A 57351-nucleotide genomic window follows, 5' to 3' on the forward strand; every position below is an offset into this window, starting at 1 on the left:
ACCCCCTCACCCAAGCCGCCGAAACCTTCGAACGACTCGGCGCCACCACCTGGACCGAACGCGCCCACACCGAACTCCGCGCCACCGGCACCCCCGCCCCCGCCACCACCACCCACCTCGCCACCCTCACCTGGCAAGAACGCCGCATCGCCGACCTCGCCGCCGGCGGCCTCACCAACAAAGAGATCGGCGAACGCATGCACCTCTCCCCCCGCACCGTCAGCTCCCACCTCTACCGCGTCTTCCCCAAACTCGGCATCACCTCCCGCGCCGCCCTCCGCGACGCACTGGGCAAGATCACCGGGGAGCAGCGGGTGTGACCCGGTGCCAGGGCGGGGCGCACGGGGGCCGGGTCTTCCGGCCGGATGGGGCCGGATCGGATCGGGTCGTGCCGGATCGGGCTGGATCGGATCGGGTCGTGCCGGATCGGGCCGGATCGGGAAGCGGGATCCTGTGCCGTGCGTCGCGAGGCGGAGGAGGGACACGAGTCCGGCCCGATCCGGACGAAAGACCCTCTGGCCGGCCCGTGCGCCGGGTCGCCTCAGCGTTCGTCGGGCAGTGCGCGGATGCCGTGCTCGTCGAGCCAGGCGAGCACGTAGTCCGCGACGAAGCGCCATCCGTTGTCGACGGTCAGTGAGTGCGCGCGGTCGGCGAACTGCTTGAGATCGGTCACCGCCGTGCTGTCGCCGTACTGCTTGTAGACCGCGCGGGTCACGGCGTCGGGCACCAGCCGGTCCTCCTGACCGGAGATCAGCAGGAGGGGACCACGGCGCGCGTTGTCCGTGTCCGCCGTGGCCCGCGGATCGCGGACCGTGCCCAGGCACCCGATGTCGGTGAGCAGACGGCGCGGTGCCGGGACGGCGTACCGCTCGAAGAGCCGGTCGGATTCCTCGGCGGTGACGGTGTTCGCGAAGAAGCGGTGGAAGTGCTCCGGTGACAGGCGCACCACGTCGTCGGCCGGTGCCTCCTGACCGGGGGTCCACAGCCGGGGGCGGGCTCCGGTCAGCGGTACGCCGTTGACCGGAGCGGGTGCGATGGCCACCGCCGCCCGGCCGATGTCGGCGCTGATGAGGTGCTGGGCGATGAGTCCTCCGACCGAGTGGCCGACGATCACCGGCGAGATGTCGAACGACCGCACGATCGCGGTGTAGTGGTCCAGCAGCATGTCCAGACCGACGCCGCCGAGCGCTCCGGTGGTGGCCCTGGTCTCCCCGGCGACCTCGGCTTCCCCCGGCCACCCGGGGGCGAGTGCGAGAAATCCTCTGCTGGCGAAACGCTCCGCCCACGACTCCCATGAGAGCGCGTGCAGCCACGTGCCATGGATGAAGACGACGGGAGTACGGTTCACGGCTGGATCCTCCGAGCATGGCGACCGCCCGGCACGAACAGCGGGCGACTCGTTCAGGATGCTTCGGGCGCGGGTCAGGGACCACAGTCGAATGACTGAATGTCGGCCGTCGGGAGCGCGCGGCTCGGGCCGCCTCCAGAGGCCCGGAGCGCGGCCCGGCACACCAAAACGGACATGGGTCCACATAGCGACCTCGCGCGGCCACGACGGCCACGAAGCAAGTCATCGCCGTCGGTCAAGTTACCTATGAGCGACGGTCTCGCAGCGGCAAGAGTGGATCACGTCAGCATCCGCCACAGGGAGGACCATCCGTCATGAGCGGCAAACAGTCAGGTGTACAGGCCGACCCGGCGGCGCCGCACCACCGCTCCCGGCTCACCCTGGACATCGAGCGCGTGTTGGCCGTCTCCGCCCGGCAGACGCTCCGGGCGGATTTCCGGTTCGATCCGGCGTCTCCCTTGGTCGTCTCCGTGGAACTGCGGGTCGAGAACGGACCGCGGGTCCTGTGGCGCATCGGCCGGGACCTCCTCCAGCAGGGCCTGTACTCGATCAGCGGCTTCGGCGACGTCCAGGTCTGGCCCTCGAACCTGGAAGAGCGGCCGACCGCGTGGCTCAAGCTCGCCTCCGGCGACATGGCTGCCCTGTTCGAGCTGCCCGTGCCCCCGCTGGCGGAGTGGCTGGAGTACACCTACCAGGTCGTGCCCGCGGGCCAGGAGCTGGCCGGAGTCGACTGGGGGATCGCCACCGCGGGCCTGCTCTGCGGCCGGGAGGCCCGGTCCGACTGATTCCGCCCCTCGACGGCGTTCGTAGGAGCTGCGGAAGCCGACGGGTGGCGGCGGTCGGCGCACCAGTGCGGAACCGCGCGCCGTGCTGTGTGAGGAGGTCCAGAGGCATCCGCTCGCCGGTCACGCCGGTCACGCCGGTCACGCCGGTCACGCCGGTCGTGCCGGTCGTGCCGGGCGGTGCGGCGGGCGAGGCGCGCGTGCCGGGCCGTCCGGCGGGCGAGGCACGCCGCGGACAACTTCTCCTCGAACACGTGAACCCTCCCCGGTCGGCGCCCCGTTGCCTCAGAGAGAGCTCCTGCGGCGGGGATGTTCACTGGCTGGCCCGGCCGCAGGTACGGAGCGGCCGTCCTCATGCCCTTCCCCGGTGTGAGGGCGACCGCTCCACTTGCGGTGGCCGGGTGCGGACGGCGTGCTCAGGACTTCGCCGCGAGCATCTCGTCAGCCGTCCGCCCGCACCACATGTGCCGACCCGAGGCCGCCCGACCGGAGCGGACACCCGGCTCGTCGATTCCGCGAGCGTCGTCCCGACACATGCTCGTCCTGCGGAGGGTTAGGCTCATCCGTGAGTGAGGTGTCTCGGCGGGAAGGTCTGGGATGAGCGGGATACGGACGGAGGACACGGGTCTGTCCGAGGACGTGGCACTGACACGCGCCGCTCAGTCCGGGGACGTGTCGGCGCTGTCCCTGCTGCTGGAGCGGCACCGGCCCGGGATGCGGGCGGTGGCGCTCAGCCTGCTGGGACCCGGCCCCGACGCGGACGACGCCGTGCAGGAGGCCGCCCTGGTCGCGCTCCGGCGGATCGTGGACGTCCGGGACCCGGAGTCCGTGGGGCCGTGGCTGCGCATGGTCGTCCGCAACGCCTGCCGTACCCTCCTGCGGGAGTCCCGGCGAGTGGAACCGGTCGCGGAGGTGCCGCAGATGCGGGACGACGCGGGCCCCGAGCAGGTGCTGGCGAACCACGCGATGCGGGACTGGGTGTGGGAGGCGGTCGACTCGCTGTCCCCGACGCTCCGCCTCCCCGTCGTGCTCCGGTACTTCTCCACCGGGATCACCTCCTACCAGCAGATCGCCGAGGCGTGCGCGGTGCCGGTCGGCACCGTCCGCAGCCGATTGAGCCAGGCCCGCACGCTGCTGGCCCGGGCCCTCACCACCACCGTGGCCGCGGCGCACGCGGACATGCGGCGCCGCACCGAGGCGAGCTGGCACGAGGCACGTGAGACGCTCGCGGCGGCCGAGCGCGGTGAGTTCGGCAAAGTGGTCCGGGACCGCTACTCCCGCGAGGTCTCGCTGCTGGCCGGCGGGCAGCGGCTGGGCGGCACCGACCTGCTGCTGTCCGGTATGGACTGCGACCTCTCGGCCGGCGTTCGTCAACGCCCCGTCAACGTCGTGGCCGGCCGGTCCCTGGTCGTCTGGGAGATGGAACTGATCAACCCGGCCGACGACCCGGACCACTGTCCTCCGGGTGTCGCATGGATCATGTCCCTCGACGGTGGTCGCTTCGACCGGATCTCCCTCTACCACTCCCGACGCCCGGCCGACCCGTCCCGGGCGGCGGCCTGAGTCCCCGGCACCGCTGCGGCCGTCACCGAGTGATCCGGAACACACCGCTTCGATCGAACTTGCCGCCCGCGCCCTCGTCATGTCGGTGTCACACACCACTCCACCGCATGGAGGTTCCCCGTGAACACCTCGACCACGCCGAGCAGCGCCGTCGCCGCGCCCGACACCGCCCCGCTCTCCCCCGGCACCCACACCTACCGGCTGGGAGGTCTCGTCCAGCGGTATCACGTGTACGGCAGCGGTCCGGTCTGCGTGGCCCACTCCGGCGGTCCGGGCATCGACTGGGAGTACATGCGTATGCCCGCGCTCGAGGAGCACCTGACCATGGTCTACGTCGAGCCCATCGGTACGGCGAGGGACAGCCGCCTCCCCTCGCACCCGCACGGTTACACCAGGGAGCGCTACAGCAGCTTCCTGGAGACCCTCATCAACAGGCTCGGGGTCCCCTCCGTCCACCTGCTGGGGCACTCGCACGGCGCGTTCGTGACGGCCCATCACGCCGTACACCGTCCCCGGCAGCTGGCGGGGATCGTGCTGTACGAGGGCGCCCCCGTCACCGGGGCCGAACACGGGGAGGAGGCGGCGCGGATGGTGGAGGCGTTCGCCGCGAAGCACGCGGACCAGCCGGGACTGGCGGGCGTACTGGCCGCGTTCGGCGCGATGTCCGGTATGTCGGACGACGCCCAGACCGAGGCGGTCGCCAAGGGTGTGCTGCCGTCCTACTTCGCGGACTACTGGGGCGACGAGGAGCGGTTCGCGGCGTTCCGGGACGCGGTCCGGGCCACGTACATCTCGGGCCTGGACGAGGACGGTAACCCCGACGCCGTCGACGACCGGGTCGCGCTCAAGGGACTGACGGTCCCCGCTCTGGTGGTCGTGGGCCGGCACGACGTGATCTGCGGGATGCGTTGGGGAGTGGAACTGGACGAGCTGATCCCCGATTCCCGGCTGCTGGTCCTGGAGAACAGCGGTCACATGGGCCACGTCGAGGAACCGCGGCTCTTCGCGGACGCGGTGCGCGACTTCGTCCTCGACACCTCGGTGCCGCAGAGCACTCGGGCGTAGCGCGTCGGTGTTCCTCGTGCGCGTCGTCCCGGTCCGGGGCGACGCGCGCCGAACCCCGTGAGGGCCCTTCCTCGTCCTGCTGAAGGGCGCCGTACGACCCCGCCGGAGCGGACGGCCGAAGGCGGGGAACGGACACTGCCGCCGTGCCCACACGCAGGCGTGTGTGTGTCAGGAGGCCGACGTGACGACGGCGACGGACGACTGGGACCGCGGCGTCTTGGCGCCCCGCTTCCGCGGTGCGACCGTACGAGGGTCGACCGCCTCCCCCGGGGCGCCTTCGCGGTACAGGCCGTCCGGAAGGCTGTCACGATCGTGGGGCAGCAGGAAGAACACCCGGCGCTTGTAGAGGCCGCTGTCGGGGTCGGGTGACGCGTCCTCGTCCAGCAGGGCGTATCCCACCATGCGTCCGTCCCGAGCGTACGGTGGCTTGGTGTTGCGCCGCCTGGTCTTGTCCAGCGCCTGACGGACGTAGTCCAGACCTTCGAGTTTCTCCAGCCATACCACCTCGGCCTCGTGGATGAGGTCGCTCTCGGTCAACAGCGAACTCATGGCTGCAGCCTCTCCTTCATCGGCGTGTTCCCCGGCACAGGACATGGCGGGGCGTCGGTCCGTCTTGCTCGGGGCCGCTCGGCGCTGCGTGGCGCCCCGCTCCGCAGGGGCCACCGCACGGGGGCCTGCTCACCATCGTAGAGCGCGCCCGGCGTCAGCGGTGTAGGTCGTACGGTGAAGCCAGAAGCGCACACAGGACATCACGAGTGCGACAGCAGCGCGATACCCGGATAGTATTTCCGGCCATTCGACTTGATCATGTCGTTCGGTGAGGCGACGCCCACCTCCTGACGGGCTCGGTTGGCGAACGCCCGAGGCGTCGCCGGCCGGATGCCCTCACCGGCGTGGCACCACGAGCTGTACTCCGAGTAGAGCAGGCCCTGTTCGGCCCTGAGATCCTTGCCGGAATCAGCGTCGCGTGTGCAGCACTCGGCCAGGAAACGACCGATGTGGTCCTCGGTGGTGGCGTAGGCCGTCGTGGCCATACGGACCCTGTCGGGACCTTCCAGGGGGTCTCGCGTCCGCAGGTAACGCTGCGCGCCCTCGACGAGCCAGTGAAGGATCCCCGGTCCCTCGTCCCGGACCAGTTCGAAGGCGAGGTTGTCGATCCTGCGGTGCGCCGGAACCGTCCGGGTGAAGGGAAGCAGGCGGATGCGCCGCCAGAACGCGAAGCCGCCGGTGGAGACCTCGGGACGGTGATTGCCCAGCAGCCACAGGTGATGGGTGGGGGTGAACGAGAAGTAGTCCTGCCTCATCCGGCGGGCCTTGATCTTGTCGCCGCCCGTCAGGAGCCGGACCCGGGCTTCGTCGAACTTGTCGTTCGGCTTCAGTTCGCTGCACACGATCAGGCGCCGGCCGTGCAGTTCGGTCAGCTCGGTGGAGTGCTCGGAGAACGCTCCACGGTCCATCAGAAAACCTGGCGGGGCCGCGTCCGCGTAGTCCCCGAGGATCTGGATCATGATGTCGAGCAGTACGGACTTGCCGTTCTTCCCCTCACCGTGCAGAAACGGCAGAACCTGCGCTCCCACGTCGCCCGTGATCGAGTAGCCGAGCATCAGATGAAGGAAGTCGATCATCTCTCGGCCCTCCTCGTCCTCGCCGAAGGTGTCCGTGAGGAAGCGGTGCCAGCGAGGCGTCTCCACGTCCTGAGGGGCGACCGTGGTGGCGCGGGAGTGGAAGTCGCGGGTCGGGTCGGGTTCGCGCAGTTGACCGCTGCGGAGGTCGACCACGCCCACCGGCGTGCACAGCGCGTACGGGTCCCCGTCGAGCCGGTCGGGATCCACGGAGATGTCCGGCGACGCCTTCGCCTGGGTCAGCAGTGCCTTGAGCCCCGTCGTGGACAACGTACGCCGCCTGTGGTGCACCAACTCCCGGTCACTGAACACTCCCCGCGGGTCCGACACCGGCAGGTCCTCGGCCATCTCGCCGGCAGCCCACAGAGCCGCCTTCTCCCCTCCCCCGCGCTTCCAGCGGTACCCGTCCCAGGCGAACCACCCCAGGCCCTCCACATGTCGGAACTGGTCGCGGTGCCGCTGTACGAAGAGACGTGCGTTGCCCCGGTCGGAAAGGGAAGGAGGAAGCATCGGCGGCGGCGCAATGGTCGTGCTCACGGAGAGCCCCCCGTGCACACCGACCAAGCCCTGGACCGGGACACGGTTCGAGCCCCCGTCCAGCGCGGCAGACTCCAGGTCGAGCATCTGCTGAGCCGCGGCACGGGGGTCGAAAAGCGGCGAGCCTTCGGCGCTGCTGCTCATGGACGTCCTTCGGGATGGAGAGGGCGAACGGACCCTACGGCAAGGGCGGCGTCGACGATGTTTTCGTTCCGGGAGCGCTGCCGAGGACGGACGTGATGGGCCACCCGGACAAGACGGTCGCGAACGATGCCGTGGTCCAGGTGCCCCCCTCCGACCAGTCCACCGGCGGTGTAGGCGGCCCTGTTGAGCTTCTCGGAGAAGCCGGTGCCTTCCGGAGCGACCGCGCATGCGGCGACCACCTCGATCAGCGGATCCAGCAGGTGCTCGGCAGTGGCCGCCCGGGGCCGCGCGGAAGAACGGGGAGCGGTGCGCGAGACCCGCGGGGCGGGAGGCACCGGCTTCGGCGGCTCCACGACATGCCCCGTACGTCTCAGTTCGCGGCGCAGCCACTCGGGCAGCACAGCGGGCCTGCGGGCCCGCCCCTCGGCGCGATAGGTGCCCTGCGGGGTGCGTGTCCCGGGAGCGACGATGTAACCACCGTCAGCACGGACGTCGACCTGCCAGGCAAGAGCTGTGTGCCGTGCAGAGCCGGTCGAACACCTGTACCGAGTGGACGGCTCGGGATTCAGGTACCAGACGTGGAGGCCGCCCGACGGGGTACGGACGCGCAGGGTGTCGACGTCCTGGGCCGGGGAGGTTTCTCGTCGGTACGCCGCCAGCAGCGCCAGGGTGTCGAAACCTGACGCCAGGCCGTCCAGCCTCACCTCCTGGGGGATCTCGATGCCCGGGAGGAGGCGACCTCGGTCGGGGACGGGGGCCTGGTGGGCGTCGATGTCGATGACGACGAGTTCCGCGGGACCGCAGGCGACTCCCACCCCGAGCGAGCGGGCACCGTTCCACCAGCGGTCCACGAGAGCGGCATCGGTCGTGGCTGCGTGGAAGCCGTGACAGGGCCGCCCTTCGGGAAGGCAGGGACACATGGCCGGAGTGTGTCTGGAACCCCTGCAGGCCGGGCAGTTGCGCACAGGCGTCTTGCGGCCGGCAGCGAGAGGATGGACCGGCCATCCCTGGGCAGCACACCAACGTGCAACGGCGAGCGGCGGCCCAGGGAGGACGCTCGCTGCTCTCTCGTGATTCTCACCATGGCGTGGCACGGGAATCGTCCTTGTCACTTCCGTCTGCCCGGTCATCACTTCACACACCTGACGACGAAGGTGTGTCCTCGTCAGGGACCGAAGGGACTCTGTGTGAAGAGAGTGTACGGCTCACCTCGAAGAAAGTCGGCCGATCCGGCCAGTGTCTGGTTTTCCTTCAGTTGACTGGGTCCCTTGGGTCCCTCGGCGGGGCAACCCCTCACACCCTAGGGTGCCGGAAGGGCAGACCGGCACAGGGGCCGTCGGTTGAGGCACGAAGAGCCCGTGCTCGGCAGCGGCGGAGGCGTACCAGGGTCCAGGGACCATGGCGGAGGGCCTGACGACCCGTGGGCCCTCACCCTGGACGGCAGCATATGTGCAGGTCAGAGGCTATGCATCCTCATCCTGAGGGACCGAAGGGACTAAACCTCGCCATTATGAGCCGCAGGGAGATGGAAGGTACGTACGCGCGCACACGAATCTCTCCTTTGTCTGCGTCATAATTGTGTCCTTCGGTCCCTACAGTCCCTTTCCTGAACCGTGAAAACCCTTTGACCTGCGTAAACGCGCGATCCCAAGACGCAGGGACCGAAGGCGCGAGGGTCCCTCGGCCACGGCTCCAGGCCCTGGAAGGGGTTGTTCCTCCGACGCGTGCCGCATCTTCCGCTGCTGCTCGGACGCGGGGCCGAACCGGCCGGGGCGGAAACCTGACGTGACTGCAACGTTTCTCGAAGGAGTCTTGATACATTTCTGACCCGGGGTGACATGTTCCGCCTCGGGGCAGACGTTCCGTGTGTGATGTTCTTGGGATACCTTTGACCACGCTCTTCGGCTGCACGAGCATGACGTGCTGGTGGCTGGGCCATCGGAGGCCTGTCTTCAGCTGATGGCAGATCTCTCTCGACTGTGCAGACCGTGGTGGCCTCGGCCACCGTAAGATCCGGCTTCGTCGTGCTGCGAGAGTGAGTGGTAGACCTGCCCGCTCGCAGCTCAGGTTCTGGTAGCCATGTCCCGCCCCCGAGAAAGCCGGCTGCTGATCAGGCATCGAAACCGTCGAAGGGCGTCACGCCGCACCGGCCCGGACATCAGGTGTCGGAGAAGTCGGGCAGAGCCGGGGAACCTCTCCCCCATCGCTGGGCGGCCCCGCTGCCCGTTGCGGGATCCGGGCCGACGGCCTGCCAGCCCCGCCCAGGTGACAGGCCGTCGACCCGAGACGCTCCCGTGGGCTGCGCCGGCCATGGATACGTACGCCGAAACCGAGCAGACCCGGCACGACGCGGTAGCTGCCGGTCGGCCGATCCCGACAGCGAGGCCCGGGCCCGCAGCGAGGCCCGGGACCGCGCGTGGAGTGCCGACACCTGAACGAGCCCTCCAGCTTCTGGGCCAGATGCTGACCAAGGTCGGAGTCGGCCCCACCCGGCCACGCATCGGGCAGTGATGCCCTGCGGGCACGACGAGCGACGCACCGCGCATCGCCGCGCTGCTCTTTCTCCTGAACATTCACGGACCTCAGGATCTGCGAGTGCTCCCCAAACCGGCGGACAAACGCTGCCCTTGGTCCCTGTCTCCTTGATCGTCTACATGCCGGTGCGTGTGCGGTTGGTTCGCGGTGGTGCCGTCTGGATTCCGCCCGAAGGCGGCTTCCAGAACGTCGGAGAGGTCTTCCTCGGGGACCGTGGTGCGCACGTCCGCCAGTACCTGGAGAAAGCCGTCATCGTCGATGGCGCCCATGTGCTCGTGACGGAGTTGGTAGATGATCTCGACGAGCTCCGGTCTCAGCCGCATCCAGGCACGGGAGGTACTGATCTCTTCATCGACCCGGTGCATGAACCAGCGCATGACTTCGTATGGGACGTCAGTGTGCCCTGCGTTCGCGTTGAAGCACACGGTGGGTTCCCGCGCCGGATCTTCGTCGGGGACGATTGCGGTCACGAGTGCCTGTTGCCCGGCCATGAGATCCAGTTCCAGATACCAGGCGTCATCGGGCACGGAGTACATCGCGGTGATCGCGTAGTCGCCGTCGGGGTGTCGAAAGGCCATTGCCGCATGCTGCCACGCTGGGCCGAGATGCCTCTCCATATGGTGCGGCCCGACAGCCCTACGCTCGGGCCGCACCATATGGATGGCAGCGAGGTGGAGCGCTGCCCCGTAGGCGATGGCGATCTCATGCGCTCGCATGGCCGGCCCAAGCCACTGCTTGAGCCGGCTGATGCATCGCTCGACCGCGTGCGCTGCTTGTACGCCTCGGCGTCGAAGGCGAGCGGCCGACCACGTGAACGGCCCGGCGCCGACGGTAGTTCGGCGTTGGCGACACCACCGATGACATCCATGACGGCGGCGGTCAGCAGGGCCGTGACGAGGTGCTGGTCGGCAGGACGGTTGCAGAACGCCATGACATCGACCGCGTGGGTGGGGGTGAAGCCGATGAGGGACTCCTGGTCGACTTCGTCGGCGTGCTCGGCCTCGAGGACGGCCTCGTCACTCTGGGACTTCCTGATGGAGATGGATCCCCACTTCTCCCTCGTGTTTTCCAGTGAGGACAAGGGAGGGATCCTGGTGCGAGTCATCGAGGAAGGGGATGGAATCCTCACGCTCACGGAGGCACCGGACTGGAGCGGATCCGCGAACGTCACCTTCGACCTCACCTGAGTGCAGCGCGCGGGCAGGAGACCGGGGCCCTGGACACCTTGCCGTCCAAGTTGGCCGAGTACAGGGCCACAGCTCAACTCATGCTGAGACGATCAGTTACGAGCCATCGGGCTCGGGGGACAACCCTTAGCCTTCCGCGCTCGGACAACATCCGCGTCTCCGTAATCGTCGATGGCTGCACCACCAGCCGCACCCACAAGTGCACCCCCCACGAGAACTGCCGGGCTGGTCTGTGCCACCCGCTTCCGACCCCTTGGAGCTATTACGCCGTAATAGCTCCAAGGGGTCGGTGAACGTGATGACAGCGGGTGGGGCGACCAGAGCGCTGTCGTCCGAGGGCTCTCTGCTCATCGCAAGGCAGTCGCTCCTCGGTCATCCGGCCCACTACCGGTGTTTCGACGGAGCCAGCTTCCCAGTCCCCACTCCCCCAGGGACGAGTCACCGTCCACGAAGCGCAGATCCACACGGTGACATGGGCAGATCCTGCACAAGGAACTGCGGTGTCTGGCCGCGCCTGCACGCAGCCCTGCTGGCCGAGCTGCGCCGCGCCGACCTGGTGGACCTTGATCATTGCGCTGTTCACGGCTCGCATGTCCGGGCCTGAAAGGGGGCTCACGTCGGCCCCTTGCCGGTCGACAGCGCCCGTCCCTGGCTCCAAGCATCACCTGATGGTCGACCGGCACGGAACCCCGTTCGCCGTCACGCTCACCGGTGGCAACCGTCACGACGTCACCCAGCTGCTGCCGCTGCTCGACGCGGTCCCGCCGATCCGGGGGCTGCGAGGACGGCCGCGCCGCACACCGCGCTGCGGACCTCACGATGAGCCGAGCGGTCACTTGAGGATGATCGGATTGGTGAGTGCGGCGACGTGCCCGTTGGGATGGCGGACCTCGATGCGGACGAACGCCGAGTCCCCCGCTGTCGTGTCCCACTGCGCCGCCCCGTCACCGAGGAGAGAAGCACGGTGTACCTTCCCTCGGTCGGTGTGGAAACTGACGGTCCCCGCCGACACACCTCGTACTGCCGCATGGACTTCCACCTGCCCATCACGAGTCGCGAGCCGCTCTCCCACCCCGGCAACGCGACCATCGGCATGGGCGGTGAATGACACGTCCACATCTGCCGACTCGGCGATCCAGCTGCGGCCGGCGCGCATCCCGGCCAGGACTGCCTCCGCGCTCAGCTCCTCGGCGAAGACCACGGTGTGAGGGCTGCCGATCTGTCCTTCCAAGTGGGTGTCGCTGTTGCCCATCGCGGGCTGCCACGAGCCCGTGTGGAGATCCGCCGCAAGGCTCCGCCCCCATGCGGCCAGGGCCGCCTCGTTGTCAGCGTTCCAGGGCCGGTCCGAGGTCCACAGCCCGTTCCACACCTCCACCACGTCGAAGCCGAGGAGGGGGAACAGGAAGTCGCCCGACGGGTAGGGTGCGTGCGGATGCGCGGCCACGCATAGTCCTCCTGCTCGGTGGACCTGGTCCAGGCATTTGTCCACCAGCCCATCCCAGGCCTGGTGGTTCCAGTCGACGACCTCGCCGGGATTGAGGCCGAGCGCGAGCCAGTGCCCGGTCTTCGTGGTCACCTCTTCACCGAGAAGGACCAAGAAGTCATCGGTGGGCAGATGGCCCCACACACCCGCGGCTGCTCCGGAGTTGTGCTCCGTCGTCGCGATGAAGTCGAGCCTGGCCCCGCGCGCCCGGACAACCAACTCCTCGGGAGTGAGTTCCCCATCCGAGTGAACGGAGTGGACATGGCAGTCCCCGCGGTACCAGCCCGCCCCGCGTCCGACCGCCCGCACCGGCGGGAAGCTCAAGCTCGGCAAAATTCTCCTCCAGAGTCCTGTCGAGTCAACGCGCCACCAGGGGCGACCCGTTCCATGCCCCACTGAGCACCATCTCGGTCGAGACGTCAGACCATTCTGAAAAGATCTGTAACTCGTCGAAGTTCTGCGTACCGCATCTCCCTCAGTGGGTCATGTCGTGGACGCACCACCGCTCACGCGGCGGGTTCACTGGCGGGAGCGAGCCCGGGACTTGGCTCGTTCAGCCAAACCGTGGGCCAGAGGAAGCGGAGCAAGGCGGGCATCGTCGGCAGCCGGTCCCCTGCCGCCGCATCCGACCCACCATCAGTGACCTCGGAGTGAGAATCTCAGCCGCGCGACCGGGTTCGCTGAGACAGGGGGCGTTGTTCCGTGGGCCGCGAGGCCGGTGACATGACGCGACCTATTACGCCGTAATAGGTCGGGGAGCAGACACAGTCACCTCCGCAGGACGTGGTGCCGACGTTGATGGGCGCGTCTGGGGTCTCCCGGGCCAATTCCGTGCTGACTGGCAGCAGATCCCTCTCGTCCTTCGGAGGCCCTACCAAGTCTCTGGCCGCCATTCGCCCCGGGTTTGCACCGCCAGGAATCCCGGCGGCATGCGGACAGTGCGGAACTCGTTGTCGTGTGGGCCTGTTCCGGTGCGGCCCGAGGCCGGCGCGGAGTGAACCCAAGGGCCGGGCGGACAGAATCCACGTGGAAGACGGACTCCTCAACCACGCGGGCGCCCGCGGGTCCACCGGGTAGCGGAGCTGCACGGTGCTCGGCTCTTCCAGCACACCACCACGTACTGGCGTGTGGGGCCGTCAGAGACGGTGAGCAACGGCCAGGGCAAGTGGCGAGGCGGACATGTCCCTGATGCCTGTGGGGGAGTAGCAGGTGATTCGCGCACTGCCGGGCAGAGGGAGTTGGGCCCTCCCGGTTCGTCCGTCTCCTCTGCCGGGGTCTACCTCGCGAAGTGACCGTGCTTCAGGCTGGGCGAGTCCAGCAGGTTATGTCCCGGAGCCGGTACGGAGCCGGTACCCGTTCCAGCGACGGATGGACTTGGCTCGGCGTCTCGTGGAGACGGTTCGCGACCCTGGCGCCGTCGATCAGCCTGCCGCCGATTCCCGACGACTCTCTCCAGTTGGTGATGGGCGTCTCGTCCCCGCGGTCGACCGCTCGCAGTGTGTGGAGTGTCGCGGGTGCCGCTTCGGCGATGACGAGCGCGCGCCTGTCGTTCGTCTTCGCGCTGTCCGGGTGGAGGTCACCGAATCGCTACAGGATCAGTCCGGGGAGATGGCAACCGAGCAGTCCTTGTCACGGGCGGCCACGGGCGGCCACCGGCGGCCGGTGGCGGCCGGTGGCGATGGAGGCCCGGCTGATCGACCATGGCCAGCGCCGTTCTTGGGTGGCCTGCGTGGTCGTGAAGGGTCTTCGGGGCTCGGTCGGGTGTTGAGCAGGGGCTTGTCGACGACACCAACCGCCGATGGTTCGGGTCCGCCGACCTGGCCGGAGCAGCCGGTCGGCAAGGAGATGTGAACCCCGGCGACCTATTACGCCGTAATAGGTGAGGGAGCGTCAACAAGCGGTCAGAGGCAAGAACTAACGTGTCGATGCAGAAGATGATCTAAAGCGTTAGTAAGGTAGCGCCATGAGTATGCCAGCCTCCCCGAGTGACCGGGCCAAAATCGTCTCCAAACTGCCGGGATGGCTCCGTCAGAGCCTCAAGGTCAGAACCGCCCAACTCGGTATCGACATCCAGACGGCGGTGGAGCAGGGCATCGCTGCCTGGTGCGACCTCGCCTCTGCCGCTTCCTCCGTCGACACGGGTGGGGCGGAGTCCTTCTCCACCTTCCTGCCGCCGGGCCAGTGGGAGGAGTTCCGGAGGATCTCCGAGGACCGGAAGGTCTCCCTGATTCAGGGGCTCGCCCAATCGGTGCAGCTCTGGCTCGACACCAACCCGACGCCCGATGTTCAGCGTCCGGAGATCACCCGACGGATCGTCGTCTGCAACCAGAAGGGGGGAGTGGGCAAGACCGCCATCACCGCAGGAGTGGGGGAGGCGCTGTCGGAAGACCCCAACCTGCTGTTCCCGGTGCGTGTCGCCAAGGCTCTCGCCACCGCCCTCCGGGTGGAAGACACGCAGAACCCCGCGGCCGAGAGCCTCAATGACCCCCTCGACGTGGAGAAGCTTCCGGGGCACGGACTCCGTGTCCTCATGGTCGACTTCGATCCTCAGTGCCACCTCACCAACCAACTGGGAGCGGCCCCCCTGCCGATGAACGGGGACAGTCTCACCAACCACATGGCAGGCGACCCGAAGGGTGAACTCCGGGATCTGATCGTCTCGGTCGACGAAGACCACTTCGCAGGCCGGCTCCACCTGTTGCCGGCCTGCCACGACGCCTTCCTTCTGGACGTCCGCCTGTCCGCGGTTCGCGCTCGCGAGGCGGCCTTGGAGCGCGCCCTGATGCCGCTCGAAGCCGACTACGACGTCATCATCATCGACTGCCCGCCCAGCCTGGGCCTGAGCATGGACGCTGCCGCCTACTACGGGCGTCGGCGCGAGGCGGAAGGACCCGGTCAGTCCGGAGCGCTGATCGTCGTTCAGGCTGAGGACAGTTCCGCCGACGCCTATGACCTGCTGACCAACCAGATAGAGGATCTGAGCAACGACCTGGCCCTCGCCATCGACTATCTGGGCATCGTCGTCAACCTCTACGACGGCCGGCGCGGATACATCGCCACGTCGTCCCTCCAGGGGTGGATCGACATAAAGGATCCGAAGGTCGTCGGCCTCATCAACGACCTCAAGGAACAGAAGGAAGCCGTCCGTATGAAGCAGCCCTTGCTGAGCTACGCCCCCGCGTCTCAGCAGGCCATTGCCATGCGCGCACTGGCTCGGGAGATCTCATGAGCAAGGCCGATCAGCTGGGGAACGGGCGTTTCGGAGGAGGTGCCCGACCGGTGAGTGCCCGCCGCGCCGCCATCGGAGCAGCCACCGGGGTGCCGACCGATGGGGTGGCTCCTCCGGCTCGGCTTCCGGTCAGCCGCATCAGCCTCAACCCTGAGAACCCCCGGACCACGCTCGGGGACCTCACCGAACTCGCGGGCAGCCTCAAAGAACACGGCCAGAAGCAAGCCATCACGGTCATGAACCGTGACGCCTACGTGAAGGCCAATCCTTCTCGCGCCGACGACCTCGAAGCCGACACCACCCATGTTGTCGTCGACGGCAGCAGTCGGCTGGCGGCGGCCCGTGAAGCAGGCTTGGCTCATCTCAGTGTGATGGTCGACGACAATCAGGGGAGTGACGGGGACGCGATCCTCGAGTCGGCTCTCGTCGCCAACATTCATCGCAGCGATCTGGACCCGTTGGACGAAGCACGTGCTCTGCAGCGACTGCTCGCCCTGCACGGTTCTCAGGTCAAGCTCGCCAAGCGGTTGCGCAAGTCGCAGGGATGGGTGTCGCAGCGACTCGCTCTGCTGAACCTGAGTCCTGAGCTCCAAGCGGCTGTCGGAGAGGAGCCCGTAGAGCTTCTGCGCTCGGTCGCGAAGGTGCCGCAGGAGAACCAGCAAGCCGTTCTCGCGGAACTCAAGGCTGAGCGGGCACGTAAGGAAGCCGTGCGGCGTACCCAGTCGTTGCCGCCCGGGGCCCCGTCCGAGAGCGTGGAAAGGGTGATTGTTCCGCCTCGGACCGGAGTGGACGCGCAGAAGCCGCAGAGCGTGGCAGGCAACCTCCGCGAACCTGAGCATCTCAAGGAGACTGTGAGCCTCCCGGAGTCGCGTGAGTCGGCGAAGTCCGAGGACACGGACTCTGTGTTGCCTGCTCAGCAGCCGACCACGGTGGTGCCCCCGCCCCACACGCCGGTGCCCGAGAAGCGGAGCAGCCGTCAGGGGGCCGAGGCGGGGGAGGGGTCGAGTCATGACGAGCCGAAGCCGAGGCAGGAGAGGCCGGGGGAGGGCGCTCCCGCCCCGCTGCCCGTCGACACTCCTCCTGGTGATTCCCCCTCGGGCGACCTGCTTGAGGCGAAGGCCACACAGCTGTTCCCCTACGACGACGGCTCCTTCGCGGCGGCGCAGCTCATCCAGAAGATGAGCGACACCGAGTTCGACACGATGCTGCAGATTCTGCAGCGGCATCAGAAGGCGCGTCTCGGGTTGCGATCCACCGCTCAGTGAGACATCAGCGTCCGAGGGCGACATGAGCAGCCGCTCGTGTCGCCCTCAGCGGTGTCTACGGCCCTGGTCGTCAGGAAGAACAGCTGCCGGCCTGCCGGACCGTCAAATCTACGGTCGAATGCCCCGATCGGTACAGGTGTAGCATTTTCGAGCCGTTCGATTCTTCGCTCAGAACGATTCTCCCGAGAACCGCCTCAGAGGCGTCGTCGTGGTTTCTGCGTCTCGACGAACCCTGGAGAGCCGACTGAGGCCCTTCGTTGGGGTCGTACCGGGCTCGCGGGGGGCGAGTGTCGCGCCTCCTCGCGGCGTTGTCGTCGGTCGCCGACGCTCCGCGTCGCTTCTCTCCCTCCTCCGACCTCAGGACTGAGGCGAAGCCCGCAACCGCACGCCGTTCCGAAGTGCGCCCGTCAGGCCGTCCTCGACGGCCCCGCGAGGGCTTTCGCGAGACCTTCTCACCGCACCGGACAACTGGAGAAGTCGGCACCGCGAGACCTGGTCCGCATCTCGATGGCTGACGCGGTGACCTCTCTGCATCGTTACTTCATACGTGTTTGGTGAAGCGGCTGGGCGGTGCGCGATGTTTGGCATACGTATGCATCGCGTCGTTCATACCTGCTGATTGCATCCCGACTGCGGTGGTGGACGCCTGCAAAGCGCACGCGGTGGTCGTCGACGCGAGCGGCATGGAGAAACATAGAAATCACCGCCTTGACTGGTGACGCGAGGGCTGACATGATTACGTCACCGCCTCAACAGGTGACACCTTGGGTGTCGGGTCAGGGGCGGCCCAAGATCTTCCGACTCCGATGGGGAGCATCAGTCATGGCAGTCAGCTACACCGCCGTTGTCGACGTCGATGGAGAAGGCCGAAACGGAGGCCGCGTCCAATCCTCCGACGGTCTGCTGGAGACCAGCCTCGCTCTTCCGAAGGAGCTCGGCGGCTCCGGTGCCGCGACCAACCCCGAGCAGCTGCTGGCCGCAGGTTGGGCCGCCTGCTTCCTCGGCGCCCTCCGCCGAGCCGCCGCACTGCGCAAGGTCCGGCTGACCAGCACCACCATCACGGCCGAGATCACGCTTACCCATGGTGACGACGGCGAGTTCTCGCTCTCGGCGGTCCTCAGCCCCGTCCTGGGCGGCGTGGACCAGGCGACCGCGGAGGAACTGGCCCAGGACGCCCACCAGATCTGCCCGTACTCGAAGGCCACGCGCGGCAACATCCCGGTCACCATCAACGCCGCTGCCGCTGCCGCTGCCGCCTGATCCGGCTTCTCGGACCGCGGGTCCCGTGCCCCTTCCCGCGCCCCCCCGCGCGGGACCCGCACACTTTCCACCGCACCGGTGCCCCCGCCGGCACCGACCACCAGGAGCGAGAGCTGACATGGCCTCCACCGCGCACAGTCGTCCCAACGCCGTCCGGCCCCGTGACGCGACGGCCGCCGATGTCTCCGGTCGCCGAAACTCCGCCGAGTCCGGCGACGAGCAGACCCGGGTGCCGGCAGCGTCCGGGGGAGGTGTCTGGCCCACCCAGAGCCAGGTGTGGAACTGGACGGAAAGTGTGGTGCTCGGCGGATACGGTCCGGCTGCCGGTGCCTTCCTCTGACGCCAGGGGTGGCACCGCCAGGGCGAGGGGGAGAGGCGCCGGCCAGGCGCGGAGCCGGGCCGACCTACCCGTCCACCGGTCCGTCCGGGCCGGGACCCGGACACACGCGACCGGCCCGGACCCGATGCCTCCGCCCGAACCTGCGACCGCACGACGGTCCGACCTTCAGTGGCGACGCGCCAGCGCGCCCTCGGCGGCCGTGGCCATCGCGCTCTCACCCGAGGCGTTGGGGTGCAGAGGACCCGCTGGCGTCTCGGGCGCGAATGTCTCGATCCAGCGCACACCGGTCGGCTTGCAGAGGTCGTGCCCGATGGTCGGCGTGTACGTGTCGACGTACTGCGCGCCATTGCGGCGGGCTTGGCGGGCCAGCATGGAGTTCAGCTCCTTCTCCCTGTCACGGAGCCAGGAGAAGTCACCTGCGGCCAGCGGCACGGTCTTGCCGGTGCAGCCCACGCCGTCCTCGGGGAAGAGGTCGGGGTAACCGACCACCACCACGCGGGCGTGCGGCGCGCGCTGGTGGATGCCTCGCAGCACGCGCGCGACCTTCGGGCCGGTGGCCGCGACGGCCTCCGACACCTGGTCCGATCCGTCGGTGAAGTGCGTCCGGCACGGCGTGCCCGCGGGGTCGCCGGAGGCCAGCTGCGCGCAGGTGCCCAGCACCGTCGAGAAGCCGATGTCATTGCCGCCGATGGTGACGGTGACCAGGTCGGTACTCCGGCCGAGGGCGTCGAGTTGCGGCGCCACTCCCTCTGCCTGGGAGGCCGTCATGTCCGCGGTGGTGGCCCCGGAGCAGGTGACGTCCGTCAGGGCGGCGGAGCGCGACTGTGCCACCAGCGAGGGGTAGTTCTGGCTGGAGCGCAGGCACGTCGGGTCCACCTGGGTGGGTACGTACGGGGCCGAGGCGTACGAGTCACCGAGGGCGACGAGGTCCACCCGGTGCCGGGTGGAGGAGACCGTGCTCGCCGCGGCGGTTCCCGCCGGGGCGAGCACCGCTCCGGCGGAGAGCAGGGCGGCTCCCACCGTCAGGGCACGCACGGCGCGGGAGGCGGGGAGGAGTTTTCTCAAGATCTGTCCTTCCAGGATCGGTCATGGGTCTCCGCCGGGAACGCCGTCCGTCACTGAACCCTCCGGCCGACGCCCGAGGCCTTCCACGGGGAGGCGTTCGGGGAAGGCGGGGCACCCACCATGGACACGTATGCGGGGGGTACCAGGTGGCGGCAACGTGGGTAACGAATCGATCACGGACCTCGCAGGGGCGACGGCCGGCCGGAAGCGCGGCACCGGTTCCGGCCGGCCGACCTTTGCGAGCGAACCCCCCTCCGATCGGCGCCCGTTCGACCGGAAACACGTTCACCGGAGGACACATGACGACAGAGAACACCTGCGGCCCGGCCATCGCCGTCGCTCCGCCGTACCCCGACCGCGACGTACCGGCCTTCGCCACGCTCGGCGAAGCGGGACCGCGGCTGCCGGAGACGAGGCGCGACTCATGACCACCGCACGGGACCTCGCGCTCGTCGTCCTGGGCATGCCGGCGGACCGGCAGAGGGATCTCTCCCTCGCCCTCGCCGGTGCCGAGGGCATCGACCTTCTGGAACGGGGCGCACTGCGCCTGGACGGGGACCGCATGGTGCCCGGCAGCGAGCCGGCGGGAGAAGACCCCCTGCTGAGCCGGGCCTTCACCGGGATTCGCCGGCAACGGCCGTACGAGACGGTGGGTGAGTGGATACGACGCCACGGTATCGGGCTGGCCGAGGCCTACGCCGGGGAACTGGAGAGCACCGGTCTTCTGGTCCGTCCCCGGGGCCGCGGAATCCTGGCGCGTCCCGCCCCGGTCCTGCCGGCCGACTCGCCGGAGCATCGACGCGCGGACGAGCGCCTGGCCTCGGGCGAGCCCGTGCTCACAGCCCTGGTCGGCGTCCTGGACACCGGCGGGATACCGGCGGACGTCGACACCGGGAACGCGGTGTCGACCGTGCTTGCCGCCGTTGCGGAGACGGTGACGGCAGTGGAGGCAGCCCGACTGCGCCGGTACGTCGAGGACGCCGCGTTCGACAACATCTGGCGCGCCTGAGACGCCGTGTTCCGAAAGTCCCGTCTGTCGGGCGACGCCCGGCACGCACGCTCGCCGTGTTGTCGGGATCGCCCCGGTACATCCAGTATCGGGGCGACCCTCCGCCGTGCGATCGCACGCACCGGACACCGTCCGACCCGCCCTCCGGGCGGACGACGCTCCTTTCACAGCACGGCCCAAGGCCGTCGTCGGATCGCGCTGGGCGCGTACGGCCCCGGCGCCCGATGCGGCCCGGTCCGACCGGACGGCCCCGGGAGCGCGGTGGCACCTTCGAACCTGTCTGAGACATGTATCACCCAGATGTAGAGTCGAGAAACGTGTGAACGGCTGGGTTCGCACCCCACGCCAAGGAAGAGGTGCGGCGATGACCGGGCCGGGTTACCGGGACAGAGTGCAGGCCGAGCTTCGCGGCGGTGCGCCGCCCCGCGCGCTCGACGTGGCGGCGCTGGCGCACGAGGCCTGCGCCGGTGACCTCCGCAAGGTGTGGGGCGAGGTCGTGCGCCACCTCGGCCGCCAGCCTGCCGCCATGCGCGGGCTGCTGCTGGAAGCCCTCCCCGAACGGTACGCACGGGCGGCACCCGGCTCCGGTCTCCGGCTGGGGCTGCTGCACCTCGACGCCGTGCTCGGCCGGGACCTGCCCGGCTCCGCGCTGGCCGCCGAACGGCAGGAGGCGGTCGCCGGTGTCGGGGACCACTGGGCCGTCCGCGACCAGACCTGGCTCCACCTCGTCCACGCCGAACTCGACGCGGGGCGTCCACTCCCGCCTGCGGCTGTGGCCTCGGTACGCCGCACCGCCCTGCTGGTCGACGACCCCGCCTGGGCGGCGCTGGCCGCACGGCTCACGGAACCCCTGCTCAACGTGGGGGAGAACTGGTCGGACGCGGCCCTGGCCGACCTCGCCGTTCTCGGGGCTCAGTGGCGCGGCCTGGTGGCCCACGCCGCGACCGCGCGGACCATCAGGCCGACGGTCAAATGGGAGCGGAAGGCCGACGAATCCCTGACGATCCTGGGCGAGGCGGGGGTGCGGGAGCAGATCCTGACCTGGCTCTCCCTCGTGGGCCGGCGGCGCACTCTCCCGTACTCCCCGGGCACCGCCGGCCGGTGGACAGCGGTCGAAGGGCCGCCGGACCCCCACAACGGGAACGTCCTGCGTGGGCTCGTACTCCTGCTCTCCAGAATGGGGCCCGACGAGAGGACCGTGACGGCCCTGGGCACTCTGGTCGACCTCTGCCTCCAGCAAGTGCCCGATGGCGGCCCACGTGACCCGAAGCTGGCCAACGCCGCTGTGAGCGCCCTCGGGCGTCTCGGGGACCCTGCCGCTCTGGCGGAGCTGGGTCGGCTTGCGTCGCGGACGCCCCGCGGCAACACACGCTGCCTGATCCTCAGCCGTCTACGGGTGCCGCAGGCCAAGAGCCTGGGATGAAAGCCTGGCCGCAGGCTTCTGAGGCCCCGCTGTCGACGGCTCTCCGACCGCGGGGACAGGCGTGGTGTCGGCGGACCCGGCCCTCCACGGGCGTTGAGTCAGGCGGAACGCCGGCCACGGTCCCTCGACCGTTCCCGTGGAGCGGTCGCCGCCGGACGTACACCGACGCCGGGCCGACGATCGCCACACGGGAACGAGGGTGCGTCCGTCGTCAGCCTGCCGTTCCGGACGACACGAGGGTGTACATGACCGAACGCTGCTGCTTGTGACGCTGGATGCGCCCCTTGGCGACCAGGGCCTCCAGGGTGTTCCGTACCACCTGAGGTGTCGGGTCGCGGTCCGGGTGCTGCTCCATGAGCTCGTCCCGCAACTCCTTCGCCAGACGCGGCTCCTCGGTCCGGCCGAGCAGTTCCATCAGCAGATCCCCGAGAAGCGGGCGCGACTTCCCCTTCGCACCGGCCCTCGCCGTGTTGCCCGCCGCGGTGCCCGCGGGTGCCGTGCGCCGTGAGGCGCCGGAACGCTTCGTCTTCCCGACGGGCGGCTCGTCCTGCAACTGCTCGGGCAGACGCGAGGCGTCAGCGAAACCCTCGTACCGCTCGGCGAGGCTCAGGATGTCTGCCAGGAGGGACTCCTCCTGCTTCAACACCGTGATTCTTTCCGCCAGCTCCTGCTGTCGTCGGCGGTTCTGCTCCAGGTCCGACGCGGCTTGTTCTACGTACCGCGACCGGAGCGTGGCGGCTGACTGGCTGGTCACAACCGTTCACTCCCTCGATATGGATGATGTTGCGCATGGTACCCAGGCCCAGGGTCCCGTGCTGGTGACTGTGGATGCCGGACTGTTGTCCGGCATGTTCCTTCTTCACGATAAGCGTCTAAGTGTTCAGGCGTCCGGACACATACTGGCGCTTTCCGAGCAGTCATGGTCCTGCCGTCGGCCGCAGAGTATTCCGTCGACGCTGAAGTGCCCCGAAAATGTGTCGGCGAATCATCTGAAATCCCCTTCACAGGTCCGTGCGACCGGACGCAGCCGTGGTGGCTGGAGATCACGTCCTGCCATGGGCATGTGCGCGGGCCGCCCGGACCGCATCCCGGACGGAGCCGTGATGGGCAGGTCCGTGTCCGGGCAGCATGACCCCCGCGTCCACGTCCTCGATCACCTCCAGGGACTCCAGGGCCCGGTCGCGGTCGGTGTGAAACATCCCCGGCAGCAGCTGCGGCCCGCTGATCCGCGACGTCGGATGCGCGGTCACCAGGGCATCACCGGTGATCAGGACGCCACTGCCGGGCAGGTGATATGCGCAGTGGCCCCTCGTGTGTCCCGGTGTGTGGAGAGGGACGGGTCCGCCGGGCAGGTCCAGCGCACCGGTCGTGGCGAAAGCCCGCGGCTCGGCGACCGGAACCCTGGTGGTTCCGCCGGCGCTCAGGGCGTGCACGGCCCACGGGAGCACACCGGGCTGCCAGGCCCGTACGAGGACCTGGCCGACCGACACCTGGTCGAGGAAGTCCCGGCGTGCGTGCGGAACCTCGTCGGCATGCATGAGTACGGGCACGTCGTACGTGGTACGCAGGTGCTCCGCCGCCCCGATGTGATCATTGTGCGCGTGGGTGACGAGGACTGCGGCCACGGAACGAGCGGTCAGCCCGACCGCCTCCAGTGAGGCCAGCACGGCGTCGCGGTCGCCTGGATAGCCCGTGTCGACCAGCGTGCAACTGTCACCGTCCTTGACGATCACCCAGTTGGTGTTGCTGCCGGTCACCGCAAAGACGCCACTGCCGACACCGACGATGTCGTCGTGGTGCAGAACCTTCGGCACGGACGTTCTCCATCCTCTCCGTCCTGGCGAGACCCGTCCTCGGGCACACCGGATAAGCGAACACGTGGCTCCATCATGACACGTGTGAGCAGAAAGGCTCCCTGCGCGGATCCAACGCTTTTCCGCATCGATCCGCTCTCACACCGCGAACCGCACACGTCCCCGGTTCGCGTCGGGCATCTCCTCCTCGTTCCGGTGCTGCCGCTCGAACGGCAGCACCGGCAGGGAGGCCGCGGCCGACGTCATGATGGCGGTCGCCCTGGCCGCGGCCTCGGCGCGAGCGGTTGTCAGCGCTTCCCTCACGCTCTCGCCGAGCTGGCGAGCGGTCAGCTCGCGGGGTCCCTCGTGGGTGAAGCGGACTCCGGCCGCATGCCCGTCGGCGCCCACCGTGACCTCCACCACCCCATTGCTGGAAGGCACCGTCACCGAGAGCGTCCTCATCTGCTCCCACGCCCTGCTCAGCGCCCCGTACCGCTCGGCGAACTCGGCGAGTACCTGTTCCAGACGTCCGGCCGGTGGCGTGTCCATGGTCATCCTCATCGGTGAAGCCACCCGGAGGCGGCGTGCCTTCCCGCGTGGTTCGCCGTCCTCCCCGTACGGGACGGGCCGTGCGGGGAGGGCACGGCCGAGGGCGGCTCCCGGCACATGAGGGACACGAGACTCGGGCACCTCTGGTTCAGAGGCCGGAGAAACTCCCACTTACCCGATCAGGTACCCGACCCGTGCCCGTCGTCGGCAGTCGACACGTGTCAACTGCATCGGGGCCATCCCGGACACTCTCCGCCGACTGCGGCTCAACATGCACACGTATCTCCCGAGGTTCGCTCGTGGAGAGGGGGTCAAGGCGGCTCGGCGTGCGTGACATATACCTCATGCGTGAACGTTTGGTGAGAGGACGGCTGAGGAGGGAGGTTGGCCGTTCTGAAGTCAAACTGCCTGATGAGAAGGGGTTTTACCGACGGCGGCCGGCCGTCTTTCCGGCCAACTGTGTCCGCGGGGGCCGGGGGTGACGTCCGGGCGACACAAATGCGGCAGTTTTCCGGCACCAACACATGCCTAGAGTGCACACGCGGGGGTTACATCCGGCCCTCGGTTGCCGCACGACAGAGAACCAGGATGGTTCAGAACACTATGGGTACGCCCCTCGCGACCACGTCCCGGTCGGACCTGCTCGGAACGATCATGAGGGAACATCGGGACGGCCTCGTCTCGTACGCCGAGAAGATGCTGGGTGACCACGGACTCGCCGAGGACATCGTGCAGGAGACCACGCTCAGGGCCTGGCGGAACATCGACCGTCTGCTCGGAATGGAAGGCTCCGTCCGGGGTTGGCTCTTCACCGTGACACGCCATCTGGTCATCGACTGGGTCCGTAAACCGCACGCCCGCAGAGAGGTCGTCGGCGTCACCTGCACCGACCCCGCATCGCGAACCGACAGCACCGAGCGGGTGCACGACACGCTGGTGGCCAAGCCGCTGCTGCGTCGGCTGTCCCCCGAGCACCGCGCCGTACTCGTCCACATATACCTGTGCGACCGCAGCATTCAGGAGACTGCCGGAATCCTCGGGGTGCCGACCGGCACGGTGAAGAGTCGTCAGCACAACGCGCTGCGCAAACTTCGCAGTGTGGTGCGTTCCGAGGCCGCCTGATCCGGTTCTCCGCCGATCCCCTGCCCGGTCAGGGAGTGTGCCGGGCGATGTCGGCGCGCATCCGCCGGAGTTGCGCCGGGGCGATGACGATCACTGATCATCTGTGAGGTTTCCGGAAGGTCCGAAACACGTCTCCAGCGCTGAGGTCAGGTGACGCCCAAGGGTCTCGCCCAGGGGCTGGTCGCCGACGCGGCGGACGAGTTCCGGCAGGAGACTGCGCTCGGCGATGATCCACTCGGCGGCGACCGCGGGCCCGTCGAACGGCTGGGGCCGCACACCCGGCCTCAGCGGTGGCAGGGCCATGGACGCGCGGTGCGGTGCCAGCAGCGCCGTGGCCGCGTCGACGCTGTACAGGTAGTGCTCGAACATCCTCGTCAGCGCCGCGGAGCGGGCAGTCTCCGAATCGAGGACCGAGCCGAGTTCGCGCGCGTGGGTACGCAGTAGCTCGTGGCAGGTGTAGCGCCCGGCCACCGGTTCGACCAGCAGATGGTGATCCATCAGCTCGGCCAGGCACTGCCGGGTCCGACGGGGATCGGTGCCGGCGAGGCTGGCCGCGGCGGCCAGCGTGAGATCCCGCGCGGGGTGGAGGCCCAGCAACCGGAACAGCCGCGCCGCGCCGGTGCTCAGCGCGCCGTAGGAGCGGTGGAACGAACTGCGGACGTCGACGCGGACATCGCTGCTGGACAACGCGTCCAGGCGTTCCTCGGCGTCTTCGAGGCGGGCCGCGTGTGCCGCGAGCGTGAACTGCGGCTGCACCAGTGCCCGGGCGCTGACGACGGCCAGGGCCAACGGCAGCCCGCCGCACAGCTCGACGATCTCGTGGGCGGCGTCCGCCTCCGCCCGCGTCCGGTCGGCGCCCAGGCGCGCGTCGAGCAGTTCGAGGCCCTCCTGGTGGGACATGGGCCGCAGCGTGACGATCCGGGCGTCGTCGGTGACGGCAAGGCCCTCCATTCGCCTCCGGCTCGTGATGAGCGCCAGGCTGCCCGGGGCCGCGGGCAACAGGGGGCGTACCTGTTCGCAGTCCTCCGCGTCGTCCAGTACGAGCAGCAGCCGCCGCCCCCGCAGGGCGCTGCGGTAGGCGGCGCCGAGACGGGGCCCGCCGCTGTCCGCGCCCAGCGCGTCGAGCACCTGAGTGAGGGCCGCGGTCGGATCGAGCGGGGCCAGCGAGGTGTGGTGCCCCTGGAGATCGATGTATATCTGGCCGTCGGGGAAGTGGTCGGCGACCATGTGTGCCCAGTGCACGGCCAGGGTGGTCTTGCCGACTCCGGCCATGCCGCAGAGGGCCGCGGCCGTGGCGGGTGACCGGCTCTCGCGCTCCAACGGGAGCAGCCGCAGGCACTGGTCCACTTCATCGCGGCGACCGGTGAAGGTGCCGCAGTCCGAAGGGAGTTGCGCCGGGCGCCCCGCCTCCCGGGTGGCCGGGGCCATGGGGTCGGGTTTCCGCAGGACCCGGCGTTGCAGTAGATGCTGCTGGGTGGCGCGCAGTTCGGGACCGGGCTCGACACCGAGTTCCTCGGCCAACGCGCGGCGGACGGCCTCGAACTGCTGGACGGCCGCGGCCTGTCTGCCGGTGACGGACAGCGCGGCGATCGTGCGGGAGTGCAGCGCCTCGTCGAAGGGATGGTTCTCCACGGCCCGTCGCAGCACCGCCAGGACCTCCTCCGTCAGCGCGGGTGCCGCGGAGAGAACGGCGTCTGCGGCCTCCTTCACCGTCGCGACGAACTCGTGCCCGACCGAGGTGAAGACCGGGTGCCGGGCCACCGGGGTGCCGGCCGCGACGACGGGGCCGCGCCACAGATGAAGGGCTTCGACGAGGTCCTGCGCGGCCTGTGCGGGATCGCCGCCCCTGGCGGCCAGACGCGCCCGGGCGCGCAGGTCCCGGAAACGCAGGAGGTCCGACGTCGTGGCGTCGACGCGCAGCCGGTAGCCGTCGGCCGCGCGTACGAGATGCGCGGCGTGCCTCCGGCTGCGCAGTCCGGGTTCGAGCGCTCTGCGCAACGCACCGATGTGCCGGTGCAGCACGTTGACGGCGCTGGCCGGTGGCTCGTCGTCCCAGAGGACGTCGACCGCCTCGTCCAGGGTGAGCGGTCCGGGGGCACGGAGCAGCAGCAGCGCGAGGAGGGCCAGCCGTTTCGGGGGCCCGAGGTCGATCTCGTCGGCGCCGCGTGTCGCCCGCACGGTGCCGAGGACTGCGTAGCGCACTGTCGCGTCCACTTCGAGGCTCGCCTCGCCCATTCTCGTGTGCGTATGTCCTCCGCCCGGTGCTCTGCCGTCCTGTCGTCGTGACGAGGCCTTCTGCCGTCGGGCGGGCTAGGGCGGCGGCGTGCAGCCGTGTCCCGAGACCTGTTTCCGCTGCGAAGACCGTCGGACCCCGTGACCAGGTGCCGGCATACCCTCGGGCCGGATCCGCTGATGACCGTACGGACAGGATGTGCGGATTTCCCCTGTTCTCACCTTTCCGAGAGAACTGCCAGGCGGTTCCGGTGGCCTTCGACCGCGGACGAACCGACTGGGGGTGATGGTTCCATCGCCTACGTCACCTGTCAAGATGGTTACTTTGGCGTGAAAACATGTCCGTCATGGGGGATCATCAAGTGGCGACACTTCACCGAGGAGCGCTACATGTACGGGAAGTCAGGTAATGGGTCTGACGGCGTCGTCTGAAGGAGTGTGTGAGACACATGTTCTCCGCTGCGGAGTGACATGTCTCGTGGCCGTCCACTCCGCCGGCTTCCTCGGCGAGTTCCCCGCCGTGTCCGTCCCGCCGGTGGGAGGAGGATTCCCGTGTACGTCCTGATTCCCGACGACCCTGTGTTCTTCGCGAAGTTCCAGAGCCTCGAGGAACCGCTGCTGCGCCATCTCCACCGGCTCCACGGTGCTGCCCGGGAGTCCCACGACGAACACGTCATCGCGGACGCCTACGACAGCTGGGTGCAGGTGCTGTTGAAACTGCCGCTGTGGTCGCGGTGGCACACCGATGCCCCCGCCGGCCAGCCGCCGGGCGAGCAGCCACGGTATGTGCTGCACGGTGCGAACGGCGGTCAGCTCGCGACCCTGTACCCCATCGAGGTGAGCGCGGTCGATCTCGGACGTCTGACAGCCTGCCTGGACCTGTTCGTCCTGGGCGCCCGGAACCCCGGTGGAGTCGGGCGCCCCCCGGGTGCCGCGGACCCGCAAGATGCCGCAGGGCCTTCCGCGGAGGAGGAGCACCTCACCGACGTCTTCCGGCGGGTGATGGAGGTCCTGCTGCTGCCTCCTCCGCGATTCCTCCTCGACACCGTGCGACAGGGCGAGCCCTCGGGGCCGGTGGTCTCGGTGAACCTGCGGTCCGAGGAAGAGGCTGACTACCGGAGCTTCTGCGAGGAGATCGTGACCATCCTCAGTTCGGGCGACACCTTCGCCCACCGCAGTCACCGGGCTCTGTATTACTGAAGCGATGGCGCGGGCCGCGAGTGTGGCGGTGCCGAGCACTCGCCCGTGTACGCGGGGGATCTGAACCTTTCGGGTCCGCGCCGCGTTCTTCGGATGGAGGTTGCGCCGTTGACAGGCGGGCGACGACGCCGGGACGGGGCTCCACGTCCGGCCACATCCCTGTGGTCCGATCCCGTTCCGTGACGGCGTCCGGTTCCCTCGGGCCGACGTGACGCACCCTTGCGTGAACCGCCACGCTGCGCGGGCGTGTTCACTCCTGAGCGGCCCCCCGGAGACGGACCCTCGCAGGGTGGGCCGAAGAGGGGCCGGGCCCACCTGCCGGTGCCCGCCCCCGTACGGCCCGCCTCCCGCCGTCCCTGTGGTGGAGGCGGGCCGTACGCGTCCGTCCAGGCACGGAGCGGGACGGGGGCAGAGGGCCTGCCTGCCCTGACAGGACGACCCTGGACGGGGGAGATCCCACGGGTGGCCGGGAGGTCCCTCAGCGTGCGGGTACGGCGGCTGCGGTCTTCTTCCGAGCCCGGTAGGCGGCGGCCTTGTTCTTGTTCCCGCAGGACTCCATGCCGCACCACTGGCGCCGCATGCCCCGGGAGCGGTCGATGTACACGCGCGTGCACTCAGGGTTGCCGCACTCCTTCATCAGGGGTACGTCCGGGCCGCTGAGCAGTTCGACGGCCTGGCGGGCGACGGTCGCCAGGGCCTGCTCGGGGGTCGCTTCGGTGAGCCGCCCGGCCTGGGTGAGCTGCGGAGTCGCCGGCACTCTGCGCGCGGCGGCGTTGACCGTGTCGAGCGCCTCCTCGTCGAAGTCCGCGCCGAGCCGGCGGTCGGTGACGAGCCGGTAGACGGCTTCGCGGACGGTGATCGCGTTCCGGACGTCGTCCTCCCCGCCGGGTGTCACCGTGTCCACGAGGCCGGACTCCTGGTACCAGACGTTCAGACGCTCCGGCGTCACGAACATTTCGAATCGGGTGGAGCGCCGGGCACGGAGGGTGGCCGCGAAGTCCAGTGCCGGGTGCCCGCATACGAAGACATGGTTAAGATTCACATCACCATCTTGACAGGTGACTCCTGGCGGACGCAAGGATCGTCACCGCTTCGGACGGTGCTATCACCTTCGGCGGTCGCCCGGCGCACCGCCCCACCCGCGTTCGTCCAGGCCAGGGCCTCGTACCAGGGGCTTGTACCAGGGCCTGGTGCCAGTGCTCGGCCCTGCCCGGGCCGAGCACTGGCACCGATCTCACGGATTCTCCCTTCGCCCGCCCTTCGCGGACGGTTCCAGCCGGAAAGCGCGGCGCTGAAACCGCGGGCGCGGCCGTCGGTCCCCGCGCGCCACGACGACGGCCGCGTCCGGGGCCCGGGGCTCACACCGCGGGGGCTCCCGCTTCCTTGAGCGTTCCGTCGGCCAGCCCCAGCCAGCGGTTCACTCCGATCGAGGCGAGGAACCGCTCGTCGTGGCTGATCACCATGAACGCACCCTGGTACGAATTGAGCGCGCTCTCCAGCTGGCCCGCGCTGACCAGGTCGAGGTTGTTGGTCGGCTCGTCGAGCAGCAGCAGCTGGGGTGCCGGCTCCGCGCACAGCACGCAGGCCAGCGTGGCGCGCAGGCGTTCGCCGCCGGAGAGCACCCCGACCGGCAGGTGTGCCCGCGCGCCGCGGAACAGGAAGCGGGCGAGCAGGTTCATGCGCTCCGCCTCGGGCCGCCGCGGTGCGAAGACGGTGAAGTTCTCGGCCACCGTGAGGTCCAGGTCCAGCAGGTCCAGGCGCTGCGAAAGGTAGGCGATACGGCCGTCGTTGCGCTTGATCTCCCCGGCGTCCGCGGCGAGGTCCCCGGTGACCAGACGCATCAGGGTGGTCTTGCCGGCGCCGTTGGGACCGGTCAGTGCGATGCGTTCGGGACCCCGGACGCTCAGGTCGACACCGCCCGCGGCGAACACGTCCCGGTCGCCGAGCCGGACCTGCATCCCCTCGCCGAGGAAGAGGTTGCGCCCGGCGGGCACCTGGGTGTCGGGAAGTTCCAGGGTGAGACGCTGTTCGTCGCGCAGCGCCCGGCCTGCCTCGTCGAGGCGGGCCTTGGCCTCGCTGACCCGGGAGGCGTGCATCTGTCCGGCCCGGCCCGCGGATTCCTGCGCGCCCCGCTTCATGTTGCCGGCGAAGATGCGCGGCAGGCCGGCGTTCTTGAGGTTCTTGGCGGCGTTGCTCGCCCGGCGCTCGGCGCGCTCGCGGGCCTGCTGCAGTTCCCGCTTCTCCCGCTTCAGCTCCTGTTCGGCATTGCGGATGTTCTTCTCGGCGACCTCCTGCTCGGCGCGCACGGCTTCCTGGTACTCGGTGAAGTCACCTCCGTACAGGCGCAGTTCGTCGCTGCCGAGTTCGGCGATGCGCTCCATGCGATCGAGCAGTGCGCGGTCGTGGCTGACGAGCAGCAGACAGCCGTGGAAGTCCGTGAGCACGTCGTAGAGCTTGTGCCGGGCCGTCGAGTCGAGGTTGTTGGTGGGCTCGTCGAGAAGCAGGACGTCGGGCCGCTTGAGCAGTTGCGCGGCAAGACCGAGGGAGACGACCTGGCCGCCGCTGAGCGTGCCGAGCACGCGGTCCAGGGTGAGGTCGGACAGGCCCAGGCGGTCGAGCTGGGCACGGGTGCGTTCCTCGACGTCCCAGTCGTCGCCGATGGTGGTGAAGTGTTCCTCGCTCGTGTCCCCCGACTCGACGGCGTCCAGGGCGCGGATCACTTCGGCGACACCGAGCACCTCGCCGACCGTGAGGTCGCCGGTGAGGGGAAGGCTCTGCGGGAGGTAGCCCAGCGTGCCGTTGACCGACACCGAACCCGTGGCGGGCCGCAGTTCGCCCGCGATCAGCTTGAGCAGCGTGCTCTTGCCGGAGCCGTTGGGAGCGACCAGGCCGGTGCGGCCGGGGTTCACGGTGAAGGAAAGGTCGTGGAAGACCGGGGTGTCGTCGGGCCAGGCGAAGGAGATGTGGGAGCAGACGATGGCGGCGTCGGACATGGGAAGACCTCGGAGGTGCGGAGGGCGGAGAGTCCCGCCCTGGGGCAGACGGAGAAGTGGGTACGACGAGACGGACCACCTCGGCAGCGCTCCTGTGCGCCGGCCGGCGGCCGTCAGATCCGGGTCTCACCCCGAGATGTCGTCGTCACCCACCACGTGTGCGGCTCCTCGTCATGCGGTCTGCGTGCCTCGCAGCCTAACAGCTGATGCTTCCCGCGCCGGGTGGTCCGACGTGCGTCGGTCGGCGAACACTCATACGTGTGCTCGCGCCGATGCTGTTGACAGGCCGATGGTGGCATGCCACCATCGTCACCTGTTTAATAGGTGACGATGCGGGGAGGTTTCCGGCACCAGTCACACATGTGTCCGGCTGCCCGGACCCCGTGCCGCCCCGGACGGCAGCACGCGACGGGGCGTCGCCACCCGAAGGAGCGCAGAGAGCGTGGCAGGAAAGCCGAATCAAGGAGCCGAGGGCGCGCCGGTGGGTCGGCGGGCGCTGCTCGGCATGCTCGGAGCGGGTGCCGTCGGCCTTGTCGCCGCGCCCTCTCTCCAGCGTGGCTGGGAGGGATTCCTCAGCTCCGCTTCCCAGTTCGACAAGACCGGACTGACCGGGCTGCTGCCCAACCCGGGGGGCTTCCGGTACTACAGCGTCGTGGGCTCCGTACCCCGCAAGGACGAGACGAACTACGCGCTCACGGTCGGCGGACTGGTGGACAGGCCGGCCACCCTCACCCTCGCCGACCTGCGTGCCATGCCTCAGACCCGGGTCGTCGCCGACGTGCTGTGCACCGACGGCTGGCGCGTGGACAACACGCCCTTCGGGGGCGTGAAGCTGGCGGACATCCTCGATGCCGCCGGGGTGCGCTCCACGGGCGCGGCGGTCCGCTTCACCTGCTTCGACGGCTCCTACTCCGAGAGTCTCACCCTGGAGCAGGCCCGGCGCTCGGACGTCCTGGTGGCCCTCGACATGCAGGACAAACCCATCACCCACGAACACGGCGGCCCGGTGCGCCTGTACGTGGCGCCCATGTACTTCTACAAGTCGGCCAAGTGGCTGTCCGGTATCTCGGTCACCGACAGGGTCGTCCCCGGTTTCTGGGAGGAACGCGGATATGCGATCGACGGCTGGCTCGACGGCGCCGACCGGAAGGGCGACGCGGCCTGACCCCCCGGGCCGGGTGCGCCGCTTCAGCCCCGCCGAGCGCATGGTGCACCGCGCCACCGGTTACCTGATGCTGGTGTGCCTGGTCTCCGCCGCCTGCCTGTACCTCGGCCCCCTCGCCCAACTCGTCGGACGACGCCACGTGATGGTCACCCTGCACGAGTGGTCGGGCATCTCCCTGCCTCTGCCCTTCCTGCTGGGACTCCTCTCCGCGGAGTTCCGCGCCGACCTGCGACGGCTGAACCGCTTCGCGGTGTACGACCGCCAGTGGCTGCGGGCCGCCCGCAAGCGCCTCAGGTCGCCGGGGGCACGGCCGGCGGGCAAGTTCAACGCGGGGCAGAAGCTCTACGCGGGCTGGATCGCCGGTGCCGTGCTGGTGATGATGTTCACCGGCCTGCTGATGTGGTTCCTGGGCCTGCTCCCCTTCATCTCCCGCACCAGCGCCATCTTCGTCCACGACCTGCTGGCCTGGGCCATCACGTTCGTCCTCATCGGACACATGCGCAGGGCGTTCGAGGACCCGGAGGCGAGGCTCGGGATGCGTACCGGGTACGTGGGCCGGTCCTGGGCGCAGACGTATCACTCCCGATGGCTGCGGGACGAGCCCCGGGGCGACGGGGCCGGGAGATCGGACGAGACGTAGGGACCCCTTCCTGCCGGTCGGCCCGCGACGCGACGGTGTCGCGCCGTACGGGCGACCCGGGAGTCTTCCGGGAGCTTCGCCGGACGGCCTCACACGTATCCGTGGTGATGCCACCCGGATTCGCGACGTGAGCCGTCAACCGACTGTTGTCCCCGCCCGGGTGGCCGGGCAGGGTGATGTCGGGTGGCGGAAACCTGAAGGCCCGTCTTCCCGGCGGAATTTCCCCCACCCTGTTCCGTCACCGCTCTAACCGGTGATAAAGTCTCGATCAGACTTCGACGGACCCGGGACCTGTCGCACGGGGAAACCGTCCACTCTCCATGGACCTGCTCGCACGCCAAGCACATGTGTCGCAGAGGCCAGGCGTACACCTACTTCTTTGAATGGGAAACCCATGAGACGACTTCTGACTGTCCTCGCGGCCGGCGTGCCGCTCGCCGCGGCGGTGTACCTGCCGACCGCGTCGGCCGAGGCCCAGACAGCCGCCGCAACCCCCCTGACCTGCCGTTCCACCTCCGTGAAGGCGCCCGCCGGGACCAAGGTGGAGAGCGTCACGGCGGTCCGCCACGAGGCGGGAACCGTGGACGTCCCCCCGGTCACCCCGCTGCCCGGGGCGCAGATCGCCGATGTGCCGGCGTACTGCGACGTGACGGTGACACTCACTCACCCCGGCCAGGGCGACCACGCCAAGGTCCGTGTATGGCTCCCGATCGACACCTGGAACGGGCGCCTCCAGACCCTCGGCGGCAGCGCCTTCGCGGCCGGCGACTACGGCATCGGCCTGGCCGGCGCGGTCAAGAACGGCTACGCCGCGGCGACCACCGACGCGGGCGTCGGCACCTACATCGACAGCAGCTGGGCTCTGAACGACCGGGGCCAGGTCGACACGGTGCTGCTGAAGAACTTCGCCAGCCGTTCCGAGCACGAGGCCGCGGTCGTCGCGAAGGACGTCGTCGGCGGCTTCTACGGCAGGAGCGCTTCGTACGCGTACTTCAACGGCTGCTCGACCGGCGGACGCCAGGGCTACATGGAGGCTCAGCGCTACCCCGACGACTACGACGGCATCCTCGCCAACGCGCCCGGTATCAACTGGGACGAGTTCGAGGTCGCCACCCTGTGGCCGCAGGTCGTCATGAACAACGAGAAGACCTACCCGTCGTCCTGTGAGCTGAAGACCTTCACCAACGCCGCGGTCAAGGCCTGCGACTCGCTCGACGGCGTCAAGGACGGCCTGGTCAACGACGCGTCGGCGTGCGACTACGACCCGCGCCGACTGATCGGCACCAGGGTCGTGTGCGACGGCAAGGAGCTGACCATCACGGCGGCCGACGCGGCCGTGGTCCGCAAGATCTGGGACGGCCCGCGCACCGCGTCCGGCAGGAAGCTGTGGTCCGGCGTGCCCGTCGGGGCCGACCTGTCGGGCCTCGCCGGCGTCACCGCGCCGGACGCGGACGGCAACGTCAAGGGCCAGCCCTTCCCGGTGCCCGCGGCCTGGGTCCAGACATGGCTGGAGAAGCAGCCCTCCTCCGACATCTCGACGATCACCTATGACCAGTTCACCCAGCTCTTCAAGCAGTCCCAGGCCGAGTACGACAAGGTCATCGGCACCGACGACACCGACCTGTCCGACTTCCGCAGGTCGGGCGGCAAGCTGCTGACGTACCACGGCGAGGCCGACCAGTTCATTCCGACCGCCGGCACCGTGCGCTACCGCGAGCAGGTCGAGCGGGAGATGGGCGGCACCAAGCGGGTCGACGACTTCTACCGTCTCTTCCTCGCTCCGGGTACGGCCCACTGCGGCCTGAACGACGGCAGCGGCGCCTCGGCCGACGACCTCGGCGCCCTGCGCACCTGGGTCGAGCACGGCAAGGCCCCCGAGACCCTGCCGGCCACCCTGATCAACGCCGACGGCCAGGCCGTCGACCGTGACCTGTGCAGCTACCCGCAGGTCCTCCGCTACCGGGGCCACGGCGACCTGGCCGACGCCACCAGCTTCCGCTGCGTCGCTCCCTCCCGGCACTGACCCGACGACCGGCACTCCCGACCCCGAGAAAGGCCGCACCCCATGAGTACGCAGACAGTGCCGCAGCCCAGCGTGGCGGACGACGGCGGACGCTCCTCTCTGATGAGGCTGTACCTGGGCCGTGGTGTCCTCGCCGTGGCGTGGGCCCTGGCGTTCGCCGGAGCCCACGACGACGTCGACGCCGTGGCGATCACGCTGCTGGTCGTCTATCCGCTCATCGACGCGGTGTCCTCGTGGATCGACTACCGGGCCACCCCCGACGGCTCGGAGCGAGGCGTGACCGCCTTCAACGGGGTGCTCAGCACGCTGGCCGCACTCGGGGTCGGCATCGCCGGAGCGGGCGGGGTGGAACCCGTACTCCATGTGTTCGGGGCCTGGGCCGTCGTCTCCGGCGCCGCGCAGGTGGTCGTCGGAGTGAGGCGGCGGGGTCCCGAACTGGGGAAGCAGTGGCCGACCCTGATCTCGGGCGGGCTGTCGTTCGTCGTCGGCGTCTTCTACAACATCCAGGCCGTCGGCGACAATCCCTCGCTCGACGTGCTGTCGACGTACGCCACCGGTGGCGGGGTGTGGTTCATCGTCCAGGCCCTGCTGCTGGGCTGGAAGTCCCGTCAGCTGCGCACCCGCACCGTCTGATCTCCGCCTCTCCTCCCGGTGCCGTCCCGGCCCGCGCCTCGTGGCGCGGGCCGGGATTTCGCGCGTCGTGGCGCGGACCGGAATGCGTGCGTCGGCGCGCCGACCGGGAGTCCGTGCGTCGGCGGACCGGGCGGACGGGCGTACCGGCAGAACGGCGGACAGGCGTACCGGCGGCACGTCGCGCCGCGGTCGACGCGCGATCGGGTCCGGCTCCCGGCCGAACCGGCGGGGACCCGTCGGTGTGGGATCCCTCTGTGGTCGACAGGAGCCGGACGACGCCCGGCCGGTCGCGTGGAGGACGGCGTGGGGGCGGTGTTCCCGGGCGGGGCGTCGTGGCACAGGCCCACCGGGGCGGCCGGACCGCCGCGCCGGGGCGCGTACTTCGCCCGGTCCAGGAGTTCCGCCTTCGGTGGTGGTGGTGGTGGTGGTGGTGGTGGACCGCTCGGTGCGCGGGGAACCCAAGGGCTGCTCCGTCCTCCTTCCCGGCCGCCCGGCGGAGTCCGTCCGAGCACGCTCCGTCCGTCCGGCCGTCCATGACCGGGCCGGGGCGGGTGACGAGGCTCGCCCGGACCGTCGCGCGGATGCGCGGAAACTGGGAACGCTGATACGCGAAAACGCTGATACGCGGAAACGCCGGGAGGGATCCGCGCGTGTCGCGCGGATCCCTCCCGGCGTCGGGGCAGTGGTCCGTCAGTTGTCGCTGTTGAAGATCGTCAGCACTTGCAGCACCTCCAGGTAGATCCACACGAGGGTGAGGGTGAACCCGAAGGCGGCCAGCCACGCTTCCTCGCGGGGGGCGCCGTAGGCGACGGCGTCCTCGACGTGCTTGAGGTCCAGGGCGAGGAAGGCCCCGCCGAGCACGATGCCGGCCAGCCCGAAGACGATGCCGATGCCGCCACTGTGGAAGCCGAGGCCGTTGCCCGCGCCGAAGGCGGAGAAGAGGGTGTCGGCGAGGAGGAGCAGCACGAAACCGATGGAGGCGGCGGAGACGAAGCCGATGAACCTCCGGCCGACACGTATCCAGCGCATGCGGTAGGCGATGAGCACACCCGCGGAGACCGCGAAGGTACCGAGCACGGCCTGGACCACCACCCCCGGTGAGATGTACGTCGACACCGTGCTGGAGAACACGCCGAGGAAGACGCCCTCGGAGGCCGCGTACCCGAGGATCAGGGCCGGGGACGGCGTCCGCTTGAACGTCTGGGCCATCGACAGGGCGAAGGCGACGAGCGCGGATCCGACCGCGATTCCGTACGACCGGCTCAGCGCCGACTCGTCGACGGGCAGCAGCAACCAGGACAGCACCGCCGCGAGCGCCACGGTGCCGAGGGTCGTCGCGGTCCGGACGACGACATCGTCCACCGTCATCGCGTCCTGGTCGTGGCGGGTGTCGGCGCCGGGGGCGTAGGGGTTGGTGTAGGGGCCCGGGCCCGTGGCGTGGTCGGCGGCCCATCCGCCGCCGACCACGGTGCCCACCGGGCGGCGGGCGTCGTCGGCCGGAGCCACGGCACGGGCGGCCCCCCACCTGGAGAAGATCGGGTTGCTGGTCCTCACGTCGTTCCTCCTCGTCCGCCGCGCGTGCGGCCTGCGGCAAAGCGCTGTCATCGAGTGCCCGGGGCGGCATACGTGTGGCGGTGGCGACCGGCCGGGCCGACGACGGCAACCCTGTGCGTCACCACTCTGACAGGTGACGCATCGGGAGGCAAGCCCGTCCGGGCGAGGGTCATTCGGACGGGGCCGTCGGCCCCTCGATCAGTTCCGCGAGGAACCCGTCCCAGTCCAGCCCGTCCATCTCCGCCCCGGCCGCGACGGTCCGGTAGGTGGCATCGAGCCACTCCGCCAGCGGTTCGGTCGGCAGATCGAACAGGGCCTCCACCTCCTCGGACTCCAGGAGCAGCCAGGACGAGGGCCGCTCGCCGGGCAGCGTCGGCCACATCCGCACGTCGCCGGAGCCGCTCATCGACGTCACACCGTGGCGCAGCAGCTCACGGCCGAGGTGCCAGACGAGGCTCGGCCCCCGCTCGGCGATGAACTCGACCGTGATCACCGCGGCCTGGGCCGGGTCGAAGTGGAACTTCGCCCGCATCGGAAGCCGGGTGAACTCGTCGAGCATCTGATCGAGTTCCAGCAACAGGGCGGGTACGGGCTGGGGCGCCGAACGCGCCCTCAACGACGAGTGGTCACGGTGCATGACAGGGTTCCCTCCGTGGGACGAAGACTGCGTGTCCCACTCTTCGCCCAGTACTTCCCCCGCACATCGGTCAGTTGACGGTCGAAGGGTGCGCCGGGTGCGGGCCGTCGGTGTCGTCCGGGGACGGCGCGGGCGCCGCGCGGGAGTCGGGGTAAGTCAATTGGCTGCCGGTGCCGACTTGATGCCGCCTCGCCGAGGGAGGGGGCGGCGGACGGTCCCGGAGAAACATGGACCCGCCCGCGGCCGGGCCAGGGCCGGTCGCGGGCGGGTGCGGTGAGAACGGGGAAGCCTGGAGATCAGACGACGGGTGCGAGATTGGGTCCCGTTCCGCCCAGCTGCTCGGTGGAGACGATGGGCGGTACCGGCCAGATCACGCCCTTCGGCGGCCAGCTCTGCCCGGTCGCCCTCAGGAAGTCGGCCGGCGGTTCGTACAGCGGCGGCTGGCTGCCGTCCGGGATCATCGAGGCCCAACCGACGCCCTCGGTACGGTCCTTGAACTCCTGCTTCATGCCGTCCAGCAGCGCGGGCTGCTCGATCAGGTCGACCGCGCCGGCCGCGAGATAACGGGCGGCGGAGAGCAGCGCCTGGTGTCCGATGTTGGTGGCCGCCGTCGCGGTCGCGCCCCAGTTGTGGTTCGGGATGCCCGGCGGATAGGCCGCGGACAGGAGGACGGCGGTGGGAGCCTGCCAGCTGATGTCGGCGGTGTCGGTGGCCAGCCCGCCGGTGTAGGCCGCGGCCGGGGGAGCGAGGGGCGTCAGCTCGGTCGGCATGCCCACCTCGGGTTTGCCCAGCGCCTTCTGCACGGCCTTCGCCAGTGTGTGGTCGGCGTCGGTGAACTTCGGGGCGCCGATCTGGACCATGTTGTCGTTGAGCAGTTCCGCACCCGCCTTGTTGGCGAGAAGGTTCCAGGTCGCGGAGTGGAACTTGTGCACCAGACGTGTCTGGCTGGCCTGGGCGGCGGCCTTGCCGCACTCCACGATCTTGTCGTACAGCACCTGGGCGCGGGCCGGGCTGCCCTCGCGGACGAAGAACCAGATGGAGCACATGTCCGGAGTCACGTTCGGAGCTCCGCCGCCGTTGATGATCGCGTAGTGGAACCGTCCGGACGGAGCGACGTTCTTCTCCCGCAGATACTCCGACATCGTCGCCATCAGCATGGCGCCGTCCAGGCCGCTCTTGTTGCCGAGCGGGGTACCGCCGTGGCCGGAGGCGCCGAGGAAGGTGAAGGTGGCGGAGACCAGCGCGCTGGTGGTGTTCCAGAACGGCACGGTGATGTTGAAGGGGTGCCAGTCCAGGAAGGCGTCGATGCCGTCGTAGACGCCTTCCTTGACCGCGTACGCCTTGCCGACGAGCTGTTCCTCGCCCGCGCTGCCGAACAGCTTGACCCGGGCCTTCAGTCCGCCCGCGCGGATGGCCTGGGCGACCGCGATCGCTGCGGCGGTGCCACCCGCGCCCAGAGCGTTGTGCGCGTCGCCGTGCCCGGCGCCGTAGGTGGGTCCGTAGGCGTCGTAGTTGTAGACCAGCGGGTCGTGGGTGCCCACGCCCTTCTTCTGGGACAGACCCGGCAGGGCGTCGTACTCGGCGTTGAACCCGATGACGGGGCCCTCGCTGCCGTAGGTGGCGACGAAAGCGGTCGGGAAGCCCGCCGGACCCCACTCGACGGTGAAGCCGTTGTCCTTCAGCAGCTTGGCGTGGGCGAGGGAGGACTTCCACTCACGCAGCGACAGTTCCGCGTGCTGCCACACCTCGTCGCTCAGCCGGGTGATCGCGCCCTCGTTGGCCGTGATCCAGTCGAGCGCGGTCTGCTTGGCGGAGCTGCTTCTGGCCAAGCCCCTGGGGGCCACGTAGCCGGTGGGGGAGACCCCGGTCCGCTCGTCGTAGCCGAGCGTGGCGGCGAGGACCGGGTCGGCCTGGAGGATGGCCGCGGTGGTCGCGGTCGCCCCCAGGCCGAACATCTTGAGCAGGCGCCTGCGGCCGGGCTGGAAGTCGTTCACGTCAGTCTCGTCCTCGCAGTGTGAGGGAAGGGCCGGGTCACCGGCTCCATGACACGTGGCTTGGCATGCCGTTCGGATCATATGTGTCTTGCCATCGGCAAACACATCACACTTGTCGAGAGGGTTCAACCGGCGCTCACTCAGGCGTACTTCGCGCCCCATGCATGCATTTTTCACGTGATTTCGCCTCTGGTGGGAATCGCGGCGAGCGGACCGGCGTTCCCATGTGTGAGCCGTACGGGTTGTTCAGGCAGACACCGCGTCCGGATTCGACCAGATTCCCCCGTAGAGAGGCACACCGACATCATGACCGCCGTGACCCGAACCCTCGTGGACGTCCCCACAGCGGACGGCACCGCCGACGCCTACTTCACCCACCCCGACGACGGCAGAGCCCACCCGGGCGTTCTCCTCTACCAGGACGCCTTCGGACTGCGCCCGCACCTGGAGGCGATGGCCGACCGGTTGGCCTCGGCGGGCTACTCGGTGCTCGTCCCGAACGTCTTCTACCGCAACGGGCGCGCCCCGGTCGTGGAACTGCCCGAGTACATCGACGTGGCCGCCCGGCCGGACGTGGTGGGGAAGATCGTCCCGCTGATGGAGGCCCTCACTCCGGAGCAGACGCAGCGCGACGCGGGAGCCTTTCTCGACTGGCTCGCCGGTTCGGCGGCGGTCACCGAGGGGCCGGTGGGTGTCACCGGCTACTGCATGGGTGCCCGGCTGGCGTTGTACACGGCCGGCGCCCACCCGGACCGGGTGGCCGCGGCGGCGGGATTCCACGGCGGCGGGCTGGCGAGCGAGGCGCCCGACAGCCCCCACCTCGTCGCCGGCCGGATTTCCGCCGAACTGTACTTCGCCCATGCCGACGAGGACCCGTCGATGCCCGAGGACCAGGTCCGCCGCCTGGAGCGGGCGTTCGCCGACGCCGGCGTCAAGCACCGGTGCGAGGTGTACGAGGGCGCGCACCACGGCTACACCCAGTCCGACACCGCTTCCTACCACCCCGAGGCGGCCGAGCGGCACTGGCGGGAACTGACCGCTCTCTTCGCCCGCACCCTCTGACACCAGGGCTGTGGTTCGAGGGCACCTGCCCGGAGCCGGAGAGTCCGGCAGGTGCCCCCGGTGCGGGACGACCGGGTGTGTTCCGTCGTTCATGACGGAAGGGCCGACAGCACGCTGTCGGCCCTTCGGCGTAGCGGAACGCCCCGGTCGTCCCGCACCGGGGGGAGACTTACGCCGCCCGCAGCGGCCCCGCGAAGGACTTACGGAGGGACCCGGGGGCGACCAGGGGGAGGAGCGAGGCGAGCATCTTGCCCTTGAGCGTGCCGGGCTCCCGGGTCAGTTCGACGTCGACCCGTGTACCGCTTCCCTCCGGGGTCATCCGGAAGACCCAGCCGCCGCCCGCTCCGAACAGCTTCGAGTCGAGGGTGGAGATGGTGACCGTGTCCCCGTCCGGCTCCCACTCGTAGCGCGCGCGCTCCCACGCGGCAGCGGTGCCCTCGGTGACCTCGGCCCAGGTGTCGCCGAGGTCGTGGACCTCGAAGTGCTCGGCATCGATCGTGGGCCAGGCGTCGGCGCGCGACGGACCGAAATCCGTCAGGACCTCCAGCACGTCCTTCGGGGCGAGCGTGGAGACGAGGTGGAACCGTACGACTGCCATGGAGGCTTCCTCACCGAATAAGTAACTGTTCTGGCCGGTGACGAGAGAGTGGCATCCGAAAGTGTCACCTGTCAAGGCGGTTACTCTTGCGGGCGTCCGGCCAGCTGTCAGGACCGCTCGGCCAGGAACATCCAGCTCTGCTTCTCCAGGACGGCGGCCAGTGCGATCGGCGGATCCTGCGTCACGGCGTCGGCCAACCCGGTCTCCTCGATGGGTTCCCCGACGTGTCCGACGACGGCCGCCGTCGGCCGCGGGGCGGCGGGAACGTGCGTGCCCCGGCTCCGCACGCCGGGCCCGAACAAGCCGTGCACGGCCTCGCGTATGCTCGTGCGCGTGAACGCCGCACCACCCGCCCGCAGACGCGACGGCGCCGCGACGCGCGAGGCGATCCTCGCCGCGGCGGTCGTCGAGTTCACCGAGCACGGGTACGCCCGTGCCGGGGTACGGCAGATCGCCGAGCGGGCGGGCGTCACCGCAATGATGATCAACCGCTACTTCGGCTCGAAGGAGCGGCTGTTCGCCCAGGCCGTCGATCGTGCTTTCACCCCGCCGACCGTCGTCGGTGACGGGCCGCCACGTCTGGCGGGCTCCATCGCCCGCACGCTCGCCGAGCGCACGTCCGCCGACGCGGAGCAGCTCGACCCGTTCCTGTTGCTGCTCCGTTCGGCGGCGGATCCGGAGGCGACGGACATCGTCCGCCAGGGTGTCGAGGCACATGTGGGCGCCCGGCTCGCCGGGCTGCTCGACGGCCCCGACGCCGACGTCCGTGCACAGCTCGGGCTGGCGCTGGTGGCGGGTACGTGGCTGCTGCGCAGGGTCGTCGGTACGACCGCGCTCGCCGAGGCGGACGACGAGCGCCTCGCGGGCATTCTCGCCGACATGCTCGGGCCGGTCACCCGGGAGAGCGGTGCCGCTCCGGTCGCCGCCGAGGGTGTGACGGACGGCCCCGCCGGGTAGCGCACGGCGTGCGGCACCCGGCGGCGTGCGCGCCGGTCCGCGTCAGAACGCGGAACGGATGAGGCCGCCGTCGACACGGAGGGTGGCTCCGCTGACGTACTGGGCGTAGCCGCTGCACAGATAGGCGACCGCCGCGGCGATCTCGTCGGGCTCGCCGAAGCGCTCCTGGTCGTTGGGGATGAGCGCGTCGACGGCATTGGGCTGGATCTCGTCCCAGGTCTCGCCCCAGCCGCGGGCGGGGCCGATGCCCGTGACGAGGTCCTTGGTGGCCTCCACGAGGATGGCGCCGGGGGACACCACGTTGGAGGTGACGCCGGTGCCCTTGAGGTCGCGTGCCAGGGACACGGCCAGGTTGTGCCTGGCCGCCAGAGTCGCGTTGTACTGCGGGTGGGTGTTCATCGGCTGGGAGGCGAGGCCGCCGCCGATGGTGATGACCCGGCCCCAGCCGCGCTCCCGCATCGCGGGGACGAGGTGCTGGATCATCCGGACGCCGGAGACGACGTTGACGTTGTAGGTGTCCAGCCACTCGCCGGGCGATGCCTCGGCCCACGACAGATGCCGGTAGAAGCCGGCGTTGTTGACGAGGATGTCGACGGGGCCGCCGGCGACCGCCTCGCGCGCGACGTCGGCGGCGGCCCCGTCCTCGGCCAGGTCGCCGAGCACGGCCGTGGCGCTGCCGCCGGCCTCCCGGATCTCCCGCGCGACCCTCTCCGTACGTTCCTTGTCACGGCCGTGCACGACGACGGCGGCGCCCTCCGCTGCCAGCAACTTCGCGGTGGCCTCACCGAGTCCGGCGCTGGAGCCGGTGACGAGCGCGCGCTTTCCGGTCAGATCGAGGTTCATGCCTGTTCTCTCCTTCAGGGGTTCCCGGGCCGTGGCGGCCCGGGAGTCCGTGTCCCTGGAAGAAGTATACACCTGTAGACTTCTTGCTCGCCGGACAGATTCCGGCCCGAGAGGGTCAGTTCACCGAGCGGATGGTGCCGCCGTCCACCCGTAGCGTCGCCCCACTGACGTAGTCGGCATGCGGGCTGGCCAGATAGACCACCGCGGCGGCGACCTCCTCCGGGCGCCCGAACCTGTTGGTGTCGTTGGGCACCCAGCTCTCCGCGGCGGCCCGCTCGATCTCCTCCCAGGTGTCGCCCCAGCCGTGCTCCGGAGCGATCCGCCACAGCAGGTCACGGACCTGGTCGGTCAGGATCGCTCCGGGCGCCACCGTGTTGGAGGTGATGCCGCTCCCCTTCAGCTCACGTGCGAGCGAGACCGCGAGATTGTGACGGGCGGCGAGCGAGGCGTTGTAGTGGGGCTGAGCCGACATGGGCTGTACGGCCAGGCCGCCGCCGATCTGGATGACACGACCCCATCCGCTCTCCCTCATGACCGGGACGAGGCTCTGGATCATCCGTACTCCGGAGAGCACGTTGGACTGATAGGTGGCCGCCCAGATCTCCGGCGTCGCCTCCGTCCAGCTCACCTGGTCGTAGGCGCCGGCGTTGTTGACCAGGATGTCGACCGTGCCTCCCGAGAGAGCCGCCGCCGCCACGGCGGCGGCCCCGTCCGCGGTGCTCAGGTCGCCGACCGCGACTTCCGCCCGGCCGCCCGCGGAAGCGATGCGGCCGGCGGTCTCCCCGGTCCGCTTCTCGTCCCTGCCGTGCACGACGACGCTCACCCCTTCGCGGGCGAGCGCCTCCGCGATCGAGCGGCCGAGTCCGGCGCTCGAACCGGTCACCAGCGCGCGCTTTCCGGCCAGCTGCATGTCCATGTGTCTGTCCTCTTCCTGAAGTATGTGTGCTTGCCCCCATATGAGCACACATGGTGGCATGAACGCAGGTGTCTGTTGTCGACGACCGGTGGTGTGGGCGAAACCCTGTCGGCGCCGCCGGGGTGCGGTCGTGGACCGCCGGTGCGCAGGCCTCCTCAGGAGGCTGTCAGCCTCCGTGTTCCCGACGGGGTGATGGCCAGCAGGGCGAGGCCCAGGCCGAGCAACGCGACGACGATGGTGTGCAGACCGGAATCCGTGGCCCGGTCGCCGAACGACAGGCTGATCAGACTCGACGACAGCACGGCGCCCAGGTAGGTGAAGGTGCGCATGAGTCCGGCCGCGACGCCGACGGCCTCGGCCGGTGCCTGCTGGTACAGCGCGGCCTGATTCCCGATCACGCCCAGGCCCGAGACCACACCGAACACCATGGTGATCAGGACCATGACCCAGATCGGCGTGGTCGAGGTGAACAGCAGCAGACCCGCCGGACCGAGGACCGCCGCGACGGCCGTGCAGTACAGGGCGGAACGCACCAGCCCGCGCCGGGCGAAGGGCACGGAGACGAGGGCGGCGAACACCGACATCGGCAGGACCAGCAGGCCCACGCCGATCGCCGACAGCCCTCGCGTCTCCTGCAGCCACTGGGTGAGGCCGTACAGGATGCAGTAGTTGAGCAGGAAGGTGATGCACACGCGCAGGTAGGTGGCGCTCAGCGCCTTGTTCCCGGCCAGCATCCGTACGTCGACGAAGGGATCCTCGGTCCGGCGCTCCCGGGCCACGAGGGCGACCAGCAGGACGAGGGTGAGCGCGAGGAGCGACCACCGCGGGTGGTGCAGGTCGTTGAGGAAGAACAGCAGCGAGGCGATGGTGCAGGCGAAGAGCACCATGCCGGGAACGTCCAGCCGGGCCGAGGGGCCGGCGTCCGCGGTCCTCCGCTCGCAGGGAGGGTCGCGCGGCACCCAGGCGAGCGTCATGACGACCCCGAGCAGGACCAGGGGAACGTTGACGAGGAAGGTGATGCGCCAACCGGCGACCGCGGCCAGCAGTCCGCCCAGCGGCAGTCCGAGCGCGGAGGTGACCTGGGCCGCGACGGCCAGCGCGCCGAGCGTGCCGCCCGGCTGCGCCGACGGGTGTTCGGCGGCCCACCGCCGCACGATCATCATCGCGGTCGGATAACCGGCCGACGTGCCCACGCCGAGGACGACCCGCGCGGCCACGAGGGTCGGCAGGTTCGTCGCCGCGGTGCCCAGCGCGCCGCCGAAGCCGACCAGGACGAGCCCCGTCAAAAACACCCGGCGCGGTCCGAGACGTCCGGCCAGTCTGCCCATCGTGGGCTGGCCGATCGCGCTGGCCAGGTAGAGGGCCGAGACGAGCCAGATGGTGGACGCCGCCCCGGCATGGAACGTGTGTCCGATGGCGATCAGCGTGGTCGCGATGATCGAGCTGTTGATCGGGTTCAGGGACGAACCGAGCATGAGGGGAAGGGTGAAGCGCCATCCGGGGCTTCCGACGGCGGCCACTCGGCCCGGAGGCCTTCCCGTCGTCTCCCCGCCCGTCCGCCGGGGCGGCGTTCTGCGTGTCTTCATGACGACCAACAGTACAGGTTGCCTGAACAGTTCGCCTTAACACCTATGAGTGTGTGTGTCGGAGTCGGGACTCGAGTGTGTTCCTGTCGGCCCACGGGGCGCCTTCCCGTCGCAGGGGAGATGGTCTTCAGGCGGCCTGTATGGTTCCAGCGTGGAAGCGAAGAAGACTCCGTCGGCGGACCTGGCACTGGAGCTCGTGCGGTCCATGGACCGGCTCCGTGGCCGCATCCGGTCCGAGACCGGCATGCGCGCCGGCCCGTGGAGCCGCAGTCAGCTGGCCGCCCTCAGCCGCGTGGTGGCGGGAGGGCCCACGACCACCAGCGATCTCGCGGCAGCCGAGTACATGAAGCCGCAGTCCATGGCCCAGACCCTGGCCGTACTGGAGAAACACGGCTTGGTCGCCCGCGATCCCGACCCGGCCGACGGTCGGCGCGTGCTCTTCTCCGCCACGGCGCGCGGCCGGGAAGAGGCCGGGCGCTGGCTGCGGGCGCGTGAGGCGTGGCTCAGCGACGCCATCGACCTCACCCTCACGGACGGGCAACGGTCCGGCCTCGCGGAGCTGATTCACCTCCTGGGGAGCCTGGCCGACTCCGCTGCCACGTCACCGCCCCGCCGCGGCCCGCGAGATGTCTCCGGCCGGCCGTGACGACCTCTCCGGGCGATCCGCGCGGGGTGACGCCGCCCTCCGGCCGCACACCCTTCGCGCACCCCGCTCAGGTACCGGGTTCGGTGGTGGCCCGCTCGATGTCGTACAGCTCCCCGAAACCCGCGAGGTCCTGCAGGCGCTCGTAGACGGCGAAGGACTCCGCGGCCGGCCGCGGACTCGGCAGGCCGGCCCGCTGCGCCTCGTACGCCTCACGCAGTGCGCTGAAGGCGGCCGTCTGGCCGGTGACCGGGTCGATGACCATCGAGTACCCCAACCCGGTCCACTCCTGCGGAGCGTGGAGGTCGAACGACGTCAGCAGGGCGACGGGACCGGACAGGCGCCGCGGTGCGGCGGCCCGCTGTTCGTCGTTCTCCGGCAGCAGCATGACGACGTCGGCACCTGCGGAGAAGTACGCCTCGCAGCGTTCGAGGGCCGCCTCGAAACTCTCGTTCCGCACGGCACCGGTCCGGGCGATCAGGAGCAGGTCCGGATCGCGCCTCGCCGCCACCGCGGCGCGTACCTTCCCGGCCATCTCCTCGACCGGGATCAGGTGTTCCACGTGGCGGTGGTGGCTGGCCCGCTTCGGCGCGACCTGATCCTCCAGTTCGATGGCGTGAACGCCCGCCGCCTCCAGCTCCCAGACCGTGCGGGTCACGTGCACGGCGTCGCCGAAGCCCACTCCGCCGTCCACCACCAGGGGAAGTGCGGAACGACGGCGTACCGCAGCCGCCGCCCGGGTGAGCTCGGTGAGCGACAGCAGGGCCTCGGAGACCGCGAGCGACAGGCCGAGCCCGCCGCCGCCGAGGTACCCTCCGTCGAAGCCGAGCTCCTCGCACAGGCGCGCCGTCAAGGCGTCCGGGCAGTGCGGGATCATCAGCGGTCCCTCGGTCTCCACCCGGCGCCTGAACGCCGCGCGTGCCAGGTTGTCCATTCGTCTTCTCCCTGTTCTCCCGGTGTGCGGCCCGTCCGCAGGTCCTCGCACACGAACATCCGCACCCTTCCGGCGCGGGCACCGCTTCTCACACCTGCCCTCGCGCGGACCTGCCCGGAATTTGATGTCTACAAGTGTAGACGTGCTCGCGCTCTGACTGCGCTGCGCTGTCCCCCAAGGGCGTCTGGCCGATGCGCAGCATCGTGGGAGACGCGTCCCTGGTGGAGGCGGACCCCGCCGAACTCACCGCCCTGCCCGAACATCTGCCGGCAGGCCTGCTGGAGGACCCCGCGCCGTAGCTCTGCGGGAAGAGGAGGCCGCACCGTTCCCGGGACCGCGCATGACCCGTCGGCGGTCGGTCGGTGATGCCCGGCACGGGCCGACGGGCGCTCACCAGCCCACCCGCCGCCGATCGCGGGTGAGGCTGGGGCTTCGGCCCGGCGGGACGAGCCCGCCGGCCCGGCACACCCGGCCCGGCGACACCGGGTCAGACGCCTTCCCGGGGCAGGCCGATGGTCCGGGCGATCTCCCGGGTCCGCTCGGACCACGGCGTGGGCGTCAGGGTGGCGCGGTCGAGACGGACGACCGTGCGCCCGCCGTGGGCGTGCGTGGTCTTCCCGTCGGCGGAGCACACCCGGTACCCCGCGGTGGCGGAGGTGGCGCCCATGCGCTCCATCCACAGACGCACCGCGTAGTCGCCGACCCCGGACACGGGCAGGTCGTAGGTGATGTCGAACGACTTGGCGACGTTGAAGCCGTCCCCTTCCAGACCAGTGCTGCCACCGACGCCTCGACCGCGCCAGAAAGCCCCCCACGCCCGCTCCACCAGCACCTGGTAACGACCGTTGTGCAGCAGGCCCATCGGATCGAGGTCGTCGAAGTGCACGACCACAGGAATCAGGACTCCTGCGTCGGTGCCCGGGGCGCCGGGGTCAGGATGGGCGACCGTCATGGATGTCTCCTCCCGCACATGAAACACGTGTCACACACATGTCTCGGAGGATAACAGGACATGTGAGCGGGTCCGGGAGACGCGGGCCCGACGAGTGTGCGGTCGGGACGTACGCCCCTCGCCGGAGCGAGCGCGACCATTGCCCTCGCTCGGGCCGGGACCGTCCCCGGGGCGGTCGGCCGGGCACGGCGGGCGCCGGAACGGACGTACGTCCGGCGGAGGACCGGACGCGAAGTGCGCCCCGGCGAGCGCGGCGCCCGGTCAGACCGGGGCCCGCCGACGCAGCGCGTCCCGCAGCGCCACCCGGGAAGCGATGCCGAGCTTGGGGTAGATCTGGTACAGGTGGGCGCCGACGGTGCGGTGCGATATGAACAGCCGCTCGGCTATCTGCTTGTTGGTCAGTCCGGTCGCGGCCAGCTCCGCGATCTCCCGCTCCTGCGCGGTGAGGGTCGCTCCCGCCCCCTCCTCGGTGTGCGGTACGACCCGGCCCGCTGCCCGCAGCTCCTTGCGGGCGCGCTCCGCCCAGGCGGTGGACTCCAGCCGCTGGAAGGTGTCGAGCGCGGCCGTCAGCGGAGCCTTGGACTCGGACAACGACCGGGACCGGCGCAGCCACTCACCCTGGGCCAGCAGCACTCTCCCCAGGACGAAGGGCCACTGCTCCGCGTCCGGGGTGGCCAGCGCGGCTCCGAACAGGCGGGCGGCCTCGGCGGGGTCCTCCGTCACGAGCGCCTCGGCCGCGTCGGCCAGCATGCCGAGCCAGGGCGACAGCCCGGCGACGTTCGTCTCCTCGCGCAGGGCGCGCACGTGCGCGACCGCCTCCGCCCGCCGGTCGGTGCGGACGGCCGACTCCACCAGATCGAAGAAGACCCACGAGGCGTGCGCGACGTACGGAGGGAAGCTGCCGGCCGGGCCGATGGCGGTCACGCGGCCGTACGCCGAATCGAATGCTCCGTCGGCGATGTCCGCGAGGGCGTGCACGTGCAGGGCACAGTGGACGGCCTCCCTGATGCCGCGCGGCGCCGCCCAGTTGATCATCTCGTCGGCGAGCGCGTGCGCCGTCCCGGTGTCCCCGCGGGACGCGGTCACCAGACCCTTCGTGTACTGGGAGAACCAGGTGCAGACGGTGTACCCGGACCTCTCGCACAGCGTCAGTCCCTCTTCGGACAGATCCAGGACCTCGGTCCACCTGCCGCGGTGGTAGCCGTCCAGGCACAGGTGCAGCAGGGCACCGATGTGTCTGCGCACCGGGCCGCCCTCGCGGCCCTGTCGCACCAGCCGCCAAGCCGCCTCGCGCACCGCCGACAGCCGGTCCGGGTACACCGCCGCCGTGCCCACCCGCACCACCCGGGCCGGGTCGGTCTCCTTGGTCGCGCCGTCGATGATCTCGTCCAGCTCCCGCAGCGACGCCGCGTCGATGTGGGCCGGGTCGCCCCAGGCACGGGCGGCGACGAGCAGCAGCGGCGGGGGCGCCGGCCGCAGCCGGGCGACGGCCGCGTAGTACGGCGCCCACAGTTCCTCACGGGCGCCGTAGTTGCACAGCAGCAGCAGGAAGTGCAGGGCGTCGATGAGCGCGGGGTCCTCCGCGTCGAAGCCGTGGTCGCCCTGTTCGACGGCACCGACCAGCAGGCGGTGGGCCGTCGCCAGGTCCCCGTCGGTGTTGAGCACGAGCTGGACGGCGGCGGTCGCGGAGCGCAGCGACGCCCCGTACCGGGGGTCCGCGCGCCAGGCGTCCTCCAGCAGGGTCGACGCGCTGCTCAGCGCGCCGATCGCCTCGGCACCCACATAGGCCGCCTCCGCCAGCCGACGCGCTCGGTCGGTGTCCCGCGGACTGAGATCCGCGGCCCGGGTGAGCGCCGCGATCGCCGCCACCGCGTCCCCGCGGTTCTGGACGTGCCGCGCGGTCCGTTCCAGGAGGAGGGCGACCTCCTCGTCCGGCTGCAGCGTGGCCTCGCCCAGGTGCCAGGCACGCTGCTCCGGCCGGTCGGCCAGTACCCGGGCCAGGGTCAGGTGGGCCGCCCGCCGGCCGCTGCTGCTCGTCGCCTCGACGACGGCCGACATGATCAGTGGGTGCCGGAACACCAGGCGGCGCGGGGACGCCTCCACGCGGACCAGTCCGTCCCGCTCGGCCGCGTCCAAGTCGCGCAGGTCAGCGTCCGGGTCCGACTCCAGGGCCGCAGAGGACAGCACACCCAGGTCACCGCTGCCCTCCAGAGTGGCGAGCAGCAGCAGCGACCGGGTCGCTCCGGGCAGCACCCGGACCCGGGAGACGAACAGCGACTGGAGGCGTGCGCCCAGCGGCAGTACGGCGGGCAGAACCTCCTGGGCCCGGCGCTGGTCGGCGCGGAGCGCGTCGGGGAGCTCCAGAAGGGCCAGCGGGTTTCCCTGCGCCGCGGCCAGCAGACGCCGTCGCACGGGCAGCGCGAGGTCGGGGAAGCGCAGCTCGACGAGGCGGGTGGCGGATTCCGTGTCCAGGGCGGGCAGTTCGTGGGCGGGCAGTCCGCTGCCGTCGAAGAAGCTCGCCACCCCGGTGCGGGAGGCCGCGAGGAACCGGACGTCCCCGCCGGAAAGCCGCCGGGCGACGAGGCCGAAGACGGCCGCGCTCGCCCGGTCCACCCAGGGCAGGTCGTCCACGACGAGCAGGACGGGGCCCTCCTCGGCCGCCGCTCGCAGAAGTGCCAGCACCGCGTTGCAGACCAGCAGACGCTCGGGCGCGGGCCCGGCGCTGAACCCCAGAGCGACGTTCAGCGCCTCCCGGCTGGAGGAGGGCAGACGGTCCAGGACGCCGTGGAGGGGGAACAGGATCTGGTTCAGCGCCGCGTAGCCGACATCCGCCTCGAACTCGACGCCGGCCGCGCGCAGCACCCGGGTACCGTCCCGGGAGGCCGCGCGGGCCACCGCGTCCAGCAGGGCGGACTTGCCGACGCCGGGCTCCCCGGACAGCAGCAGGGTGCCGACCGGGCTCCGGTCCAGCGACTCCCGGACGAGCTCCAGGTCGCGTTCGCGGCCCACGAGGGAGCTGCCGGAGTCCTCCGGCGCCACGTCAACGGCAGGCATCGCGCACCGTCCGTTCCCTGCGGGGGCCGGCCCTTCGGCTGTCGCGTGCGGCTGTGAACCCCTGGTGTCCGGGCGGTACCGTGTCGCGGCCGGACCGGGAGGCCCCCGTCGTCCGCGTCCTTGCGAAGTTCGGCATCTGCGTCCCTCCGTCGCCGCCCGGCCATTCTAAGGGCTGTCCCGCAGGCCGCGTCGTGAAAGTCCCGTCCGTCGGGCGGTGTCCGGCACGCACGCTCGCCCACCACCGCTCAGCGGTGGGCGACCCGCTCCGCGCGCAGGGCGGGGCCGGGACGACCGACTGCTCCTCCCGGCCCCGCCGCGACGCCCGCGCCGCACGGTCGTCCTCAAGGGCTCAGGACTCCGACCACTTCTGGTTGTCGTGGCCGTTGCACGTCCACAACTGGATCAAGGTGCCGTTGGCAGTCCCCTCGTCCTGAACGTCCGCGCACTTGTCGGCGAGCTTGCTGACCACGTCGTGCCGCTGGTTCAGCTCGAACTGCTGCGCCGGTCCGCCGTCGCAACCGGCGAGTCGGAGCACCGCCCCGTCGGCGGTGGAGCCGCCCGCGAGCTGCACACACATGCCCAGCACACGCATGGTTCCGTCGGACGGGAACGCCCAGTGCTGGGAGGCGGAACCGGAACAGTCCCAGATCATCAGCCGCGCACCCGGCACGGCTTTGCCACCCACCACGTCGAGGCAGCGCTGCGAGTCGTGGCTGTGGACGCCGAACCCCGCGGGCGACGAGGAGGTCCCGGTGCGAGGTCCGTCCTCGGGCGCGGCGGTGGAGTCCGGAGCCTGCGCGTCCTTGCCGGACGCACTGCTCCTGGGCGACGTGGGCGCGGAGGGGCTCGCCGAGGACTTGGCGTCCTTGCGGTCTTCGGCCTTCTTCACCTGCCCGGCGCCGGACGCGCTCGCCGTCGGGGGCGCCGGAGTGTCGAGTCCCGCGACGTCGTCCGCGCCGTAGTCCGCGCCGTAGTCCACCACCACCGAGGCGCCGGCGTGCTTCTCGCCGTCGTCCGGGTCGAGGAGGACGAGGATCAGGCTGAGCACGCCCACGGAGAGCAGCCCCACCACACCCACGACCCCCAGGGCGCCGCGGAATCCATCGCGTTGGGCCTTGTCGCCACGGCGTCCGAAAAGGCCGCGGCGCCGCGGCCCGGGGGACCGGTCGCCCGCGGGGGTGTCCACCGCTGTCGTCCTGGTCCGGGGGGCGCCGGCGTTCCCGCGGGACCCGAACGAGGAGACCTGGGTGAGCCGGGGCAGGGAGCCGTTCCGTCCGGCCGTGACGGCCGGACGGGGATCTCTCGCGGGCGCCGAGGGCCCGGCGTCGCCCGACTCGGAGTCACCGGCCGGAGGGGACGAGGAACTGACCTTCTTGGCGCTGCCTGGGACACGTTGCGGAAGATCTGGCCCCGGCCGGGGCGAATGTGGAGGTTGCATTGTTCCTTCCGAGCAGGACACGAGACATGAGATAGGGGTACGGACGGACGGATTCGCGGGACCGGGTACGCCGCGCAGGGTGGATCCGGCGGAGCGGTTCGTCTCCGGGACGGACTTTTAACGGTCGGCCGACGTGGACTCGAACCGGCGCGACGGGCAGCACGCCGGACGCCCGCTCTCGTCACGGATGACGTGGGACAGCTCTCCTGCGTACCTCGACGGCCTTCACTCCGAACGCCGTCACAGATCCGTTCACCGTCGCGGCCGGGCGCCCGCGGCGTCATCCTCCACAGGCACCATGGGGACATCGAGAAGCTCCCGTCTCATCGAAGCCCGGCCACGAAGCACCTGAAAATACTCGGTGGACGTGCGAACGTGCGCGGAACCCGGGATCCTGTCGCCGCTCACCCCGGCCCACGGCCCTTCGACGTAATGAAGCACTCTTCGTGAACGCATATCAAATCCGGCTCACCCGCCCAAGGTTGGCCGCACCACGACGCCCTTCGACTCTCGAATATGTGTCTTGCTGTCGGAGGTGCGGGCCCGTAGCATGTGCCCGTTCGATCACAGTGGGACACGAAGAAAGGTGTGTGACATGTTTTCCCAGTCGTTCTCCAAGCGTGCGGCAGCAGGTGTTGTCGGCGTCACGCTGGCGTCCGGGATCCTGCTCTCGACCGGCTCGGCTCAGGCTGCGATCGGAGCGGGAAGGGTGCAGCTCTGCGCGCAGGGAAACTACGCCGCGTACCTGGTCTTCAACACCGCGCAGCAGAACCAGACGGGCGTGGCCACCGCAACCGTCAGCGCGAACACGTGCCAGACGTTCAACATCGTCAACTACGGCGGTGGTACACAGACCGGCATCAGCGTGTTCGGCAAGTACAACACCAGCAGCGGCAACTTCTACATCGACGGCCTGAACGTCGACCCCACGGGCGGCGGCTGGAAGCTCTTCGCCAAGGGTACGACCGCGAACGCCGGAACCGGCGCCTGGATGGAGATCGAGGCCACGCCCCGGGTGTGATCCGATGACGGGGCGTACGACGGCGTCGTCCGCCGTGGCACGGCCGGACTCGACCTCGCCCCGCAGGCTCCCGGGCTTCGCACCGGTCCTCCACGGGTACCGGGTACGCGCCCCTTGAGCCGTACGTCCGCGAGGGCGGGTCACACGGGAGGCGCGGGAGGGACCACCACGCTCCGCACCCTCAGGAGGGCGCCCCCCTGCCACAGTGGCAGGGGGGCGCCCTCCTGATGCTCTCCCTCACCCGGATGACCCTGGACCTCCGGTGGATCTTGGCCTTCGGGCGGCATCGGGGCCGGGAGCCCGGCGGTGACCCCAGCGGGAAATCCGCTCAGGAACCCCGTACGGCAGCCTCGTTCAGAAGCCCCGGAAGACGCCGTCCTCCTCGGCGGCGTCCACGAACTCCTCCCAGTCCATGTTGGCGAGGGAGATGTTGTTCTCGACGGACCACAGTTCCGACGCGATCACCCTCAGCTCGTCGAACCCCGGCGCCGCGCCGCCGTCCCCTTCCGCCGTCGCGTCCCCCTCGCCCTGCCCGTCCTCGTCCTCCTCCTCGTCCTCGACGCCCATGTACACGGCCAGCAGCGGCATCTCCGCCCCGGTCATGGCTGTGCGGTCCGCCAGGATCAGCAGGTCGTCCTCGGCCGGCGCCAAGGAGACGATCTGTTCGGCGGTCACGTCGCGGTAGGCGGGGTCGTCCACGATGTGCAGCATCGCGAGGAAGTCGTCGTCCTCGTCGGCAGGGGTGGTGACCGCGGTACGCAGGTCCTGCCAGGCCGCCTCGTCGGTGAAGTCGGTACGGATCAGCAGTGTGGCGTCGCTCTGCGGCAGGTCCCTCATGGCACGAACTCCAGGTGTGTGGCCGGACGGTGGCCGGGCTGTCGCGCCCGGCACACATGGCCCGCGTATGTTAACGAAGACGGTACCGGCGTGTGTGTCCGGTCAGGAGTACGGGGTGCAGTCGTCCGACCGAGACACCTGACATGTCCTGTTGCCGGAGAGACAGTCATTCGACGGATGTGTGCGCTTTTGCCGTGTCCGAGACTGAAGAGGCACCCCCCCGCCCGTCAAGGACGGCATCCGTCGGCTCCGACGCGACGCCCGGGCCCCGCCGCACCGGCCGCGCTCTCCTCAGAGGAAAGGCAACCCGCATGACCACCTTCGCCGACCACGTCATCGCCTCGCTCAAGGCATCGGGCGTGCGTCGCCTGTACGGTCTGCCCGGTGACTCCCTCAACGGTCTGACGGACTCCATCCGCCGGGACGACGACGTCGACTGGGTCCACGTACGGCACGAGGAGACCGCCGCCCTCGCCGCTGCCGCCGAGGCCGGGCTGACCGGTGAGCTGAACGTCTGTGTCGGAAGCTGTGGTCCCGGAAACCTGCACCTGATCAACGGACTCTTCGACGCCCAGCGCAGCCGGGTACCGGTGCTTGCGATCGCCGCGCAGATCCCGGGCTCCGAAGTCGGCTCCGGCTACTTCCAGGAGACCCGCCCGCAGGAACTGTTCGCCGACTGCAGCGTCTACGCCGAGGTCGTCACCAGCCCCGAGTTCGGGCCCCGGATCCTGGAGACGGCGATGCGGGCGGCGGTCGAGCGCAGGGGAGTGGCCGTCGTGGTCGTCCCCGGCGAGATCTTCCTCGGCAAGGTCGACCGCGGTCTGGCCCCGGCCGTGGTGCGGCCGGCGAAGACCGTCGTCCGTCCGGACGACAGCGCCCTGCGCGAGGCCGCAGCCCTGCTGAACGGCGCGAGGCGTGTCACGATCCTGGCCGGCGCGGGTGCCGCCGGCGCCCACGACGACCTGGTCCGGCTCGCCGAGACGCTCAAGGCACCCGTCGTGCACGCCCTGCGCGGCAAGGAGTACGTCGAGTACGACAACCCCTACGACGTGGGACTCACCGGCCTGCTCGGCTTCGCCTCCGGCTACAAGGCGATCGAGGAGGCGGACACCCTGCTCATGCTGGGCACGGACTTTCCCTACCGGCAGTTCTATCCGCGGGGCGCGAAGGTGATCCAGCTCGACATCCGAGGTGAGCAGATCGGCCGACGCACCCATGTCGACCTGCCGCTGGTCGGCAGCGTGCGCGACACCCTGCCCGCGCTGCTGCCCCTGCTGGCGGCCAAGACGGAGCGGGCGCATCTCGACGAAGCCCTCGCGCACTATGCCCGGACCCGCAGGTCGCTGGACTCGCTCGCGGTCAACGACCGCGAGCGCACGCCCATCCACCCGCAGTTCGTGGCGCGCACGCTCGACCGGCTGGCCGACCGGGACGCCGTCTTCACCGTCGACGTCGGCTCCCCTGTCGTCTGGGCGGCCCGCTACCTGACCTTCAACGGACACCGGCGGCTGCTCGGCTCCTTCAACCACGGCACCATGGCCTGCGCCCTGCCGCAGGCGGTGGGCGCGCAGGCGGCGTACCCGGGCCGCCAGGTGGTCTCGCTGTCGGGGGACGGGGGACTCACGATGCTGCTGGGTGAGCTGTTCACGCTCCGCCAGAACGGCCTGCCCGCCAAGATCGTCGTTTTCAACAACGGCTCGCTGAACTTCGTGGAGCTGGAGATGAAGGCGGCGGGCATCGTCAACTACGCCACGGAACTGGACAATCCGCAGCTTGCCGAGGTCGCGGCGGCGATCGGGCTGTGGGCCCGACGGGTCGAGCGGCCCGGCGACCTGGAGGAGGCGATCGAGGAGGCCTTCGCTCACGACGGCCCGGCGCTGGTCGAGGTGATGACGGCCAGGCAGGAGCTGTCCGTGCCGCCGGCGATCACGGTGGAACAGGCGAAGGGATTCACCCTCTACGCGATCCGCACGATCCTCTCCGGCCGGGGCGGCGAACTCCTCGACCTGGTCTCCACCAACGTGGCCCGACGGATCCTGACCTGACCTGACCTGACCTGACCTGACCGCCGAGCCGAAAATAGGTATCTCGAAATAAAGAGGAATATGTGTGCACCGT

General features: G+C 70.0%; 47 protein-coding genes and 3 pseudogenes. 23 read left to right on the forward strand and 27 right to left on the reverse strand.

Features of this window, described 5'->3' with window-relative positions; all coding sequences use genetic code 11:
• Positions 1-320, forward strand: a 320-nt coding sequence (locus tag ACFWEE_RS13130) for a response regulator transcription factor (protein ID WP_386888689.1), incomplete at its 5' end; no start/stop codon positions are given.
• 221 nt (positions 321-541) lie between these two features.
• On the opposite strand, the gene ACFWEE_RS13135 is transcribed toward ACFWEE_RS13130, so the two are convergent.
• On the reverse strand, positions 542-1348 hold the full coding sequence (locus ACFWEE_RS13135) for an alpha/beta hydrolase (protein ID WP_386888690.1): 807 nt from the start codon (positions 1346-1348) through the stop codon (positions 542-544).
• A 314-nt stretch (positions 1349-1662) separates the two neighbouring features.
• Here ACFWEE_RS13135 and ACFWEE_RS13140 point away from each other — a divergent pair, with 314 nt between their 5' ends.
• The 3 genes from ACFWEE_RS13140 (at position 1663) to ACFWEE_RS13150 (ending at position 4758) form a co-directional block, all read left to right on the forward strand.
• Positions 1663-2133: an SsgA family sporulation/cell division regulator gene (locus ACFWEE_RS13140; protein ID WP_386888691.1), complete on the forward strand. Its 471-nt coding sequence runs from the start codon at positions 1663-1665 to the stop codon at positions 2131-2133.
• 594 nt (positions 2134-2727) lie between these two features.
• A complete protein-coding gene (locus ACFWEE_RS13145; protein WP_386888692.1) occupies positions 2728-3693 on the forward strand; it encodes an RNA polymerase sigma factor in 966 nt (321 codons plus the stop codon).
• Positions 3694-3813: 120 nt separating this feature from the next.
• Positions 3814-4758 carry an alpha/beta fold hydrolase gene (locus ACFWEE_RS13150; protein WP_386888693.1) on the forward strand — a complete coding sequence of 315 codons (945 nt, stop codon included), beginning with the start codon at positions 3814-3816 and terminating at the stop codon, positions 4756-4758.
• A gap of 168 nt (positions 4759-4926) precedes the next feature.
• On the opposite strand, the gene ACFWEE_RS13155 is transcribed toward ACFWEE_RS13150, so the two are convergent.
• The 6 genes and pseudogenes from ACFWEE_RS13155 to ACFWEE_RS13180 all read right to left on the reverse strand — a co-directional run.
• Positions 4927-5307: a DUF6009 family protein gene (locus ACFWEE_RS13155; protein WP_386888694.1), complete on the reverse strand. Its 381-nt coding sequence runs from the start codon at positions 5305-5307 to the stop codon at positions 4927-4929.
• Between the two features lie 200 nt (positions 5308-5507).
• The gene (locus tag ACFWEE_RS13160; protein WP_386888695.1) at positions 5508-7061 is read right to left on the reverse strand and encodes a phage/plasmid primase, P4 family; all 1554 of its coding nucleotides are present in this window, start codon (positions 7059-7061) and stop codon (positions 5508-5510) included.
• The gene (locus ACFWEE_RS13165) at positions 7058-8155 is read right to left on the reverse strand and encodes a bifunctional DNA primase/polymerase (protein WP_386888830.1); all 1098 of its coding nucleotides are present in this window, start codon (positions 8153-8155) and stop codon (positions 7058-7060) included. Before ACFWEE_RS13165 ends, ACFWEE_RS13160 begins: the two co-directional genes overlap by 4 nt.
• Positions 8156-9643: 1488 nt before the next feature.
• On the reverse strand, positions 9644-10174 hold the full coding sequence (locus ACFWEE_RS13170; RefSeq protein ID WP_386888832.1) for a hypothetical protein: 531 nt from the start codon (positions 10172-10174) through the stop codon (positions 9644-9646).
• A gap of 54 nt (positions 10175-10228) precedes the next feature.
• Positions 10229-10416: pseudogene (locus ACFWEE_RS13175) on the reverse strand (IS5/IS1182 family transposase); the annotation flags it as partial.
• An 81-nt stretch (positions 10417-10497) separates the two neighbouring features.
• Positions 10498-10701 (reverse strand): annotated as a pseudogene (locus ACFWEE_RS13180) (DUF6368 family protein); the annotation flags it as partial.
• A 578-nt stretch (positions 10702-11279) separates the two neighbouring features.
• Here ACFWEE_RS13180 and ACFWEE_RS13185 point away from each other — a divergent pair.
• Positions 11280-11589: pseudogene (locus ACFWEE_RS13185) on the forward strand (transposase); the annotation flags it as partial.
• A gap of 26 nt (positions 11590-11615) precedes the next feature.
• Here ACFWEE_RS13185 and ACFWEE_RS13190 read toward each other — a convergent pair.
• The gene (locus ACFWEE_RS13190; protein WP_386888696.1) at positions 11616-12590 is read right to left on the reverse strand and encodes a CehA/McbA family metallohydrolase; all 975 of its coding nucleotides are present in this window, start codon (positions 12588-12590) and stop codon (positions 11616-11618) included.
• A gap of 1639 nt (positions 12591-14229) precedes the next feature.
• Here ACFWEE_RS13190 and ACFWEE_RS13195 point away from each other — a divergent pair.
• The 4 genes from ACFWEE_RS13195 to ACFWEE_RS13210 all read left to right on the forward strand — a co-directional run bounded on the left by ACFWEE_RS13195 (position 14230) and on the right by ACFWEE_RS13210 (position 18360).
• The gene (locus ACFWEE_RS13195) at positions 14230-15495 is read left to right on the forward strand and encodes a ParA family protein (RefSeq protein WP_386888697.1); all 1266 of its coding nucleotides are present in this window, start codon (positions 14230-14232) and stop codon (positions 15493-15495) included.
• Positions 15492-16760, forward strand: a complete 1269-nt coding sequence (locus ACFWEE_RS13200) for a ParB/RepB/Spo0J family partition protein (protein WP_386888698.1) — start codon at positions 15492-15494, stop codon at positions 16758-16760. The genes ACFWEE_RS13195 and ACFWEE_RS13200 overlap by 4 nt, the downstream gene beginning before the upstream one ends.
• Before the next feature lie 822 nt (positions 16761-17582).
• A complete protein-coding gene (locus ACFWEE_RS13205) occupies positions 17583-18020 on the forward strand; it encodes an organic hydroperoxide resistance protein (RefSeq protein ID WP_386888699.1) in 438 nt (145 codons plus the stop codon).
• A gap of 118 nt (positions 18021-18138) precedes the next feature.
• A complete protein-coding gene (locus tag ACFWEE_RS13210) occupies positions 18139-18360 on the forward strand; it encodes a hypothetical protein (protein WP_386888700.1) in 222 nt (73 codons plus the stop codon).
• Between the two features lie 165 nt (positions 18361-18525).
• Here ACFWEE_RS13210 and ACFWEE_RS13215 read toward each other — a convergent pair whose 3' ends face one another.
• Positions 18526-19425 (reverse strand): SGNH/GDSL hydrolase family protein, encoded by a 900-nt coding sequence (locus ACFWEE_RS13215; protein ID WP_386888701.1) that lies wholly within the window; start codon positions 19423-19425, stop codon positions 18526-18528.
• 299 nt (positions 19426-19724) lie between these two features.
• On the opposite strand from ACFWEE_RS13215, the gene ACFWEE_RS13220 reads away from it, so the two are divergent.
• From ACFWEE_RS13220 to ACFWEE_RS13230, 3 genes are all read left to right on the forward strand, one after another.
• Positions 19725-19853, forward strand: coding sequence for a hypothetical protein (locus ACFWEE_RS13220; protein ID WP_386888702.1), 129 nt, complete (start codon positions 19725-19727; stop codon positions 19851-19853).
• Entirely contained in the window at positions 19850-20434 is a 585-nt protein-coding gene (locus tag ACFWEE_RS13225) for a GPP34 family phosphoprotein (RefSeq protein WP_386888703.1), read from the forward strand. The genes ACFWEE_RS13220 and ACFWEE_RS13225 overlap by 4 nt, the downstream gene beginning before the upstream one ends.
• Before the next feature lie 364 nt (positions 20435-20798).
• Positions 20799-21857 carry a hypothetical protein gene (locus ACFWEE_RS13230; RefSeq protein WP_386888705.1) on the forward strand — a complete coding sequence of 353 codons (1059 nt, stop codon included), beginning with the start codon at positions 20799-20801 and terminating at the stop codon, positions 21855-21857.
• 211 nt (positions 21858-22068) lie between these two features.
• Here ACFWEE_RS13230 and ACFWEE_RS13235 read toward each other — a convergent pair whose 3' ends face one another.
• The 3 genes from ACFWEE_RS13235 to ACFWEE_RS13245 form a co-directional block, all read right to left on the reverse strand.
• A complete protein-coding gene (locus ACFWEE_RS13235) occupies positions 22069-22611 on the reverse strand; it encodes a hypothetical protein (protein WP_386888706.1) in 543 nt (180 codons plus the stop codon).
• 289 nt (positions 22612-22900) lie between these two features.
• A complete protein-coding gene (locus ACFWEE_RS13240; protein ID WP_386888708.1) occupies positions 22901-23671 on the reverse strand; it encodes an MBL fold metallo-hydrolase in 771 nt (256 codons plus the stop codon).
• Between the two features lie 138 nt (positions 23672-23809).
• Complete coding sequence (locus tag ACFWEE_RS13245) at positions 23810-24199, reverse strand: YbaB/EbfC family nucleoid-associated protein (protein WP_386888709.1); 390 nt, start codon at positions 24197-24199, stop codon at positions 23810-23812.
• Positions 24200-24787: 588 nt separating this feature from the next.
• On the opposite strand from ACFWEE_RS13245, the gene ACFWEE_RS13250 reads away from it, so the two are divergent.
• Entirely contained in the window at positions 24788-25321 is a 534-nt protein-coding gene (locus ACFWEE_RS13250) for a sigma-70 family RNA polymerase sigma factor (protein WP_386888710.1), read from the forward strand.
• Between the two features lie 90 nt (positions 25322-25411).
• Here ACFWEE_RS13250 and ACFWEE_RS13255 read toward each other — a convergent pair whose 3' ends face one another.
• A complete protein-coding gene (locus ACFWEE_RS13255) occupies positions 25412-27556 on the reverse strand; it encodes a BTAD domain-containing putative transcriptional regulator (protein WP_386888711.1) in 2145 nt (714 codons plus the stop codon).
• A gap of 549 nt (positions 27557-28105) precedes the next feature.
• Here ACFWEE_RS13255 and ACFWEE_RS13260 point away from each other — a divergent pair.
• Complete coding sequence (locus ACFWEE_RS13260) at positions 28106-28753, forward strand: hypothetical protein (protein ID WP_386888712.1); 648 nt, start codon at positions 28106-28108, stop codon at positions 28751-28753.
• Positions 28754-29231: 478 nt separating this feature from the next.
• Here ACFWEE_RS13260 and ACFWEE_RS13265 read toward each other — a convergent pair whose 3' ends face one another.
• Complete coding sequence (locus ACFWEE_RS13265; RefSeq protein WP_386888714.1) at positions 29232-29795, reverse strand: CGNR zinc finger domain-containing protein; 564 nt, start codon at positions 29793-29795, stop codon at positions 29232-29234.
• Positions 29796-30111: 316 nt separating this feature from the next.
• Positions 30112-31746, reverse strand: coding sequence for an ABC-F family ATP-binding cassette domain-containing protein (locus ACFWEE_RS13270; protein ID WP_386888715.1), 1635 nt, complete (start codon positions 31744-31746; stop codon positions 30112-30114).
• A 496-nt stretch (positions 31747-32242) separates the two neighbouring features.
• Here ACFWEE_RS13270 and ACFWEE_RS13275 point away from each other — a divergent pair, with 496 nt between their 5' ends.
• From ACFWEE_RS13275 to ACFWEE_RS13290, 4 genes are all read left to right on the forward strand, one after another.
• Positions 32243-32911, forward strand: coding sequence for a molybdopterin-dependent oxidoreductase (locus ACFWEE_RS13275; RefSeq protein WP_386888833.1), 669 nt, complete (start codon positions 32243-32245; stop codon positions 32909-32911).
• Positions 32859-33551 (forward strand): cytochrome b/b6 domain-containing protein, encoded by a 693-nt coding sequence (locus ACFWEE_RS13280; protein ID WP_386888716.1) that lies wholly within the window; start codon positions 32859-32861, stop codon positions 33549-33551. The genes ACFWEE_RS13275 and ACFWEE_RS13280 overlap by 53 nt, the downstream gene beginning before the upstream one ends.
• Before the next feature lie 394 nt (positions 33552-33945).
• A complete protein-coding gene (locus tag ACFWEE_RS13285; protein ID WP_386888718.1) occupies positions 33946-35574 on the forward strand; it encodes a tannase/feruloyl esterase family alpha/beta hydrolase in 1629 nt (542 codons plus the stop codon).
• Between the two features lie 42 nt (positions 35575-35616).
• Complete coding sequence (locus ACFWEE_RS13290) at positions 35617-36207, forward strand: DUF308 domain-containing protein (protein ID WP_386888720.1); 591 nt, start codon at positions 35617-35619, stop codon at positions 36205-36207.
• Between the two features lie 690 nt (positions 36208-36897).
• On the opposite strand, the gene ACFWEE_RS13295 is transcribed toward ACFWEE_RS13290, so the two are convergent.
• From ACFWEE_RS13295 to ACFWEE_RS13305, 3 genes are all read right to left on the reverse strand, one after another.
• A complete protein-coding gene (locus tag ACFWEE_RS13295; protein ID WP_386888721.1) occupies positions 36898-37761 on the reverse strand; it encodes a Bax inhibitor-1/YccA family protein in 864 nt (287 codons plus the stop codon).
• A gap of 169 nt (positions 37762-37930) precedes the next feature.
• Entirely contained in the window at positions 37931-38398 is a 468-nt protein-coding gene (locus tag ACFWEE_RS13300; protein ID WP_386888723.1) for an SsgA family sporulation/cell division regulator, read from the reverse strand.
• A gap of 296 nt (positions 38399-38694) precedes the next feature.
• Positions 38695-40392 carry an amidohydrolase gene (locus tag ACFWEE_RS13305; protein ID WP_386888725.1) on the reverse strand — a complete coding sequence of 566 codons (1698 nt, stop codon included), beginning with the start codon at positions 40390-40392 and terminating at the stop codon, positions 38695-38697.
• A 306-nt stretch (positions 40393-40698) separates the two neighbouring features.
• On the opposite strand from ACFWEE_RS13305, the gene ACFWEE_RS13310 reads away from it, so the two are divergent.
• The gene (locus ACFWEE_RS13310) at positions 40699-41454 is read left to right on the forward strand and encodes a dienelactone hydrolase family protein (protein WP_386888726.1); all 756 of its coding nucleotides are present in this window, start codon (positions 40699-40701) and stop codon (positions 41452-41454) included.
• Between the two features lie 169 nt (positions 41455-41623).
• Here the strand turns inward: ACFWEE_RS13310 and ACFWEE_RS13315 are convergent, their stop codons facing one another.
• A complete protein-coding gene (locus ACFWEE_RS13315) occupies positions 41624-42052 on the reverse strand; it encodes a hypothetical protein (protein WP_386888727.1) in 429 nt (142 codons plus the stop codon).
• 333 nt (positions 42053-42385) lie between these two features.
• Between ACFWEE_RS13315 and ACFWEE_RS13320 the strand changes: the two genes are divergently transcribed.
• Positions 42386-43009 carry a TetR/AcrR family transcriptional regulator gene (locus ACFWEE_RS13320; RefSeq protein ID WP_386888728.1) on the forward strand — a complete coding sequence of 208 codons (624 nt, stop codon included), beginning with the start codon at positions 42386-42388 and terminating at the stop codon, positions 43007-43009.
• A 42-nt stretch (positions 43010-43051) separates the two neighbouring features.
• Here ACFWEE_RS13320 and ACFWEE_RS13325 read toward each other — a convergent pair whose 3' ends face one another.
• The 3 genes from ACFWEE_RS13325 to ACFWEE_RS13335 all read right to left on the reverse strand — a co-directional run bounded on the left by ACFWEE_RS13325 (position 43052) and on the right by ACFWEE_RS13335 (position 46243).
• Positions 43052-43852, reverse strand: a complete 801-nt coding sequence (locus ACFWEE_RS13325; protein ID WP_386888729.1) for an SDR family NAD(P)-dependent oxidoreductase — start codon at positions 43850-43852, stop codon at positions 43052-43054.
• 115 nt (positions 43853-43967) lie between these two features.
• Positions 43968-44768, reverse strand: a complete 801-nt coding sequence (locus ACFWEE_RS13330) for an SDR family NAD(P)-dependent oxidoreductase (protein WP_386888730.1) — start codon at positions 44766-44768, stop codon at positions 43968-43970.
• Positions 44769-44923: 155 nt separating this feature from the next.
• Positions 44924-46243 carry an MFS transporter gene (locus ACFWEE_RS13335; protein ID WP_386888731.1) on the reverse strand — a complete coding sequence of 440 codons (1320 nt, stop codon included), beginning with the start codon at positions 46241-46243 and terminating at the stop codon, positions 44924-44926.
• A 262-nt stretch (positions 46244-46505) separates the two neighbouring features.
• On the opposite strand from ACFWEE_RS13335, the gene ACFWEE_RS13340 reads away from it, so the two are divergent.
• A complete protein-coding gene (locus ACFWEE_RS13340) occupies positions 46506-47000 on the forward strand; it encodes a MarR family winged helix-turn-helix transcriptional regulator (protein ID WP_386888733.1) in 495 nt (164 codons plus the stop codon).
• Positions 47001-47067: 67 nt separating this feature from the next.
• On the opposite strand, the gene ACFWEE_RS13345 is transcribed toward ACFWEE_RS13340, so the two are convergent.
• From ACFWEE_RS13345 to ACFWEE_RS13360, 4 genes are all read right to left on the reverse strand, one after another.
• Entirely contained in the window at positions 47068-47931 is an 864-nt protein-coding gene (locus tag ACFWEE_RS13345; protein WP_386888734.1) for an oxaloacetate decarboxylase, read from the reverse strand.
• A gap of 487 nt (positions 47932-48418) precedes the next feature.
• Entirely contained in the window at positions 48419-48883 is a 465-nt protein-coding gene (locus ACFWEE_RS13350; protein WP_386888736.1) for an acyl-CoA thioesterase, read from the reverse strand.
• A 261-nt stretch (positions 48884-49144) separates the two neighbouring features.
• Entirely contained in the window at positions 49145-51937 is a 2793-nt protein-coding gene (locus ACFWEE_RS13355; protein WP_386888737.1) for an AAA family ATPase, read from the reverse strand.
• A gap of 349 nt (positions 51938-52286) precedes the next feature.
• The gene (locus tag ACFWEE_RS13360; protein WP_386888738.1) at positions 52287-53015 is read right to left on the reverse strand and encodes a ricin-type beta-trefoil lectin domain protein; all 729 of its coding nucleotides are present in this window, start codon (positions 53013-53015) and stop codon (positions 52287-52289) included.
• A gap of 955 nt (positions 53016-53970) precedes the next feature.
• Here ACFWEE_RS13360 and ACFWEE_RS13365 point away from each other — a divergent pair.
• The gene (locus ACFWEE_RS13365) at positions 53971-54396 is read left to right on the forward strand and encodes a hypothetical protein (protein ID WP_386888739.1); all 426 of its coding nucleotides are present in this window, start codon (positions 53971-53973) and stop codon (positions 54394-54396) included.
• Positions 54397-54750: 354 nt separating this feature from the next.
• On the opposite strand, the gene ACFWEE_RS13370 is transcribed toward ACFWEE_RS13365, so the two are convergent.
• The gene (locus tag ACFWEE_RS13370) at positions 54751-55233 is read right to left on the reverse strand and encodes a DUF6924 domain-containing protein (RefSeq protein ID WP_386888740.1); all 483 of its coding nucleotides are present in this window, start codon (positions 55231-55233) and stop codon (positions 54751-54753) included.
• 311 nt (positions 55234-55544) lie between these two features.
• Here ACFWEE_RS13370 and poxB point away from each other — a divergent pair, with 311 nt between their 5' ends.
• On the forward strand, positions 55545-57278 hold the full coding sequence (gene poxB, locus ACFWEE_RS13375; RefSeq protein WP_386888742.1) for a ubiquinone-dependent pyruvate dehydrogenase: 1734 nt from the start codon (positions 55545-55547) through the stop codon (positions 57276-57278).
• Positions 57279-57351: the final 73 nt, after the last annotated feature.

Source organism: Streptomyces sp. NPDC060184 (genome assembly GCF_042728795.1).
GTDB lineage: Bacteria > Actinomycetota > Actinomycetes > Streptomycetales > Streptomycetaceae > Streptomyces.

Coding starts and splice junctions, on each gene's coding strand:
- ACFWEE_RS13140 (WP_386888691.1), top strand. CDS start 1,663: ATGAGCGGCAAACAGTCAGGTGTACAGGCCGACCCGGCGGCGCCGCAC.
- ACFWEE_RS13145 (WP_386888692.1), top strand. CDS start 2,728: ATGAGCGGGATACGGACGGAGGACACGGGTCTGTCCGAGGACGTGGCA.
- ACFWEE_RS13155 (WP_386888694.1), bottom strand. CDS start 5,307: ATGAGTTCGCTGTTGACCGAGAGCGACCTCATCCACGAGGCCGAGGTG.
- ACFWEE_RS13160 (WP_386888695.1), bottom strand. CDS start 7,061: ATGAGCAGCAGCGCCGAAGGCTCGCCGCTTTTCGACCCCCGTGCCGCG.
- ACFWEE_RS13170 (WP_386888832.1), bottom strand. CDS start 10,174: ATGGCCTTTCGACACCCCGACGGCGACTACGCGATCACCGCGATGTAC.
- ACFWEE_RS13195 (WP_386888697.1), top strand. CDS start 14,230: ATGAGTATGCCAGCCTCCCCGAGTGACCGGGCCAAAATCGTCTCCAAA.
- ACFWEE_RS13200 (WP_386888698.1), top strand. CDS start 15,492: ATGAGCAAGGCCGATCAGCTGGGGAACGGGCGTTTCGGAGGAGGTGCC.
- ACFWEE_RS13205 (WP_386888699.1), top strand. CDS start 17,583: ATGGCAGTCAGCTACACCGCCGTTGTCGACGTCGATGGAGAAGGCCGA.
- ACFWEE_RS13210 (WP_386888700.1), top strand. CDS start 18,139: ATGGCCTCCACCGCGCACAGTCGTCCCAACGCCGTCCGGCCCCGTGAC.
- ACFWEE_RS13220 (WP_386888702.1), top strand. CDS start 19,725: ATGACGACAGAGAACACCTGCGGCCCGGCCATCGCCGTCGCTCCGCCG.
- ACFWEE_RS13225 (WP_386888703.1), top strand. CDS start 19,850: ATGACCACCGCACGGGACCTCGCGCTCGTCGTCCTGGGCATGCCGGCG.
- ACFWEE_RS13230 (WP_386888705.1), top strand. CDS start 20,799: ATGACCGGGCCGGGTTACCGGGACAGAGTGCAGGCCGAGCTTCGCGGC.
- ACFWEE_RS13245 (WP_386888709.1), bottom strand. CDS start 24,199: ATGGACACGCCACCGGCCGGACGTCTGGAACAGGTACTCGCCGAGTTC.
- ACFWEE_RS13250 (WP_386888710.1), top strand. CDS start 24,788: ATGGTTCAGAACACTATGGGTACGCCCCTCGCGACCACGTCCCGGTCG.
- ACFWEE_RS13255 (WP_386888711.1), bottom strand. CDS start 27,556: ATGGGCGAGGCGAGCCTCGAAGTGGACGCGACAGTGCGCTACGCAGTC.
- ACFWEE_RS13270 (WP_386888715.1), bottom strand. CDS start 31,746: ATGTCCGACGCCGCCATCGTCTGCTCCCACATCTCCTTCGCCTGGCCC.
- ACFWEE_RS13280 (WP_386888716.1), top strand. CDS start 32,859: ATGCGATCGACGGCTGGCTCGACGGCGCCGACCGGAAGGGCGACGCGG.
- ACFWEE_RS13285 (WP_386888718.1), top strand. CDS start 33,946: ATGAGACGACTTCTGACTGTCCTCGCGGCCGGCGTGCCGCTCGCCGCG.
- ACFWEE_RS13290 (WP_386888720.1), top strand. CDS start 35,617: ATGAGTACGCAGACAGTGCCGCAGCCCAGCGTGGCGGACGACGGCGGA.
- ACFWEE_RS13300 (WP_386888723.1), bottom strand. CDS start 38,398: ATGCACCGTGACCACTCGTCGTTGAGGGCGCGTTCGGCGCCCCAGCCC.
- ACFWEE_RS13310 (WP_386888726.1), top strand. CDS start 40,699: ATGACCGCCGTGACCCGAACCCTCGTGGACGTCCCCACAGCGGACGGC.
- ACFWEE_RS13315 (WP_386888727.1), bottom strand. CDS start 42,052: ATGGCAGTCGTACGGTTCCACCTCGTCTCCACGCTCGCCCCGAAGGAC.
- ACFWEE_RS13325 (WP_386888729.1), bottom strand. CDS start 43,852: ATGAACCTCGATCTGACCGGAAAGCGCGCGCTCGTCACCGGCTCCAGC.
- ACFWEE_RS13330 (WP_386888730.1), bottom strand. CDS start 44,768: ATGGACATGCAGCTGGCCGGAAAGCGCGCGCTGGTGACCGGTTCGAGC.
- ACFWEE_RS13335 (WP_386888731.1), bottom strand. CDS start 46,243: ATGCTCGGTTCGTCCCTGAACCCGATCAACAGCTCGATCATCGCGACC.
- ACFWEE_RS13345 (WP_386888734.1), bottom strand. CDS start 47,931: ATGGACAACCTGGCACGCGCGGCGTTCAGGCGCCGGGTGGAGACCGAG.
- ACFWEE_RS13350 (WP_386888736.1), bottom strand. CDS start 48,883: ATGACGGTCGCCCATCCTGACCCCGGCGCCCCGGGCACCGACGCAGGA.
- ACFWEE_RS13355 (WP_386888737.1), bottom strand. CDS start 51,937: ATGCCTGCCGTTGACGTGGCGCCGGAGGACTCCGGCAGCTCCCTCGTG.
- ACFWEE_RS13365 (WP_386888739.1), top strand. CDS start 53,971: ATGTTTTCCCAGTCGTTCTCCAAGCGTGCGGCAGCAGGTGTTGTCGGC.
- ACFWEE_RS13370 (WP_386888740.1), bottom strand. CDS start 55,233: ATGAGGGACCTGCCGCAGAGCGACGCCACACTGCTGATCCGTACCGAC.
- poxB (WP_386888742.1), top strand. CDS start 55,545: ATGACCACCTTCGCCGACCACGTCATCGCCTCGCTCAAGGCATCGGGC.